General features: G+C 42.4%; 53 protein-coding genes, 1 tRNA gene and 1 rRNA gene (1 of these 55 running past the window's edge). 43 read left to right on the top strand and 12 right to left on the bottom strand.

The window, feature by feature from the left end:
• The 8 genes from NV379_RS10140 to dnaA form a co-directional block, all read right to left on the bottom strand.
• Positions 1-274 (bottom strand): 16S ribosomal RNA (locus tag NV379_RS10140); the annotation flags it as partial.
• A 410-nt stretch (positions 275-684) separates the two neighbouring features.
• On the bottom strand, positions 685-3150 hold the full coding sequence (gyrA, locus tag NV379_RS10135; RefSeq protein WP_258207168.1) for a DNA gyrase subunit A: 2466 nt from the start codon (positions 3148-3150) through the stop codon (positions 685-687).
• 62 nt (positions 3151-3212) lie between these two features.
• On the bottom strand, positions 3213-5123 hold the full coding sequence (gene gyrB / locus NV379_RS10130) for a DNA topoisomerase (ATP-hydrolyzing) subunit B (protein ID WP_258207167.1): 1911 nt from the start codon (positions 5121-5123) through the stop codon (positions 3213-3215).
• 34 nt (positions 5124-5157) lie between these two features.
• Positions 5158-5406, bottom strand: a complete 249-nt coding sequence (gene remB, locus NV379_RS10125; RefSeq protein ID WP_258207166.1) for an extracellular matrix regulator RemB — start codon at positions 5404-5406, stop codon at positions 5158-5160.
• 4 nt (positions 5407-5410) lie between these two features.
• Complete coding sequence (recF, locus tag NV379_RS10120; RefSeq protein ID WP_258207165.1) at positions 5411-6526, bottom strand: DNA replication/repair protein RecF; 1116 nt, start codon at positions 6524-6526, stop codon at positions 5411-5413.
• 28 nt (positions 6527-6554) lie between these two features.
• On the bottom strand, positions 6555-6770 hold the full coding sequence (yaaA, locus tag NV379_RS10115; RefSeq protein WP_258207164.1) for a S4 domain-containing protein YaaA: 216 nt from the start codon (positions 6768-6770) through the stop codon (positions 6555-6557).
• 13 nt (positions 6771-6783) lie between these two features.
• On the bottom strand, positions 6784-7926 hold the full coding sequence (dnaN, locus tag NV379_RS10110; protein ID WP_258207163.1) for a DNA polymerase III subunit beta: 1143 nt from the start codon (positions 7924-7926) through the stop codon (positions 6784-6786).
• Positions 7927-8096: 170 nt separating this feature from the next.
• On the bottom strand, positions 8097-9455 hold the full coding sequence (gene dnaA, locus NV379_RS10105; RefSeq protein ID WP_258207162.1) for a chromosomal replication initiator protein DnaA: 1359 nt from the start codon (positions 9453-9455) through the stop codon (positions 8097-8099).
• Between the two features lie 437 nt (positions 9456-9892).
• Between dnaA and rpmH the strand changes: the two genes are divergently transcribed.
• From rpmH to NV379_RS10045, 12 genes are all read left to right on the top strand, one after another.
• Positions 9893-10027: a 50S ribosomal protein L34 gene (rpmH, locus tag NV379_RS10100; RefSeq protein ID WP_258207161.1), complete on the top strand. Its 135-nt coding sequence runs from the start codon at positions 9893-9895 to the stop codon at positions 10025-10027.
• A gap of 131 nt (positions 10028-10158) precedes the next feature.
• Complete coding sequence (gene rnpA, locus NV379_RS10095; RefSeq protein ID WP_258207160.1) at positions 10159-10512, top strand: ribonuclease P protein component; 354 nt, start codon at positions 10159-10161, stop codon at positions 10510-10512.
• A gap of 73 nt (positions 10513-10585) precedes the next feature.
• Positions 10586-11377, top strand: coding sequence for a membrane protein insertase YidC (gene yidC, locus NV379_RS10090; protein WP_258207199.1), 792 nt, complete (start codon positions 10586-10588; stop codon positions 11375-11377).
• Positions 11378-11383: 6 nt separating this feature from the next.
• Positions 11384-12001 carry an RNA-binding cell elongation regulator Jag/EloR gene (gene jag / locus NV379_RS10085; RefSeq protein WP_258207159.1) on the top strand — a complete coding sequence of 206 codons (618 nt, stop codon included), beginning with the start codon at positions 11384-11386 and terminating at the stop codon, positions 11999-12001.
• A gap of 81 nt (positions 12002-12082) precedes the next feature.
• Positions 12083-13459: a tRNA uridine-5-carboxymethylaminomethyl(34) synthesis GTPase MnmE gene (gene mnmE / locus NV379_RS10080; RefSeq protein ID WP_258207158.1), complete on the top strand. Its 1377-nt coding sequence runs from the start codon at positions 12083-12085 to the stop codon at positions 13457-13459.
• Between the two features lie 13 nt (positions 13460-13472).
• A complete protein-coding gene (gene mnmG / locus NV379_RS10075) occupies positions 13473-15359 on the top strand; it encodes a tRNA uridine-5-carboxymethylaminomethyl(34) synthesis enzyme MnmG (RefSeq protein WP_258207157.1) in 1887 nt (628 codons plus the stop codon).
• 9 nt (positions 15360-15368) lie between these two features.
• A complete protein-coding gene (gene rsmG, locus NV379_RS10070; RefSeq protein WP_258207156.1) occupies positions 15369-16091 on the top strand; it encodes a 16S rRNA (guanine(527)-N(7))-methyltransferase RsmG in 723 nt (240 codons plus the stop codon).
• 299 nt (positions 16092-16390) lie between these two features.
• On the top strand, positions 16391-17215 hold the full coding sequence (gene noc / locus NV379_RS10065) for a nucleoid occlusion protein (RefSeq protein WP_258207155.1): 825 nt from the start codon (positions 16391-16393) through the stop codon (positions 17213-17215).
• A gap of 228 nt (positions 17216-17443) precedes the next feature.
• Positions 17444-18217, top strand: a complete 774-nt coding sequence (locus tag NV379_RS10060) for a ParA family protein (protein WP_258207154.1) — start codon at positions 17444-17446, stop codon at positions 18215-18217.
• Positions 18198-19070 (top strand): ParB/RepB/Spo0J family partition protein, encoded by an 873-nt coding sequence (locus NV379_RS10055; RefSeq protein WP_258207153.1) that lies wholly within the window; start codon positions 18198-18200, stop codon positions 19068-19070. The genes NV379_RS10060 and NV379_RS10055 overlap by 20 nt, the downstream gene beginning before the upstream one ends.
• Positions 19071-19175: 105 nt before the next feature.
• Complete coding sequence (locus tag NV379_RS10050) at positions 19176-20333, top strand: aminotransferase class V-fold PLP-dependent enzyme (RefSeq protein ID WP_258207152.1); 1158 nt, start codon at positions 19176-19178, stop codon at positions 20331-20333.
• An 88-nt stretch (positions 20334-20421) separates the two neighbouring features.
• The gene (locus NV379_RS10045) at positions 20422-20919 is read left to right on the top strand and encodes a DUF4446 family protein (protein WP_258207151.1); all 498 of its coding nucleotides are present in this window, start codon (positions 20422-20424) and stop codon (positions 20917-20919) included.
• 9 nt (positions 20920-20928) lie between these two features.
• Here the strand turns inward: NV379_RS10045 and yyaC are convergent, their stop codons facing one another.
• Positions 20929-21525, bottom strand: a complete 597-nt coding sequence (yyaC, locus tag NV379_RS10040) for a spore protease YyaC (protein WP_258207150.1) — start codon at positions 21523-21525, stop codon at positions 20929-20931.
• A 127-nt stretch (positions 21526-21652) separates the two neighbouring features.
• Between yyaC and NV379_RS10035 the strand changes: the two genes are divergently transcribed.
• From NV379_RS10035 to NV379_RS10020, 4 genes are all read left to right on the top strand, one after another.
• Positions 21653-21907, top strand: a complete 255-nt coding sequence (locus NV379_RS10035; protein ID WP_258207198.1) for a putative Se/S carrier protein — start codon at positions 21653-21655, stop codon at positions 21905-21907.
• Complete coding sequence (locus NV379_RS10030) at positions 21904-22782, top strand: mechanosensitive ion channel family protein (protein ID WP_258207149.1); 879 nt, start codon at positions 21904-21906, stop codon at positions 22780-22782. The genes NV379_RS10035 and NV379_RS10030 overlap by 4 nt, the downstream gene beginning before the upstream one ends.
• Positions 22783-22785: 3 nt before the next feature.
• Positions 22786-23016, top strand: coding sequence for a DUF951 domain-containing protein (locus NV379_RS10025; RefSeq protein ID WP_258207148.1), 231 nt, complete (start codon positions 22786-22788; stop codon positions 23014-23016).
• Positions 23017-23113: 97 nt separating this feature from the next.
• Positions 23114-23204: transfer RNA gene (locus NV379_RS10020), tRNA-Ser, on the top strand.
• A 61-nt stretch (positions 23205-23265) separates the two neighbouring features.
• On the opposite strand, the gene NV379_RS10015 is transcribed toward NV379_RS10020, so the two are convergent.
• Positions 23266-23451 (bottom strand): YjzC family protein, encoded by a 186-nt coding sequence (locus NV379_RS10015; protein ID WP_258207147.1) that lies wholly within the window; start codon positions 23449-23451, stop codon positions 23266-23268.
• Between the two features lie 318 nt (positions 23452-23769).
• On the opposite strand from NV379_RS10015, the gene rpsF reads away from it, so the two are divergent.
• From rpsF to NV379_RS09930, 17 genes are all read left to right on the top strand, one after another.
• Positions 23770-24057, top strand: coding sequence for a 30S ribosomal protein S6 (gene rpsF / locus NV379_RS10010; protein WP_258207146.1), 288 nt, complete (start codon positions 23770-23772; stop codon positions 24055-24057).
• A 46-nt stretch (positions 24058-24103) separates the two neighbouring features.
• Positions 24104-24592 carry a single-stranded DNA-binding protein gene (gene ssb, locus NV379_RS10005; RefSeq protein WP_258207145.1) on the top strand — a complete coding sequence of 163 codons (489 nt, stop codon included), beginning with the start codon at positions 24104-24106 and terminating at the stop codon, positions 24590-24592.
• A gap of 20 nt (positions 24593-24612) precedes the next feature.
• Positions 24613-24900 (top strand): 30S ribosomal protein S18, encoded by a 288-nt coding sequence (rpsR, locus tag NV379_RS10000; protein WP_258207144.1) that lies wholly within the window; start codon positions 24613-24615, stop codon positions 24898-24900.
• A 178-nt stretch (positions 24901-25078) separates the two neighbouring features.
• Positions 25079-25381 (top strand): MazG-like family protein, encoded by a 303-nt coding sequence (locus NV379_RS09995; protein WP_258207143.1) that lies wholly within the window; start codon positions 25079-25081, stop codon positions 25379-25381.
• A 5-nt stretch (positions 25382-25386) separates the two neighbouring features.
• A complete protein-coding gene (locus NV379_RS09990) occupies positions 25387-26301 on the top strand; it encodes a DUF2232 domain-containing protein (protein WP_258207142.1) in 915 nt (304 codons plus the stop codon).
• A 15-nt stretch (positions 26302-26316) separates the two neighbouring features.
• Complete coding sequence (locus NV379_RS09985) at positions 26317-28278, top strand: DHH family phosphoesterase (protein ID WP_258207141.1); 1962 nt, start codon at positions 26317-26319, stop codon at positions 28276-28278.
• Complete coding sequence (gene rplI / locus NV379_RS09980) at positions 28275-28721, top strand: 50S ribosomal protein L9 (protein WP_258207140.1); 447 nt, start codon at positions 28275-28277, stop codon at positions 28719-28721. Before NV379_RS09985 ends, rplI begins: the two co-directional genes overlap by 4 nt.
• Before the next feature lie 44 nt (positions 28722-28765).
• Positions 28766-30145 (top strand): replicative DNA helicase, encoded by a 1380-nt coding sequence (gene dnaB / locus NV379_RS09975; RefSeq protein ID WP_258207139.1) that lies wholly within the window; start codon positions 28766-28768, stop codon positions 30143-30145.
• A gap of 201 nt (positions 30146-30346) precedes the next feature.
• A complete protein-coding gene (locus tag NV379_RS09970) occupies positions 30347-30988 on the top strand; it encodes a flagellar brake protein (protein WP_258207138.1) in 642 nt (213 codons plus the stop codon).
• Positions 30989-31298: 310 nt separating this feature from the next.
• Positions 31299-32585 (top strand): adenylosuccinate synthase, encoded by a 1287-nt coding sequence (locus NV379_RS09965; RefSeq protein WP_258207137.1) that lies wholly within the window; start codon positions 31299-31301, stop codon positions 32583-32585.
• Positions 32586-32772: 187 nt separating this feature from the next.
• Entirely contained in the window at positions 32773-33411 is a 639-nt protein-coding gene (locus tag NV379_RS09960) for a hypothetical protein (RefSeq protein WP_258207136.1), read from the top strand.
• Positions 33412-33593: 182 nt separating this feature from the next.
• Positions 33594-34982, top strand: a complete 1389-nt coding sequence (locus NV379_RS09955) for a peptidoglycan DD-metalloendopeptidase family protein (protein WP_258207135.1) — start codon at positions 33594-33596, stop codon at positions 34980-34982.
• 113 nt (positions 34983-35095) lie between these two features.
• Entirely contained in the window at positions 35096-35815 is a 720-nt protein-coding gene (gene yycF, locus NV379_RS09950) for a response regulator YycF (protein ID WP_258207134.1), read from the top strand.
• A 2-nt stretch (positions 35816-35817) separates the two neighbouring features.
• Positions 35818-37641: a cell wall metabolism sensor histidine kinase WalK gene (gene walK, locus NV379_RS09945; protein WP_258207133.1), complete on the top strand. Its 1824-nt coding sequence runs from the start codon at positions 35818-35820 to the stop codon at positions 37639-37641.
• The gene (locus NV379_RS09940) at positions 37638-38957 is read left to right on the top strand and encodes a YycH family regulatory protein (protein ID WP_258207132.1); all 1320 of its coding nucleotides are present in this window, start codon (positions 37638-37640) and stop codon (positions 38955-38957) included. Before walK ends, NV379_RS09940 begins: the two co-directional genes overlap by 4 nt.
• Positions 38958-38969: 12 nt before the next feature.
• Complete coding sequence (gene yycI / locus NV379_RS09935; protein ID WP_258207131.1) at positions 38970-39728, top strand: two-component system regulatory protein YycI; 759 nt, start codon at positions 38970-38972, stop codon at positions 39726-39728.
• Positions 39729-39809: 81 nt separating this feature from the next.
• Positions 39810-40613 carry an MBL fold metallo-hydrolase gene (locus NV379_RS09930; protein WP_258207130.1) on the top strand — a complete coding sequence of 268 codons (804 nt, stop codon included), beginning with the start codon at positions 39810-39812 and terminating at the stop codon, positions 40611-40613.
• Here the strand turns inward: NV379_RS09930 and NV379_RS09925 are convergent.
• Positions 40585-40800, bottom strand: coding sequence for a hypothetical protein (locus NV379_RS09925; protein WP_258207129.1), 216 nt, complete (start codon positions 40798-40800; stop codon positions 40585-40587). The two genes, NV379_RS09930 and NV379_RS09925, sit on opposite strands and share 29 nt — an antisense overlap.
• 145 nt (positions 40801-40945) lie before the next feature.
• Between NV379_RS09925 and NV379_RS09920 the strand changes: the two genes are divergently transcribed.
• From NV379_RS09920 to NV379_RS09895, 6 genes are all read left to right on the top strand, one after another.
• On the top strand, positions 40946-42202 hold the full coding sequence (locus tag NV379_RS09920; protein ID WP_258207128.1) for a S1C family serine protease: 1257 nt from the start codon (positions 40946-40948) through the stop codon (positions 42200-42202).
• Between the two features lie 35 nt (positions 42203-42237).
• Complete coding sequence (locus NV379_RS09915) at positions 42238-42408, top strand: CxxH/CxxC protein (RefSeq protein ID WP_258207127.1); 171 nt, start codon at positions 42238-42240, stop codon at positions 42406-42408.
• Between the two features lie 161 nt (positions 42409-42569).
• Positions 42570-43049 carry a 23S rRNA (pseudouridine(1915)-N(3))-methyltransferase RlmH gene (gene rlmH, locus NV379_RS09910; protein ID WP_258207126.1) on the top strand — a complete coding sequence of 160 codons (480 nt, stop codon included), beginning with the start codon at positions 42570-42572 and terminating at the stop codon, positions 43047-43049.
• Between the two features lie 173 nt (positions 43050-43222).
• Positions 43223-46339, top strand: coding sequence for a DEAD/DEAH box helicase (locus NV379_RS09905; protein ID WP_258207125.1), 3117 nt, complete (start codon positions 43223-43225; stop codon positions 46337-46339).
• Positions 46340-46520: 181 nt separating this feature from the next.
• Positions 46521-47198, top strand: a complete 678-nt coding sequence (locus NV379_RS09900) for a stalk domain-containing protein (RefSeq protein WP_258207124.1) — start codon at positions 46521-46523, stop codon at positions 47196-47198.
• A gap of 141 nt (positions 47199-47339) precedes the next feature.
• The gene (locus NV379_RS09895) at positions 47340-47807 is read left to right on the top strand and encodes a DUF8821 family protein (protein ID WP_258207123.1); all 468 of its coding nucleotides are present in this window, start codon (positions 47340-47342) and stop codon (positions 47805-47807) included.
• A 192-nt stretch (positions 47808-47999) separates the two neighbouring features.
• Here the strand turns inward: NV379_RS09895 and NV379_RS09890 are convergent, their stop codons facing one another.
• Positions 48000-49256 carry a P1 family peptidase gene (locus NV379_RS09890; protein WP_258207122.1) on the bottom strand — a complete coding sequence of 419 codons (1257 nt, stop codon included), beginning with the start codon at positions 49254-49256 and terminating at the stop codon, positions 48000-48002.
• A gap of 325 nt (positions 49257-49581) precedes the next feature.
• Here NV379_RS09890 and NV379_RS09885 point away from each other — a divergent pair, with 325 nt between their 5' ends.
• The 4 genes from NV379_RS09885 to NV379_RS09870 all read left to right on the top strand — a co-directional run.
• Positions 49582-51321, top strand: a complete 1740-nt coding sequence (locus NV379_RS09885) for an ABC-F family ATP-binding cassette domain-containing protein (protein WP_258207121.1) — start codon at positions 49582-49584, stop codon at positions 51319-51321.
• Between the two features lie 310 nt (positions 51322-51631).
• Positions 51632-54235 (top strand): S-layer homology domain-containing protein, encoded by a 2604-nt coding sequence (locus tag NV379_RS09880; RefSeq protein ID WP_258207120.1) that lies wholly within the window; start codon positions 51632-51634, stop codon positions 54233-54235.
• A 234-nt stretch (positions 54236-54469) separates the two neighbouring features.
• Entirely contained in the window at positions 54470-54913 is a 444-nt protein-coding gene (locus NV379_RS09875; protein WP_258207119.1) for a cell wall hydrolase, read from the top strand.
• A gap of 231 nt (positions 54914-55144) precedes the next feature.
• On the top strand, positions 55145-55588 hold the 5' portion of the coding sequence (locus NV379_RS09870) for an alpha/beta hydrolase (RefSeq protein WP_258207118.1). Its footprint extends 123 nt past the window's final position; the window shows 444 of its 567 coding nt (coding positions 1-444); its start codon is at positions 55145-55147; its stop codon lies off the right edge, out of view.

Genomic DNA, 55588 nt, shown 5'->3' with positions numbered 1-55588 from the left:
GGTGAGCCATTACCTCACCAACTAGCTAATGCGCCGCAGGCCCATCTGTAAGTGATAGATTGCTCCATCTTTCCTAACTCTCTCATGCGAGAATGTTATTTATCCGGTATTAGCACACGTTTCCGTGAGTTATCCCAGTCTTACAGGCAGGTTGCCTACGTGTTACTCACCCGTCCGCCGCTAAGCTATCCCCGAAGGAATATCTCCGCTCGACTTGCATGTATTAGGCACGCCGCCAGCGTTCGTCCTGAGCCAGGATCAAACTCTCCATTAAAGAGCTGATTGCTCAAAATTTACTTACTAGCTTGTCTCAATCAATCGCTCGAAAGCGACGATCTCGACTGTTTGAGATTCGTTAGAATCTCATCTATTCATTCACTCGTTGTTCAGTTTTCAAAGGACAATTCTTTACTTTTCTGCGTCACAGCTTTTCAGCGGCGACTTGATTAATATACCACATCTTCACTACTCTTTGCAAGTGTTTTTTTGATCTTTTTTTCGATCAACACTCGCTTCGTTTCGTTCAGAAGCCGCTGTCTTACTGGCGGATAACTAATATACCACGGCGTAATACTCACGTCAAATCATAAAAAATGGTAATTGTATATTCTACATCTATCTTATAAAAAGAGCAGATACCTCAGGGTACCTGCTCTCTCTATTATATATTAAGAAGATAGTCTCTTAATCAATAAAGTCTTCTTCTTCACCATCTGTATCTGTCTCTTCATTCTTCTTCACACGAGCTACAGTTGATACTTCATCATCTTCTCTAATATTGATGACTTTAACACCTTGCGTGTTACGTCCCATAATCGAGATCTCAGACATACCCGTACGGATAACTGTACCTAGTGCAGTGATGATCATAAGATCCTCATCATCACGAACGACTTTAAGTCCAACGACATGACCGTTCTTCGGTGTCACATTAAGTGTCTTGATACCCTTACCACCACGTGATTGGATACGATAGTCCTCCACCGGTGTCCGTTTACCAAAGCCCTTCGATGTCACAATGAGTACCGTGTCGTCTACATTAACGATATCCGTATCAATTACATAATCGTCTTCGCCTAACTGGATACCTTTAACCCCTGTTGCTGTACGACCCATCGGACGCACATCATTTTCAGAGAAGCGAATAGAAATCCCTTGCTTCGTTGCCATAATCAATTCTTGATTACCATCGGTTAGCTTAACCCCAATTAATTGATCATCTTCACGAAGATTAAGAGCGATTAGACCTACTTTACGGATATTCACGAAGTCAATGAGTGGCGTCTTCTTAACGACCCCTTGCTTCGTACCGAAGAATACGTATTGATCTTCCGTGAATTCCTCGACTGGAATCACAGCACTGATCTTCTCACCTTGTTCGATTTGAATGAGGTTGATGATCGGTGTACCACGAGCTGTACGTCCTAGTGCAGGAATCTCATAAGCTTTAAGACGATACACTTTACCTTTATCCGTGAAGAACATCAAATAATGATGTGAATTCGTAACGAATAAGTGTTCGACGAAGTCATGCTCTTTGGTATCCATACCTACTACCCCACGACCACCACGTTTTTGTGAGCGGTACGTTGTAACAGGCAGACGCTTGATATAACCCGTATGGGAAATCGTGATGACAACATCTTCTCGAGGAATCAGATCTTCATCTTCAATGCTTTCCTCACCGATTGTTATTTCACTGCGTCTTTCATCGCCAAATTTATCTTTGATTTCATGAAGCTCTTCACTAATGATAGACAAAATTCTTTGTTCATCAGCAAGAATATCTTTGAGATCGGCAATGATTTTCATTAACTCTGCGTATTCATTCTCAATTTTCTCACGCTCTAAACCTGTTAAACGCTGCAAGCGCATATCAAGAATGGCTTGAGCTTGCTCATGGCTTAGGCTAAATGTTTGAATGAGTCCCTCACGCGCTTGTTCCGCTGTCTGTGAACGACGAATAAGTGCAATAACCTCATCCAAGTGATCAAGCGCAATACGTAAACCTTCTAAGATATGAGCACGAGCTTCTGCTTTGCGTAAATCAAACTCCGTACGGCGACGAATAATTTCACGCTGGTGCAGTAAATAATGACTCAAAATCTCTTTAAGATTCAGTACTTTAGGCTGGCCATTCGCAAGTGCAAGCATGATAATACCAAAGTTGCTTTGCATTGCGGTTTGTTTATATAAATTGTTTAATACGACGCTTGGGTTTACATCACGGCGCATTTCAATGACGATACGCATACCATTACGATCGGACTCGTCGCGAAGATCGCTAATACCCTCGATCTTTTTGTCACGAACAAGTTCTGCGATTTTCTCAACTAAACGCGCTTTATTCACTTGATAAGGAAGTTCACTCACGATAATTCTAGCTTTACCTGATACTTCCTCAATCTCAGCTTTTGCACGCATCGTTACGGACCCGCGTCCGGTTGAGTAGGCTTGTTTAATTCCTTCTCGTCCCAAAATATACCCGCCTGTTGGGAAGTCAGGACCTTTAATGGCACTCATTAATTCCAAAGGCTGAATATCTGGATTCTCGATCAACAGCTGGATTCCATCGATTACTTCCCCTAAATTGTGCGGGGGAATATTCGTTGCCATACCAACTGCAATTCCGGATACACCATTAACGAGTAAGTTAGGGAAACGGGAAGGTAATACAACAGGCTCTTTCTCTTCACCATCGTAGTTACCTACAAAATTAACTGTATCTTTATTCAGATCACGGAGCATCTCCATAGCAATCTTAGACAATCTTGCTTCTGTGTAACGCATGGCAGCTGCAAAGTCACCATCAATGGAACCAAAGTTACCATGCCCGTCAATAAGCATATAACGAAGGGAGAAGTCTTGCGCCATCCGTACCATTGTTTCATAAACGGCTGAATCCCCGTGTGGATGATACTTACCAATTACTTCACCGACAATTCTCGCTGATTTCTTATGCGGCTTATCTGAGGACATTCCTAGCTCAGACATTGCATAAAGAATCCGACGATGAACCGGTTTAAGTCCATCTCTAACATCTGGAAGAGCACGAGATACGATAATACTCATCGCATAATCCATAAACGAAGTGCGCACTTCTGATCCGATATCGATGTCTTTAATTTGCGAACGATTTTCTTCGGTCATTGTATCCTCCTAAAACCTGCTTTTTCAGCAATAGCTAAGCGATCTTCTGACGAACCTCAAGCTTAGATATCTAAATTTTTCACATACTGTGCATGTTCTTGAATAAATTCACGACGCGGTTCAACATTGTCACCCATTAAGGTGTCAAAGATTTGATCTGCATCTATCGCATCTTCAATTGTTACTTTAAGCAAAATACGTGCGTCTGGGTCCATAGTTGTTTCCCATAATTGAACAGCGTCCATCTCGCCTAGACCCTTATAACGTTGAATCCCGACTTTAACCCCTTCACCGTACTCTGCCATAATAGCATCACGCTGCTTATCGCTATAAGCATAACGCATGACTTTATTGCGCTCGAGGCGGTATAAAGGCGGCTGTGCAATGTACACGTAGCCTGCTTCGATTAATTTACGCATATATCGATAGAAGAACGTGAGTAGTAGTGTACGAATGTGTGCACCGTCTACGTCCGCATCCGTCATAATCACGATTTTGTGGTAACGAGCTTTGGCTAAATCGAATTCATCCGAAATCCCCGTACCTAGAGCTGTAATAATAGCCCGAATTTCTAAGTTGGATAAAATACGATCCAGACGCGCTTTCTCTACGTTAAGGATCTTACCTTTAAGCGGCAAAATTGCTTGGAAGTGACGGTCACGTCCACTTTTTGCTGATCCACCTGCAGAGTCACCCTCTACGATGAAAATCTCAGACACACTAGCGTCTTTAGACGAGCAATCCGCAAGCTTACCTGGCAAGGAGCTAACTTCAAGTGCGCTCTTACGGCGTGTTAACTCGCGTGCCTTACGCGCAGCCTCTCTTGCACGAGCCGCCATAAGTCCTTTTTCAATAACTTTCTTCGCAACGGCTGGATTCTCTTCCAGGAATGTTTGTAGCTTATCAGCAAGCAAAGATTCAACAATACCACGAACTTCGGAGTTACCAAGCTTAGTCTTCGTTTGTCCTTCAAATTGCGGATCTGGAATTTTTACAGAGATAATCGCTGCAATACCTTCACGAACATCATCCCCGGTTAAATTGGAATCCGAATCACGAAGTACATTATTCTTGCGGGCATAATCATTCATGATCCGTGTCATAGCACTCTTGAATCCGGATTCATGCGTACCGCCCTCATGGGTGTTAATGTTATTCGCAAATGAATATATATTCTCAACGTACGAATCGTTGTATTGGATCGCAACTTCAACTTGAATGTTGTCTTTAGTACCCTCTACGTAAATTGGAACCTGATTGACCGGCTCACGATTACGGTTCAAATATTCAACGAAAGAGACGATACCACCCTCAGCCATAAACGTATTGGACGTACCTGTACGCTCATCGATGAGATTGATCTCAAGTCCCTTATTTAAGAACGCTAACTCACGAATACGTGATTGCAAGATATCATATTCGTATTCTGTCGTTTCTGTAAAAATTTCTTTATCTGGTAAGAACGTAATCGAAGTACCAGTCTCATCGCTTTCGCCGATCGTCTTCAGATCGTACTGAGGTACACCGCGTTGATATTCTTGTTGGAATACTTTGCCCTCACGTTTAACGGTCACGATTAGTTTCTCAGACAATGCGTTAACTACGGACACACCAACACCGTGCAGACCGCCAGATACTTTATACCCTTCGCCGCCGAATTTACCACCTGCGTGCAGGACCGTTAATACAACTTCTACGGTTGGGCGCTTAAGCTTCGCATTCTCACCGACAGGAATACCACTACCATTATCGATTACTGTTATCGAGTTGTCCTTATTCACAATGACATCGATTCGCGTACAGCGGCCGGCAAGTGCCTCGTCAATCGAGTTGTCGACAACTTCCCAAACCAAATGATGAAGTCCCTTACCGCTCGTCGAACCGATATACATCCCCGGACGTTTACGAACAGCTTCAAGTCCCTCAAGAACTTGAATTGAACTCTCATCGTATGAATTCTGATTTAAAGACATTTCCGTTCACCTGCTTCTCTATAGTCAAATCGGGTCAATGGGTCAAAAGTTGATGGGCTCTCTTCTTCAAAGTCGTAGAAGAGATTGGAGAGTAATACACTTTATTAGTCGTCACGACGAGCGATTTGCTGTCTTCCTCACTAATCACTTCGATTTGCTTGGATTTATTCGCTTCGACAATGAACGTTCTTGATATCTTAGAAGATTTCTCGATCGATAGGTCAAATATAGCGACGAGCTCCGCACAGCGGATAATTTTCTCGCCCCCTAAATGAATAAACATGATATCAACTCCCGCTAGTTACATTTCCGCTTCTCACATGAAAGACGGAGGAGTCATTCAAGCGGTCTAAATGCACGCTCTCAAGACTGGTTGTTGTAATGAATGTCTGCACTTTGCTTTGGAACGTACGGATAAGCTCAGTCTGTCTAAACTCATCAAGTTCCGATAATACATCATCCAATAACAAAAGCGGATATTCGCCCACTTCCTCATGGATTAGCTCGATCTCCGCTAATTTGAGAGAAAGTGCCGTCGTCCGCTGTTGACCTTGTGAGCCGTACGTATGCACTTCTTTATCGTTAATATAAAACCGCATATCATCACGATGTGGTCCAAGAAGCGTTGCCCCTCTACGTAATTCTTGATCCCTTATCTTAGTTAACTTTACCATAAATTGCTCCAATAAAACAGTTTCTTGTGCATCTTCGGAAAAGGAAAAAGAAGGGGTGTATTCCACTCGAAGCACTTCAGAGCCTTTCGTAATGCCAGCATGAATCTGCTCTGCCCACGTTTGGAGCTTATTTATGAAGTTTTGACGTTTTTTCATAATTTTAACACCATACAGCGCAAGTTGTTCATCCCACACTTCAAGCATCGATATATTAACGACATTTGGGGATGAACTTTTTAGAAAATTATTACGTTGTTGGAGCGTCTTCTGATACTGCGACAAGTCATAGAGATAGCTTGGATAAACTTGTCCAATTTCCATATCGAGAAAACGGCGCCTTACCCCTGGACTGCCCTTCACAATTTCCAAGTCTTCCGGTGCAAACATAACAACGTTCAAACCACCAACAAACAGACTTAGTTTTTTTTGCTCCAGGCCGTTAATTTTTGCTTTCTTCCCTTTAGCAGTAAAGGTCAGATCCAGGGTGCAGGTGCCGTATTTTTTATCAATTTCACCGGTGATTTGTGCAGTGTCCTTGTGCCAACCGATGAGTTCTTTATCTTGGAATGTACGATGTGATTTCGTTAGGGCCAGCACATAAATCGCTTCAAGCAAGTTTGTTTTCCCTTGTGCATTAGGCCCTAAGAAGATATTCACATTCCGATCCAAGGTGAGCGTAAGCTCCTCATAATTTCGATAATTTCTCACGGACAATGTTTTTAGAAACAATAAGGGTTCCTCCCCACTTCTCCTAAGCTTACTGTCCTACAACTGTAAATTGACCACAGCCAGCCACAACAACTGTATCACCAGCACGCAGCTTGCGTCCGCGGCGATTGTCCGGCTCCCCATTAATCAACACTTCTGTTTCTTGTAAAAAAGATTTCGCATGACCGCCAGTTGCGATGCACTGCGCTAATTTCAAAAATTGTCCAAGCGTAATGTATTCCGTTGAGATGGAAATAGATTTCATAACATTCGTCTCCTTAGTTTGTTGTCCGGTATGGCAGAATCAACTGCAAAATTTCTGCGCCGTCTTCAGGCTTAATGATGATCGGCTGCATTGCACCTGTAAAACCGATATGGATATTCTCGCTGTCCATGACTTTAAGTGCTTCAAGCATATATTTGGAGTTAAACGAAATACGAAGAAGATCGCCGCGAATCGAATTCAAGTTGATTTCTTCCGTCACTTTACCGAGTTCTGTAGAAGTGGATGAAATCTCAATGGATTGATCTTCACGCATAATGAGCTTCACAATATTCGTCTTATCTTCACGGGATAGCAAGTATGCACGATCAATTGCCTCTGTGAGCTGCTTCGTGTTTACATTCAGCTCCGTCTGAAACGTTTCTTGAATAAGCTTGCTTGTATCTGGATAAGTTCCATCTAGGATCCGTGTGTAGAACAAAATGGAGTGAATCTTAAACAGCACTTGGTTATCTGCAATAACAATGTCGATTAAGGTGTTGTGATCCGGAAGTACTTTATTTAATTCATTCAGGGTACGACCCGAAATGACAATGTTCGAGAATTTTTGTGATGGATCAAGATCGATGTTTACTTCACGAGAAGCTAAACGGTGACGATCACAAGCAACAAATTTTAGTTTGCCGTTCTCAATTGTCCAAAGTACACCTGTTAGTATCGCCGTAGTTTCATTTGTTGAAACAGCGAATGAAGTTTGTTTAATCATGGTACGCAAAATATCGCTTGGGATTCGAATCGTACGGCTCTCCTCAAGCATCGGTAACAACGGGAACTCTTCAGGATCGAGTCCCATTAATTGAATTTCAGAAGAACCCGAACGAATGGTTGTCTGAAAATGATCCTTCACTTCAATTTCAATTTGTTGGGAAGGTAACTTACGAATCATCTCCATAAAGAATTTGGCGGGCAGTACGACGCTGCCGTTCTGACGAAGATCGATAATCGAAGTACCTTCTTTTTCAATTGGAATATGGCTTTGAATGGAAATGTCAGTGTCACTTGCTGTTAGCGTTACGCCGCCAGAAGTCGCATCAATTTTAATACCCGTAAGAATGGGAATAGTTGTTCGACTTGATATCGCTTTGGCAACATGTGAAATAGCTTCGGTTAAGTGGTCTTTTAAAATGGTTAATTTCATCTTTTCACTCCTGTAGTTCTGGATTCTCAAATCCCGTCATATACTCTTATAATATATAGATTTTTATATACTTAGTAGTAGTAGGGGCAGTGGATATGTGGATATGTGCATAAAACCGAGATAAAACAAGCCTATCCACATGTGCATAGATTGTGTATAGGCTTGTGTATTTAGGATGACATATTTTTCACTTTTTCGATAAGCGAATTGGTGATTTTGTACAGTTCTTGATCGGTTTTGAGCAGCTCCGAAACTTTCTCATGCGCATGGATGACCGTTGTGTGGTCGCGTCCCCCGAAAGCTTCCCCAATTTTAGGTAAAGAGAAATCTGTCAGCTCTCTTGAGAGGTACATGGCCACTTGACGTGGGAATGCGACAGCTTTCGTGCGCTTTCGTGCTTTGAAATCCTCTAGCTTTAGCCCATAAAATTCACCAACACGCTGCTGAATATCCTGAATTGTAATCACTTTCGGACGAGCGGAAGGGATAATATCCTTGAGCGCTTCTGCTGCCAGATGTACCGTAATATCTTGATTCGTTAGGGATGAGTAAGCAACAACACGAATAAGTGCACCTTCAAGCTCACGAATGTTCGTATCGATCTGGTTGGCGATATAAGCCATCGCTTCATTCGGAATTTCTAAGTTCTCCGCCTTCGCTTTTTTACGTAAAATCGCGATTCGCGTCTCTAAATCCGGTGGTTGAATATCCGTAATTAATCCCCACTCAAACCGCGAACGTAGGCGGTCTTCAAGCGTTGGAATCTCTTTAGGAGGTCGGTCACTGGAAATGATGATCTGCTTGCCTTCTTCATGCAGCGCATTAAAGGTGTGGAAAAACTCCTCTTGAATTCGTTCTTTTCCCGCCAAAAACTGAATATCGTCAATTAGAAGTACATCAATATTGCGATATTTGTTCCGGAAACCTTCCCCGCGATTATCCCGAATGGCATTAATGAACTCGTTTGTAAACTTTTCGGACGAGATGTACAAGACGCGAGAAGCTTCATTATGCTCCAGTACATAGTGTCCAATAGCGTGCATAAGATGCGTTTTACCAAGCCCTACGCCCCCGTACAAAAACAGCGGATTGTAAGCCTTGGCAGGTGCTTCTGCGACTGCAAGAGATGCAGCATGAGCAAAACGGTTGCCGGATCCAATGACGAATGTATCGAATTGGTACCGTGAATTCATCATATGTGGAAAAGTTTCTTCTGGAGTCCGCGCTACTTTAGTTTCTTGAATAGGTTGTCCTGCTTGTGGCAATACTTCCTTCGGTTCGTCACTTTCAATCGCAAACTTCAGTGCATATTCTTTTCCCGTATATTCCGTAATCGCAGATGAGATTAATTTATGGTAACGGCTCTCCAGCCATTCGCGTGCAAAATTATTCGGTGCGTACACCGTGACCGTATGATCGGCAAAACTCGACTTTGTCGATTTTAACCAGGTATCGAAACTAGGTTTACTGACCTTGGTTTGAATGATGGTTAAGATATGATGCCAATCCTCTTGATTGTGGAATTCCACAGATTTTATTCACCCCTTATGTCAGAAAACAAAGCATATTGTCATATTTTATCCACATTAACTGGGATAAACAAAAATGAGATATTAAGATGAGCAGTGACTTGTTCACAATGTTATCCACAGGTTGTTGATAAACGGAGGAAATACGGAGAATATCCACAACAGAAACACTCTTATATTAGCAGATGGAACCCTTGAAATCAACGGATTGTTTGATTTTATCCACAACTTCTACACCTTGTGTGTAAAAGTTATTCAGACCACAAGATATTGTTGATAAAATGTTGATTCGACATCTTTTTCCTGTGCATAGTTTTTTTCGCGTTTTGACGACAATCCACATTATGCCCACAGGTTGACTTTTTGCTTCAATTTGTGGTTTAATGTATAAAGAAATTTTTGTGGATTTCGATCCTCAACAGGGAGGTGCAATATAGATGCGTCCTACATTCAGACCTAACACTAGAAAACGTAAAAAGGTTCATGGTTTCCGTACAAGAATGAGCACAAAGAACGGTCGTAAAGTTCTAGCAGCTCGTCGTCTTAAAGGAAGAAAAGTGCTTAGCGCATAATAAACGGACCACGAATTGGTGGTCTTTTTTATTCGTAAATTTTAAAAAACGTCATTGCGACGTTTTTTTTTCTGTCTGTTTGGATTTATGGAATTGTGTGAAAGATAAATAAAGGATAAGAGGTGAGAGTGGTGGAGAAAGCATATCGACTCGCCAAGAGGGAAGATTTCGGCAAAGTATATCGGCATGGCAAATCGGTGGCTAATCACCAATTTGTCCTTTATTATTTTTCCCGACCAAGGCAGGAAAATTTCCGCTTAGGGATTTCGGCATCCAAAAAAATTGGAAATGCGGTTGTACGTAATCGCATGAGACGCTGCATTAAAGAAGTTATTCGACTCAATAAAGAGCTGCTAACAAATGGCTACGATTATATAGTAATTGTACGTAAGCCTGCAGCCGAAATGTCCTATCAGGAGCTGGAGAAAAGCATCAAGCATGTGATTCGCAAAGCTTCTTTAAATAAAAGAAACGTTATGGTATAGTTTATATGATGGGAAAGTTGTCATAGAGCGTATGCTTATTAAGCTAGATTTGGGAGGATTTCAATTGACTCGTGTGAATCGCCGATGGTTTGTGGCTTTACCATTCTTGTTTATGATCCTGTTACTAACAGGTTGCGGCAATACAACTGCATTGCCGATGCTTGATGATAGTGGCCGTGAAGCGGCAGGATTTTTCGTGAAATATTTCGTTATTCCATTAGTAGATTTGCTAGACATACTTGCAGATGTACTGTTTAGTTCATATGGACTTGCGATTATCGCGATAACAATCCTTATTCGCTTAGTTATTTTACCGCTTTCAATTAAGCAATTCCGTTCTTCGAAGAAGATGCAGGATTTACAACCTGAGATGAAAAAGCTTCGTGAACAATTTAAAGATGATCCAAAAAAACAACAAGAAGAATCGATGAAGTTATTCCAGAAGCATGGGGTTAATCCACTTGCAGGATGTTTCCCAGTGCTAATTCAAATGCCGATTTTACTTGCGCTATATCAATCCATTATGCGTAATCCAAGCATCGCAGGACATGAGTTCTTGTGGTACCACTTGGATAAACCAGAACCGTACGTGCTTCCAATTCTTGCGGCACTTACAACGTTCGGTCAGCAATTGTTTATGAAATCACAGATGAACCAACAGATGCAAATGCTATTGTTCGTGTTCCCTGTATTGATTTACATTATGGCGATTCAGTTCCCAGCAGCGTTAACGACTTACTGGATCGTGGGCAATGTCTTTACAATTATTCAGTACTACTTCATGTATGGCGGATTTAATTCGACGAAACCAGAAGTTAGCCCGGCTGCTACGCCGAGTAAAAAAGGTTCCAAGAAAAAAGGGTGACGTATAATGAAGAAGTTGGTCGTGACCGGAAAAACAATTGAAGATGCGGTTAAGGCAGGACTTTCGAAATGGAATGTCCCGTCTGATCGTGTGAATACGGTTGTTTTGGAACAGCCGTCGAGAGGTTTCTTAGGATTATTCGGAACAAGAGAAGCGAAAGTGGAACTTGAATTGATTCCAGATCCTTATGAAGAAGCAATTGCATTTATTAAGGAATTAACATCTGCAATGGATATCTCCACTGAAGTATCAGTGAAGAAAGAAAAGGACCAGACGCTGTTCGAGCTTTCCGGTTCTGAACTGGGCATATTGATCGGTAAAAGAGGACAAACTTTGGATGCACTTCAGTATCTCGTGAACATTGTGGCGAATCGCTATTCGTCTTCGCATGTTCGGATTATGCTGGATGCAGAGAATTTCCGTGAAAGACGGCGTCAAACGCTTGATGATCTTGCTAATAAGTTAGCTACGCGTGTTATTCGTACGAAGAAAGATGTCATTCTCGAACCGATGAATGCACAAGAACGAAAAATCATTCATACTGCGTTACAGAGTCATCCGTCGGTACGTACTGCCTCTAAGGGCGATGAACCGAACAGAAGAATCGTAATTACGCTTCGATAGTACAATTATGCAATGACACTTAAGTTTTAAGCGTCATTGCTTTTTTCTTAGAATGAGGATATACATGAGGGGTAAATACACATGTTAAATGATACAATTGCAGCAATATCCACTCCGCTTGGAGAGGGAGGAATAGCTGTTATTCGCGTAAGTGGAGAAGAAGCTGTTCCGCTGGTAGATCGTATTTTTAAATCGAAAAATAAACTGGCTGATGTTGATACGCACACGGTACACTACGGCCATATTATAGATGCTAAAACGAGCGACCGTATTGAGGAAGTACTCGTTACGGTGATGCGCGCGCCGCGTTCTTTTACGATGGAAGATGTCGTAGAGGTAAGTTGTCATGGCGGGATTGTATCCGTTAAAAAAGTGCTCGATGAGCTACTTGCACATGGCGTTCGTCTTGCAGAACCGGGAGAGTTTACGAAGCGTGCATTCCTAAATGGAAGAATTGATTTAACGCAGGCGGAAGCGGTTATTGACCTGATTCGTGCGAAGTCAGATCGTGCATTTAAAGTGGCGCTTAAACAAGTGGATGGTGCATTGTCGAAGCGAATTGGTGAACTTCGTTATGAGCTTGTAGAACTAATAGCACATATTGAAGTAAATATTGATTACCCTGAGCATGATGTGGAAGAAATGACAAATGCATTTATTCGGGAAAAATGTACGAAGGTGATGGAACAAATTAAGATGTTGCTACACACTGCGGAGCAAGGAAAAATCCTTCGTGAGGGTATTACGACAGCGATTATCGGTCGACCGAATGTAGGCAAGTCTTCTTTGCTTAATGCTCTGGCTCAAGATAACCGTGCGATTGTGACGGATATTCCGGGAACGACGCGTGATGTTATTGAAGAGTATGTGAATGTAGGTGGTATTCCGCTTAAGTTGCTTGATACAGCTGGCATTCGTGAAACATCGGATCTGGTTGAGCAAATTGGGGTGGAGCGCTCACGCAATGCCATTATGGACGCGGATCTGGTGCTATTCGTACTGAATCAGGCAGAGGCGCTCACGGCAGAAGATATGGCGATGATGGAGCAACTGAAGGATCGTCAGACTATCGTTATTCTAAATAAAGTGGATTTGGCTCCTGTTCTCGATCGTGGGGTCGTAGCAGAATCATTCCAAACGGATCGCATTGTGGAATTGTCCCTATTAGAAGAAAAAGGATTAGCTGACCTAGAAAAAACGATCTCAACGATATTCTTCGAGGGTCAATTAGAAGGCAGCGATTTAACATATGTAAGTAATGTACGTCATATTCATTTGCTAAAAGAGGCAAAGAAATCGCTTGAAGATGCGCAGGAAGCAAATGATATGCATATCCCGATTGATATGCTACAAATTGATATTCGTACAGCTTGGGAACAGCTTGGAGAAATTATTGGTGATTCGGTTGCTGAATCGCTCATTGATCAAATCTTTTCGCAATTTTGCTTAGGAAAGTAAGGGGTGAATTATTTTGAGTTATCATGGTGGAGATTTCGATGTGATCGTGATTGGAGCAGGTCACGCAGGGGTAGAAGCGGCACTTGCTTCAGCTCGTATGGGGTGTGAGACGCTGCTCATTACAATCAATCTGGATATGGTGGCGTTCATGCCTTGTAACCCATCCATTGGTGGGCCGGCAAAGGGCCACGTTGTGCGTGAGATTGATGCACTAGGTGGGGAAATGGGGCGCAATATTGACCGTACTTATATCCAGATGCGGATGCTAAATACAGGTAAAGGTCCTGCTGTACATGCCCTTCGTGCACAAGCTGATAAGTTCTTATACCAACAAACAATGAAGGAAACGATTGAAAACACGCCGAAATTGACGATGCGTCAAGGGATGGTTGAGGAGTTAATCGTTGAAGATGGAGAGTGCAAAGGGGTTCTAACGAAGACTGGTGCGAAGTATATGGCAAAAGCGGTTGTCGTGACTACAGGTACTTACTTGCGCGGTAAGGTGATTATGGGTGAGTTGATCTACGAGAGTGGGCCGAACAACCAACAACCATCGATTCGTTTGTCCGAGAGCTTAAGAGAGCTCGGGCTAGAGCTTGTACGCTTCAAAACGGGTACGCCACCGCGTGTGCATAGAGATACGATTGATTTTGATAAGACGGTTATCCAACCGGGGGATGATGTGCCGAAATACTTTTCTTATGAAACGACTTCGGGCACGCAAGATCAACTTCCTTGTTGGTTAACGTATACGTCAGAAGAAACACATCAAATCATTAATGATAATTTGCACCGTGCACCGATGTTCTCAGGCGTAATAGAAGGTACGGGTCCACGTTATTGCCCTTCCATTGAGGACAAAATTGTACGTTTCGCAGATAAGCCGAAGCATCAAATTTTCTTAGAGCCAGAAGGACGTAATACGTCGGAATATTATGTTCAAGGGTTATCGACTTCGATGCCAGAAGATGTTCAACTGCAAATTCTAAGATCGGTTCCTGGTTTAGAAAAAGTTGAAATGATGCGTACGGGTTATGCAATTGAGTATGATGCGGTTGTACCTACACAACTGAAGCCTTCGCTTGAAACGAAGGTGGTAAGTGGATTATTCACCGCTGGTCAAATTAATGGAACATCCGGTTATGAAGAAGCTGCAGGTCAAGGGGTTATGGCAGGTATTAACGCGGCACGTAAAGTGCAGGGCAAAGATGCTGTAATCTTGAATCGTTCGGAAGGTTATATTGGTGTTCTTATTGATGATTTGGTAACAAAAGGTACGAATGAACCTTATCGTCTTCTGACATCAAGAGCCGAGTATCGTCTATTGCTTCGTCATGATAATGCAGATCTTCGTCTGACACCAATTGGTCATGAGATTGGACTGATCTCAGACGAGCGTTATGAGCGTTTCTTGAATAAGAGATCACTAGTAGAGCAAGAAATTGCACGCTTGGAAAAAACGATGGTGAAGCCGGAAGATATCGATGACATCCTTCTTGAAGCTGGTACGGTTCGACTTGCGCATGCTTCACAGCTAATCACGTTACTGCGTCGTCCAGAAGTACAGTATCAACTTGTGGATCAAATTTCACCTTCACCTTATGAACTAAATGAAGAAATGAAAGAGCAAGTTGAAATCCAAGTAAAATACTCGGGATATATTGATAAACAATTGATTCAGGTTGAGCGTCTGAAAAAGATGGAGAAGAAGCTCATTCCGGACGAAATTATATACGAAGAAATTCACGGTATTGCGATGGAAGCGAAGCAAAAACTTGCTAAAATCAGACCGATATCGATTGGGCAAGCGACACGGATTTCCGGGGTAACTCCTGCAGACATATCGATTCTTATCGTATATCTAGAACATTATAACCGTGTAACAGCTTCAAGAGGATAGGAGAATACAATGGATGCACTGCAACAAGAGTTCGTAGCGAAACTTGGCGAGAAGGGGATTGAACTCTCTGAAGCGCAAGTTGATCAATTCGAACTTTATTATAAAGAACTTGTCGAATGGAATGAGAAGATTAACTTAACAGCGATTACGGAGCGCTCCGAGGTGTATTGGAAGCACTTCTACGATTCGCTATCTCTATCATTTTATGTCGAAATGAATAAAGTAAAGAGTATGGCTGATATCGGATCAGGTGCAGGGTTTCCAGGGATCCCGCTTAAAATTGCTTTCCCACATTTGAAATTAACGATTGTGGATTCATTGAATAAACGTATTAATTTCCTCAAGCAATTAGTCGAGAAACTTAACGTTCAAGATGTGAATTGTGTGCATGGTCGTGCTGAAGACATTGGTCGATTGCCAGAGCATCGAGATCAATATGATCTATCCACAGCTCGAGCGGTTGCTAGATTTAATAGCCTTGCTGAGTTCTGTATGCCTTTCGTCAAAGTAGGCGGGAAGTTCGTCTCGATGAAAGGTTCAGAAGTAGAAGAGGAAGTAAAAGAGTCTGGTAACTGCATGAAGGAGCTTCGTGGTAAGGTCCTAAAAGTTGATCGCATGGAACTTCCGGTAGTTGGTGGTGTTCGTCACTTTGTTCAAGTGAGTAAGCTTGCTGCAACTCCGAAAAAATATCCGCGTAAAGCGGGTACACCGCTTAAGAGTCCACTGTTGTAATCGCAATAACCCTGGCCGTGTGCTGGGGTTTATTTACGAGATAGGGAAGTAGTGTCTTGTTATAGTATGGAGTACGAAGCTGCTTATCTAACATAGTTAGTTGATAAAATTGTTCCACGTGGAACAATTACATACGGATTTGTAAATGTCATAATTCGTTCCCCTTCTAGCAGCAGGAAAATAGGGAACAATGGAGAATTTGATATAATAGAGTATTGTTACTGAGTGACACCGAGGAGCTCCCATCAACTGGGTGAAATCGTGAAAATTTTTGGGAAAAGTAAGGTGGTTTATTACGTATGAAAGAACAGATTTCGAAGTTATTCGGGTTTACGGAAAAGAGTCCAACAGATGAATTGAAGAACATTCCGGTTGCTGATGTTGTACCAAGTCCTTATCAGCCACGTACTGTGTTTGACGATGATAAGCTGGATGAACTTTGTCAAACGATTCGTACACACGGTGTCATTCAACCCATTGTAGTTCGTGTGCGTAACAATCATTACGAGCTCATTGCAGGGGAACGCCGACTTCGCGCTGTACGTAAATTAGGTTACGAAACAATTCCTGCCGTTATTCGCGATTTCAATGATTCTCAATCTGCATCTATTGCACTAATCGAAAATTTACAGCGTGAAAATTTAACAGCAATTGAAGAAGCAGTTGCTTACCAGCAGTTGATGGTTATATATGAACTAACACAGGAGAGCCTGGCACAACGTTTAGGTAAAAGTCAGTCGACGATTGCGAATAAAATTAGATTGTTACAACTTCCTGAGCTCGTGAAGGCGGCACTTCTACAGCGACATATTACAGAACGTCATGCACGTGCATTGCTAGTTCTGGATACGGAGGAAATACAGCTTAAAGTACTTGATGAAATTATTGCAAAAGATTTAAACGTGAAGCAAACGGAAACACGTATCAAGTTCTTAAAGGAATTGGTACAGGAAGAGAAAAAATCGAAGCGTCGAGTTTCTTTTTCCAAAGATGTGAGACTCGCTTTAAATACGATTCGACAATCGGTTGAAATGGTTGCAAGTTCAGGTCTTAACATTAATACTGCAGAGCAGGATTTCGAAGATCATTATGAAATTGTGATCAAGATTCCGAAGAAATCATAAAATAATTAGACGACGATGCGAGCGGTGGCGAATGATTCGGCACTGCTTCTTTTTTTAACTGATAATGGCTATAAATGATGAATCTTCGATTATGTAATGCTAGAGTAAATATGATAGAATATATTTATTCTTTCTTACATGAATAAGAGAGAATCGGATACATAATTCCGTAGTTTTGAACGTGTAATTAATCCTATCTTATACACTACTAATAGAGGTGAACAGGCGTTGTCTAAGATTTTAGCGATTACGAACCAAAAGGGTGGAGTTGGGAAAACAACTACCTCGGTCAATCTAGGCGCCTCACTGGCATCGCTAGGTAAACGAGTATTGCTTGTAGATATTGATCCACAAGGGAATACGACAAGCGGTGTAGGAGTGAATAAGGCTGATGTCACCAACTGTATTTATGATGTTCTTATTAATGATGTGCATCCCAATGATGCAACCGTAGATACAGGTGTACCTAATCTCAAAATTATTCCGGCCACGATTCAACTTGCTGGAGCAGAAATTGAACTTGTACCGACGATCTCGCGTGAAGTCAGATTGAAAAAATCACTTCATCTGGTTCGTCACATGTATGATTATATTCTAATTGATTGTCCGCCATCTCTAGGCATTCTGACGATCAATTCATTAACTGCGTCGGATGCAGTCATTATTCCAATTCAATGTGAATATTACGCACTAGAGGGCTTATCTCAGCTACTCAATACTGTTCGTCTTGTTCAGAAACATTTGAATACGAGCTTGCAGATTGAAGGCGTATTGTTAACGATGTTCGACGCACGTACCAACCTAGGTATTCAAGTTATTGAAGAAGTTAAGAAGTATTTCCAACAGAAAGTGTATCAGACCGTTATTCCAAGGAATGTACGTTTAAGTGAAGCACCATCTCATGGTCAATCCATTATTACGTATGATCCGAAATCAAAAGGGGCAGAAGTATACCTCGAACTTGCAAAGGAAGTGATTTCACATGAGCAAGCGGTTAGGTAAGGGGCTTGATGCACTAATTGATACAATTCACATTAATGAAGATGATAAGGTTGTTCAAATTCCTCTTGCACAATTAAGAGCTAACCCGTATCAACCACGTAAAACTTTTGATGCTGATAGCCTTCATGAATTAGCAGCATCGATTAAGGAACACGGTGTGATTCAGCCGATTATCGTGCGTAAGGTATTAAAAGGATATGAGATTATTGCAGGTGAACGCAGATTTCGTGCTTCCCAAGAGTGCGGCATTGCGACGATCCCTGCTGTAATAAAGAAGTTATCCGATCAACAAGTTACTGAAATTGCATTAATTGAAAACGTGCAGCGTGAAGATTTAAATGCAATGGAAATGGCACTTGCGTATCAAGGATTAATTGATCAATTCAATCTGACGCAAGAAGAACTGTCTGTTAAAGTAGGGAAGAGTCGCTCTCATATCGCTAACTTCTTAAGACTTTTACAATTGCCAGATGTCGTTAAAGGATATGTTTCACGTGGAACAATTTCAATGGGACATGCTAGAGCGATTGTTGGTCTTAAAGATGAGAAGCTTATGAAAGAACTTGCTGAAAAATGTATGACAGAACAGTGGAGCGTACGTCAGTTGGAAGAAGAACTGAAACGTATGGAAGAGGAAAAGTCGAAGGAGAATGAAACGGCAGGCACAAAGGTTAATAAGGCAAGTAAACAAAAGAACCCTTATATTCGCCAAGCTGAAGATCAACTTCGTGAACAATTCCAAACTACTGTAACAATTAACGATCAAAATGAAAAAGGTAAGATTGAATTGAAGTATTACTCCAAAGATGATTTGCAAAGATTGTTAGACTTGTTGCAGTTGAAATCGGTTTAAATATTTCGCATGAAAAATGTAGCATACCGATTGTTATCTTTCGTAAGAAAGAGCAAACTAAGGTATGCTATCTTTTTGAGCGAACATATCGAAGGATGGTCGCGAGTGGATATTAAATATTTTGATCATGCGGCTTCTTCTTGGCCGAAGCCACCTGAAGTCATAGAAGCGATGACACGTAATTTAAGTGAGAGTGGAGCGAACCCAGGGCGGGGGAGTCACGCAATGGCAGTTAAGGCAAGCCGTGTCTTGTTTGAGACGAGGCGAAATGCTGCGAAGTTGTTCGGGGTACGTAATCCGAATGATATTTCGTTTGCACTGAATACGACGGCAGCACTCAATCTTGCGATACTTGGATTCGTGCGCGAAGGGGCGCACGTGATCTCTACAGCGGTTGAGCACAACTCAGTGCGAAGGCCGCTGGAATATTTGAAACGTACACGGAACGTTTCGGTGACATACGTGTCCGCGGATATACGCGGACGGGTAAAGGTGGCGGATGTGGAAGCAGCCATCCGTCCAAACACGGAGCTGGTGGTGGTTAACCACAGCTCCAATCTGCTCGGCACGGTACAGCCCGTGCCGGAGATCGGCGCCATGTGCCGTAGGCATGGCGTGAGGTTGCTTGTGGATGCAGCGCAGAGCGCAGGCATCCTGCCTATCGATGTCGACGCCATGGGCATCGACATGTTGGCTTTCCCTGGCCACAAGGGACTACTGGGGCCGCAAGGAACGGGTGGATTGTACATCCACCCTGATCTGGAGCTAGAGCCGCTCATGCATGGCGGCACGGGAAGTCAGTCGGAGGCGCTGGAGCAGCCGAAGGTAAGACCGGATCGCTATGAGGCTGGGACGCCGAATACGGTCGGTATTGCAGGACTTAACGAAGGGATCAAATATGTACTCAGTAAATCAGTCGAGAGCATTCATGCACATGAGTGGGCGCTATCGCAGCGACTTATGGAAGGTCTAGTTCGTCTACCAGGTGTTCAATTGCTAGGTCCAGAGATAGGGGAACTTAAGACAGGAATTGTTGCTTTTAATATAGAGGGTGCAGACTCCTCGGAAATTTCTTTTGTTCTAGATCAATCTTTCGGTATTGCAGTACGAGCTGGTTATCATTGCACGCCACTTGCACATGAAGCAATTGGCACATTAGCTAACGGAGCTGTACGAGCATCCGTCGGTTATGCAACGACGACGGAAGATGTGGATTATTTTATAGAAGCGATAAAAGAGATTGTGGAAGGGTATTTGAAGTGATTCGAGTGAATATCTTACATTGCGACACAGTCAGAGAAATTTTTATAACGATTAGACGAATGTCTACAAAGAGGAAGGACAGAAGGCAATGACAGATATGATGGATGTAAGTTTGGAAATGTGGCTGATGATTGGAGCGCTAGGCATTGCTATAATCAGTCTACTGCTTGTTATTATTGTATGGGCAAAGATGAGCGGAATGCGCAAAAAGTATAAAGCCCTTCTTAATGGAACAAGTGGTGAAAATATCGAAGAGTTGTTAATTGGGATTCAACAACAGCTGAGCACGCAAATTGAACAAGGGTCTCTACTTAAAAATGATGTGACCCAAATTCAACAAGCGATGAAGCTCATGAAATCAAAGGTCAATATTCACCGATACAGTGCATTCGGCGATATTGGTAGTAGTGATCTGAGTTTCTCGATTTCGATCTTAGATGATATGGCCAATGGTGTAGTGTTAACGGGCATTCACAGTCGGGAACAAACTTACATTTATGCGAAGCCGATCCAGAATGGTGTCTCCACATATACGTTGTCCCCTGAGGAAAAAGAAGCAATTAACCGCACAATGCAGCAAGGGTAAGAGCGTTAGCTAGAGCTGAATATCTGAAGTTCGTGTAGGGGAAAATGGTTGAACGTTCATGCGCTGCATGGATGCGAAAATGGATTGAGCGATCACATCAGCCATGTTCATCACGAGACTAAGACGTGTATTCTGCAATACAAAGTACTCCATAAAACCTGATATATTCACGATACCTGTCATGTAGATGTTACCGATGGCAGGTAAATTTTTATTCACACCTGCACCTGGCTTGAGCGGACCATTGCCGATCTGAATACAGCCAATAGAGTTCATTTGACCGAGTGAAGCATCTACCGCTATGATAAACGGATCATGGTGCTCTCTATGTATGAGTTCAATATGTTCGCTTAGATTCATCGCATGGACAGGTTCATCAAGCGTGCCATAAATATGAAAGTTCGCACCCCATTCCGCGTATTTACGCAAACGACTGCCTACAAGTGGTCCAAGACAATCACCAGTAGAGCGATCAGTGCCAATGCAACAAATCACAATAGGCTTCTGAGATGGAAGTTCAGATAATAAATCGATTAAGTGCTTCGCAAGGGATGCGGTTGTATTCGAATCCGAATATAATAGTTTTAATGGAGACGATAGGTTCATGGTAACCCTCCAAGAGGAATGCTAGTAAGGACTACTAGATTCATATATTTTTACTAGTATACGGATATCAAAGAGATTTTATACGTACTAGGATGAGATAGAAGAATAGGGGAATGAATAGATGCTGATGCTTATTGCATTTGATTCGACGCAGCAGGCACTAAGGGCTGAGATGCTGCTAGAGTACGCGGAAATTGAGATTGATATGTGCCCAACTCCGAAGACGATTACGGCAGGCTGTGCGCTATCCATCGAGTTCCCAGCGGATCAGGTGGAGACCGTCAGGCAGATTATTGTGACTGAGCACGTTGAAATTCGTGGCATCTATGCAAATATAAACGGCACATATGAGAACATAATGGAGGAGGGGGATCCTTCGTGACTTGGTTACAGGAGAATGCGATTGTGAAAGCAGTCGTAAACTATTTTGAAGATCCAGATAAGATGCTGGCAACGGTCGTAGATATTGTTCAGATCATCGCGATATTCGTAGCAGCCAAAATAATTGTGAAGATTGCCAATAAAGCGATTAATAAAATGCTTACAGCGAAACAACGCGGTCCGATTAAAATTGACGTCAGAAGATCGAATACGATTTTTAAATTAGCAAATAACATTATCACATATACAGTTAATTTTATTGCGATCATGCTTATCTTATCGCAGTTAGGTGTAAATTTAGGTCCGATCCTTGCGGGGGCTGGGGTTCTGGGTCTAGCCATCGGTTTTGGGGCACAAAGCTTAGTGAAGGATGTTATTACGGGATTCTTCATTATATTCGAAGATCAATTTGCAGTAGGAGATATCGTACAGATTGATCAATTCAAAGGAACAGTGGAGCAGATTGGAATCCGTGTGACACGTGTGCGGAGCTGGACTGGAGAAGTTCACATTATTCCAAACGGAAACATCAAGCAAGTAACGAACTTTTCGATGCACAATTCGGTTGCGGTTGTGGATGTGGCAATTGCATATGAAGCGAACGTTGATGAAGCAATTGAGGTTCTCAAAAGCGTCTCTCAGCGTTTGTATGAAAGCCATGACAATATCGTCGCTGAGCCGAACGTACTCGGTGTACAGATGCTTGGGAACTCGGAGATTGTACTTCGGACAACTGCAGAGTGTAAACCAAATACGCATGTGGAAATTACACGTGTGATGCATGCAGAGATTAAGAAAGAATTTGATAAACATGGGATCGAAATTCCATATCCGAAAACCATTACGTATCTTAAATCGGAAAAGGCGGCTGAGTAATCGATGGAACGTAAACATTATGAGCTTGGGGATATTGTTCAGATGAAGAAACCTCATCCGTGTGGAACGAATGAGATGGAGATTATTCGTCTAGGGATGGATATTCGAATCAAGTGTGTAGGATGTAAACATTCGGTACTTGTTCCACGAGCTAAATTCGAGAGCAAGCTGAAGAAAGTGCTCCGTCAAGGATCTGCTCAGCCAATGGAATCATCCGATGGGGTGCAGGAGTAAAACGGACTATTTTACAGTCAAATACAATGTTTATGATGGGTGTAAAAAGCTTGTCATGGATGGAATTATGTGATAATATTTAGTTTGTTATCACCGCGGAAAGGTACCCAAGAGGCCCAAGGGGGCTGACTCGAAATCAGCTAGGCGTCGCAAGGCGTGCGTGGGTTCGAATCCCACTCTTTCCGCCACAACTTTCATATGATCATAAACATAAACCTCCTACGAGATGTAGGAGGTTTTTTTGGTGCTCTAATGAATCGTTTTCTTCGTCCATTTGCGGTTGTGATTAGATGTTTCGGGAAACTCGTCGCCGGCTTGTAAGGATACGACTTGTGGATTCTGGATGCCCATATGAATATCATTCTCGCCAATTTCGATGTATTGTCCGTCGTTTGTGACTTTCTCACCAGGACGGAATTCGGTACGTTCGCCCACTTTGCTGTCACCTCCACCTATTATAAAATGTGCTTTCCGCTTAAATTTATGTAAGTTAGATACGCAGATGTGGATAACAAGTTTTACAAGATTGGGGATAGTTCAGGGTGAAATGTGGACAAGATCGGTATTGTCATTATCCCCATGTGGACAAGTTTATAAGATCACTCCATAGAGAACCCAACAGGTTCCGCGGAAGACTTGCTATACATAGGCCAATCTGATATAATACTTTGGTGCGAGTTTTTTATATTTAAAATGAATGCTCGCTCCTTGCTCCCGAAAGGGGGCCGTTTAGTCCAAAAGGAGGTGAAATACATGCGCAAGTATGAAGTAATGTACATTATTCGTACAGACATTGAGCAAGAAGTTGTTCAATCTACTGTAGAAAAGTTCCAAAACATCATTACGAACAACGGTGGCGAAGTTACAAAGCAAGACCTTATGGGTAAGCGCCGTCTAGCGTATGAGATCAACAAATTCCGTGATGGGAACTATGTTCTTGTCCACTTCAATGCAGAACCTGCAGTTGTTACGGAATTGGATCGCGTAATGAAAATTTCTGATGAAGTTATTCGTTACCTAATCGTTAATGACGTAGCGTAAGCTAAGACAGGCTTGTAAAGTAATCATCGTTAGGAGGGCGCTATTGATGCTAAATCGAGTGATTCTGATCGGCAGACTAACTAAAGATCCTGAGCTTCGTTATACACCAGCAGGTGTTGCAGTTGCTCAATTCACTTTGGCTGTAGATCGTCCATTTTCCAACCAACAAACGCGTGAGCGGGAGACTGACTTCATTCCTGTGGTAACTTGGAGACAGCTTGCTGAGACATGTGCGAATTATCTTCGCAAAGGTCGTCTTGCTGCGGTCGAAGGGCGTATTCAAGTACGTTCTTATGACAACAATGAGGGTCGCAAAGTGTATGTAACCGAAGTTATTGCTGATAATGTTCGATTCTTAGAGTCGGCTAATTCAGGGCAGCGTGAAGAATCAAGTTATTCGTCTGGCGGCGATTCAATGGGCGGAAACAATGGCGGCGGAAGTCGCTATAGTGGAGGTCGCGAAACGAAGCAGAAGGACCCATTCTTTGACGATGGAAAACCGATTGATATATCGGATGATGATTTGCCATTCTAAAGTAGAAAGGACTGAATACGATGAGTTTCCAAAAAAGAGACAATGGTGGCGAAGATCGCGGCGAGCGTAAGTTTGCTCCACGTCGTGGCGGTAAAGGCGGTAAACGCCGTAAAGTTTGCTACTTCACTGTAAACAAAATTAAACACATTGACTATAAAGATACGGATACACTTAAGAAGTTCATCTCCGAGCGTGGTAAAATCTTGCCACGTCGTGTGACTGGTACTTCCGCGAAATATCAACGTGCGTTGACAATCGCAATCAAGCGTTCCCGTACAGTAGCACTTCTTCCGTACACTACGGAGTAGTCTAACGTTCAAACGTGAAGAAGCAGTAGGAACTCGTTCCTGCTGCTTTTTTTGTTGTCGTTTTTGTTATAGGAAATCTGTCCTGTCGTGAGGAAAGCACCGCTCTTTATGGTACATCATTTTATGCTATAATTAGGGTGTAGCTTGTTTGACGAAGGGGAGAGTCCAATTGTCTCATATGGATAAAGATGTTGACCTGGCTAGACGAGTTAAAGTCATTGAATGGCTAAAAACAGAAGTCGTGGATCAAGTGGCTCATTTGCTTAAAGCGATCTGGGAAGGCAGTCAGAGTAAGATGGTAGACGCACTGGCGAGTCTGATTTCAAGTGGATACATCTTAGGGAGACGGCTAGGGATTCCTCTGCGAAGTTTAGATGAGGCGATAATGGAAAAAATGAAGAAACATAGAGCGGATGGCCACCAACTAGAAGATTGGTACGGGGACATTTCTGCACTGGAAGAACATATATCTAAGAGGTGAACCCCTTGACCAAACGAACATGGATTTCGATTTTGTGGGCAATTGCCTATGTGGTGATGCTGCTATCTTTTAAAACGAGCTTTTTATTGCTGACGATTAGTTTTCTGATCATTCCGGTCGTGGCATTATTTGTTCGTGAGAATGTGAAAAATTTTATTATGTATTACGTGGCCGCGGTCGTGCTCGCTTATGTGCTGGCAACTCCGCATGGCGCATTTATTGTCATGACCTCTTTATTCTTACTACCTGTCAGTGTTGTGATGGGAATTTTGTATAAAAAGAGATCGTCGGCACGAACAGTAGTTACACTTGGCTTCTTAATGCTGCTGGGTGAAATGCTGTTAAGCTTAGTGATTGGTGCGTTAGCCGGATATAATTTCGTAGGTGAATTCCGCTTGATGATGCAAGATTATTTGAAATCTGCGGAAGACTTGATGCAAGGGGTCGTGAATTTCGATCTACAAATGTACCTCGATCTTATGACTAGCATACTACCTATGTTGCTTATCGTTCTTGCTGCGTTCTTTGCCTTAGTCACGCATGGCGTAGGACGCTGGCTCATGAACTTAACAGGCGAGAAATTGCCAGGTATGAAGCCACTTCGTGATTGGAGAATGCCGCGCAGCTTTATTTTTGTTTATCTAATTGTAGTGTTGATGAATTTATTTATGGATCCAAGTTCCAAATCAACGCTCAATATGATTGTGATTAACTTGTATCCGCTACTCTTGATTGCATTTACGATTCAGGCGATTTCGTTCTTGTTCTTTATTGATCATCTGAAAAAGTGGCGCCGTGTATTGCCGATACTAGGGATTATACTGCTCGTATTACTACCGCCTGTTATGGTGCCATATAGTTTCCTTGGGTTATTGGATACGGCACTCCCACTACGGGAACGCTTCAACAAAAAAAATTAGGTAGGAGCTGTGAGAATGCCGAAGTTTCTTGTTAAGCGGTGGCATGGTCAACACATATTATGGATCTTTGGGACGATGCTGCTCCTGATCGCCGTACTCTGTTACTACCAATGGGTGCTGGGTGTGTTGTTCCTGCTCATTGGGGCTATTCTATTGTACGTGACGATTGCTGCAGAGACGGCGTTTCGTAAAGATCTAAATTACTACATCGCTTCCATCTCACATCGAGTACGAAAAGCAGGCAGTGCTGCTCTTAATGAGCTGCCAATCGGTATCTTGATCTACGATGAGGAAAGTACCATTCAATGGCATAATAGTGCGGTTGCTGGCATGCTTAAGCGGACTTCTGCCATAGGGGAAGACCTAATTGAGCTTATACCAGATTTTAAGCGCATCAAAGATAAAGACGAGACCTTTGAAGTGACGCATGGGAATCGAATCTATGCGGCTAATGTGAAGGTGAAAGAGCGCGTCATCTATTTTCGTGATGTAACGGATTATACGGAGATGAGCCGCAGGTACGAAGCGGATAAGACGGTTGTCGGCATATTGATGATGGATAACTGGGATGAGCTGACACAAGGGATGGATGACCAAACCCGAAGTGTCTTACTTGCAAAAGTAATGGGTGAAATCAACAATTGGGCGATTAAGCACGACATTTATTTGCGTCGATTATCTTCCGATCGTTATCTCGTCGTTATGAATCAGAAGTCGTTAAAAGCGCTTGAACAGACAAGATTCGGTATCTTGGATGATGTTCGGGATATGACGATGGAGTATAAGATTCCGCTTACGATCTCTATTGGGATTGCTTCTGGTGAGGAAAGACTCATTGAGCTTGGACAGATGGCCCAGGCGAGCTTAGACATGGCTCTGGGACGCGGCGGTGATCAGGTGGCTGTTAAGACGGGTCAGAAGCTCTGCTTCTATGGAGGACGTTCTAACGCGATTGAGAAGCGTACACGTGTACGTGCTCGCGTTATCTCTCATGCTCTTCGTGATTTGATTAAAGAAAGTGATAAAGTCATTATTATGGGACATCGTTTCCCTGACATGGATGCAATCGGTGCGGCAATTGGGGTACTGAAAGCTGTGCGAATTGTAGGTAAAGAAGGTTACATTGTGCTGGAAGGCATGAATCCTTCCATTCAAAGGCTAATGGAGACGATAGCGGATGATGAGAAGCTGCACGCACGGTTTATTACGCCAGATGAAGCGCTGCAAATTATGAATCCTCGGACACTTGCTGTCGTGTGTGATACGCATAAGGCCTCTATGGTTGCGGAGCCGCGTCTCTTGTCTCTTACACATCGAATCGTCGTTATTGATCATCACAGACGTAGTGAGGACTTCTTGCAAGATGCCACACTCGTGTATATGGAGCCATATGCCTCATCAACATGTGAGTTAGTAACCGAGTTATTGCAGTATATTACGGAAAAATTAACACTTGAAGTGATTGAAGCGACAGTGCTCCTTGCTGGAATTGTCGTGGATACGAAAAGTTTTACGCAGCGTACGGGTTCAAGAACGTTCGAAGCGGCATCTTTCTTGAGACGTAATGGTGCGGATGCAACTGTGATTCAGACGATTTTGAAAGAAGATTTGGGCTCATATATTGAAAAAGCCGAGATTATTAAACATACTGAGATAGTCAATCAATCGATTGCACTTGCCATTGCGAAGTCTGGAAGGATGCATTCTCAGCTTATGATTGCTCAAGTTGCAGATACACTGCTTGGCATGACAGGCATTCTAGCTTCGTTCGTCATTGCAAGGCGACCTGATGGACTAATTGGGATATCAGCCCGTTCAATGGGCGATCTCAATGTGCAAGTTGTGATGGAACGACTTGGTGGTGGCGGGCATTTGACCAATGCGGCAACGCAGTTAGAAGGAACACTGGAAGATGCAGAATTACGTCTGAAACAAGCCATTCAAGAAATTGAAGAGGAAGAGGGGTTATTCGAATGAAAGTTGTATTTTTACAAGATGTAAAGGGTCAAGGTAAAAAAGGTGAAATTAAGGAAATATCTGAGGGTTATGCAAATAACTTTTTAATTCCACGTAAGTTAGCTGCTCCTGCAACAACGGGGGTTGTCAATACATTAGCACAGCAAAAGCAAGCAGAGCTTAAGCGTAAAGAGCAAGAAAAGGCAGATGCACAAGCACTCGGCGACAAAATGAAAGAAATGACGGTTAAAGTGACTGCAAAGGCTGGTGAGGGCGGTCGTCTATTCGGCGCTGTATCTACGAAGCAAGTTGCAGAAGCACTTGAGAAGCAATTCAAACTTAAAATTGATAAGCGTAAAATGTTACTTGATGATGCAATCCGTTCGCTCGGTGTAACGAAAGTCCCTGTGAAATTGCACCAAGAAGTTACGACTACATTAAATGTTCACGTTGTTGAAGAATAAGAAATAATGGAGGATTTACTCCTAAAGAAAGCGAGGTGTGATGGATGAGAGAAGAAATGTTCGAGGACCGCGTACTCCCACAAAACACGGAAGCGGAACAAGCTGTGTTAGGTGCAGTCTTGCTGGATAGCGAAGCGCTCATTACGGCGATGGAGCGGGTAGGGCCTGAAGACTTTTATCGTCCATCGCATCAGCGCATTTACGAAACGATGCTGGAATTATCGGATGAGCAAGAGCCAATTGACCTCATCACATTGACAGCTAGGTTGCAGGATAAAGGTGTTCTTGAAGATATCGGCGGTGTGTCGTATCTTTCGGATCTGGCTTCGGCTGTACCGACCTCTGCCAATATAGATTACTACGCGCAAATCGTCGAAGAGAAATCGATGCTGCGCCGTCTCATTCGTGCAGCTTCACAAATTGTATCGAATGGGTATGCGAGTTCAGATGATGTTGGTGCGATGCTAAGTGAAGCGGAAGCCCGCATTTTTGAAATTTCACAGCGCCGTGCGACGAGTGGATTCGTATCGATTCGAGATGTGCTGATGGAAGTGTTCGAGAAAGTTGAAACCCTATATTCGAATAAGGGTGGCAGTACAGGGATTCCCTCGGGTTTCCCGGATTTGGACAAGATGACTGCCGGTTTCCAACGTTCGGACTTAATTATTGTGGCTGCGCGTCCTTCCGTAGGTAAGACCGCATTCTCGCTAAATGTCGCGCAAAATGTTGGTGTACGTGCAAAAGAAACTGTTGCGATCTTCTCTCTGGAGATGGGGGCCGCTCAGCTTGTACAACGTATGATCTGCGCGGAAGCAAACGTTGATGCCTCTCGTCTTCGCTTGGGTAACTTAGAGAATGAAGATTGGGAAAAGCTGACGATGGCGATTGGATCGTTATCCGAGGCGAATATTTATATCGATGATTCACCAGCTTTAACCGTTGCGGATATTCGCGCGAAGTGTCGTAGGTTGAAGCAGGAGCGGGGCTTAGGTATGATTCTGATCGATTACTTGCAGCTCATTCATGGCCGTGGTAAAGGGGATAATCGTCAGCAGGAAGTATCCGAAATTTCTCGTACACTGAAACAAATTGCACGTGAGCTAAACGTACCGGTTATTGCACTATCGCAGTTAAGCCGTGGGGTAGAGCAGCGTCAAGATAAACGTCCGATGATGTCTGACCTTCGTGAATCAGGTTCCATTGAGCAAGATGCCGACATTGTTGCGTTCTTGTATCGTGATGATTACTACGATAAAGAGTCCGAGAAGAAGAACATTATCGAGATCATTATTGCTAAGCAACGTAATGGTCCGGTAGGGACAGTTGAGCTGTGTTTCTTGAAAAACTACAATAAATTCGTTCCACTCAACCGAACGCATGCGGATGGTGCACCTGCAGCAGCAGGCGGCGGACTACCGTATTAAGTGTAAGAACAGCAGGATGGAATTAGCGACACTCCTTGGACAATGAAAGGGAGTGTCGTTTTTTTTATAGCTAATAGATAGCTAATCCCAATATTTTCTGATAAAATAACAACGCATTCCAATATAGGAATGATTATAGAAAACATTAATTTCTGAAAATACATAACAGCAGTCAATCTCAAAGTGACGGGGGATGCAGAGATGATAGCAAAAGCAGAATTATGGACGCAACAGCTGCTTGAAATTGAAGATTTAGACGGCAATCTGTATGAAACAATGATCTTAAAGATTGAACAAGATACATTATCTATTCGGCAGCCTGTGAATAAGGAGAACATCCCGATTACAGTATCTTCGGGTTCGGAAGTTATCGTATTCTGCTATCCAGAAGGAAAAGATAAGTATTATTATCAATCCCAATTGATTCAAGATGGAACGAGATTCTACATTTCACAGCCGGAAGATGGTCTTCTGACTAAAGTGCAGCGTCGTAATTTCTTCCGAGTGCCAGCAACAGTTGAATTCTGGTATGAAACCGAAGCAAAAAATGCTAGGTTTGACCGAATCACAAGCGATATTAGTGGTGGAGGACTTGCATTCTTCAGCTTGCCGTCCGAGCCAGTAGCTGTAGGTGACCGAATTTCAGGTATGCTGAAGATCGATTCGAAAGAAGTTCCTTTCCAAGCGGATATTGTTCATATTCGTCCAGTCTACAATGAATATGCCCGTTCTTGTTACAGTCTATCATTCGTTGATATGCGAGAATCGCAGCGGGATATCATTATTGGATACTGTATGAAACGGCAAGTGGAGATTCGTAAAAAAATAGGCGATACCAAATAAAAAAATATTTCACTTCGTTAATAGGAACACATACCTTACAAGAGGGGTGTTCCTTTTTCGTGTCGCTATATATTTAAATATGTATTATAGAAAGTAAAAATGAAATTAGCAGTAATGATCAGATTCGGGGAACAATAACGGAATGAATGAAGAATGTGACCAATTATACACAATAATTCCGAACGATGTAGACGGGAGTTATTTCATTGTTCGTTTTTATTGACTTTGAAGTTGTTGATTGCTAAAATTATATAGTAAGGAAACCGAACGGTTTATTAAAATTAGTGAACCCACCTGAGGAGGTCATACGATGTCAACAGTAGTAGTTGTTGGAACCCAATGGGGTGACGAAGGAAAAGGGAAAATTACAGACTATTTAGCGGAGTCTGCTGAGGTTGTTGCACGTTATCAAGGCGGTAACAACGCTGGACATACAATTCTAATTGGTGATAAAAAATATAAATTGCACTTAATCCCATCCGGTATTTTCTATGATAAAAAAGAGTGCGTAATTGGTAACGGAATGGTTATTAATCCGGCTGCTCTTATCGAAGAAATTGCGTACATTCATACGAATAATTTCTCGACTGATAACTTAAGAATCAGTGATCGTGCACACGTCATTATGCCTTACCACTTGCTGCTGGACGGACTTGAAGAAGACAGCAAGGGCGATAATAAGATCGGTACAACACGTAAAGGTATTGGCCCATGTTATATGGACAAAGCGGCTCGTAACGGTATCCGTATTGCAGACCTAATGGATGCAGAAGAGTTCGAAAGAAGACTTCGCACCGTACTTGTTGAGAAAAACCGTATTATCGAGAGCGTTTATGGCGCTAAAGGTCTGGATGCAGACTCCATTCTTGCTGAATACCTTGGCTATGCAGAACAATTGCGTAAATACGTAACGGATACTTCGGTTGTGCTTAATGATGCTATCGATAACGGCAAGCGTGTATTGTTCGAAGGCGCGCAAGGCGTAATGTTAGATATCGACCAAGGTACGTACCCATATGTTACATCTTCCAACCCAACAGCTGGTGGTGTATGTATCGGTTCTGGCGTAGGTCCGACGAAGATCCACCAAATTATTGGGGTTGCGAAAGCTTATACAACACGTGTAGGTGATGGCCCGTTCCCAACTGAGCTTAACAATGAGATCGGTGAATTTATCCGTGAAAAAGGTCATGAGTACGGTACGACAACAGGCCGCGCACGCCGCGTGGGCTGGTTCGACTCTGTCGTTGTACGTCACGCACGTCGTGTAAGTGGTATTACAGGCTTGTCCTTGAACTCCATTGACGTACTTAGCGGTCTTGAGACGGTTAAGATTTGCACAGGCTACTTGTACAAAGGTCAAGTGATTGATCACTACCCAGCGTCTTTGAAGCAATTAGCAGAGTGTGAAGCGGTATATGAGGAGCTTCCAGGTTGGAGCGAAGACATTACAGGTGCTCGCTCTCTTGAGGATCTTCCTGAGAATGCGCGTCACTATGTAGAGCGTGTATCGCAATTGACAGGTATTCCGATTTCGATCTTCTCTGTAGGTCGTAACCGTGAACAAACGAACCAAATTCGTCCGATTTACATGTAAATTTACTCAAGAAGATTGCGGAGCAATGGGATTATAATATTTTTTGAAAATTAATGGCTAGGCAGTTGAAAGAGGAAGTGTGTCTATGAGATGCACTTCCTTTTGTGTTGTTCTAGGGGCTTAAACTTGCAAATATCGGTCAATACTGCAGAGAGGGAGAGAGATTTATTCTGCAGAGGTGAAATTCATGTTAAGGCTAAAATGGCTCAACTGGTTATGTAAGCTAGTAGTAGGTACTGCGATCGTGAGTGTGTTGACCCTGACGATTACGTCGTTTACGGTGAATATGGTGGTGCAGCAAATTTTGCAGCAATTTAATTTACAAGGACTTGTTCCAGATATTAAAATGTCAGATGTTGTATCGAGTATGATTAATGGTACATCGTCTAAGAATCCGAATCAGACAGTTTTACATTCACCTGCTCCAAGTGCAAAAGAGGAGCAGAAACAAGGTGCGCAAAGCCAGGGACAATCACAGTCTTCCGAGCAAATCGGGTCTCAGACATCACCATCGCCGTCACCAGCTAAACCGGATGATGCAGTGGGGGTCTGGTCTCAGATCAGCGGAAGCGAGAGTTCCAGCAGCGGTATGGTGATGTCAATTGAGGATTTTGCCAAAAAGAAAGATCAGATGTCCAGTGAGGATAAGATGAAGATCTTCTCAACGATTGCATCTAAAGTCCCTGAAAAAGAAGTTCAGCGTCTGTCGACAATTGTCGAGAACGGTATTACCAAAGATGAAGCCAAAGAGATGGATACGATTCTACAAAAATATTTAAAGCCTGACGAATATGCTGAGCTTCTTACAATCGTTACGAAGAAATAACTGTATTTTCTCAATTCCTTTTAATCTATGAACATTAGAAACTTATTAAAATACCTCACTGTTTGTTGAAACCAGACGGTAGAGTATGGTAAATTAAGTGGTAGGTTCATAGAATAAATCCCAAATTTAACTAAAATGTGAGTTAATTCGCGTTAAATTGGATGATATAAAGGGAGCAAATCATGGCAGAGTTCAGGGGAAAAGATTGGGCGAATAAAGCCTGGAGCAAGGCGAAAGCATTGCTGCCGAGTGCGGCTCAATGGAATAGCTTGACTGACAAACTCCATATCGGTAAGCAGTGGTCTTCCATTAAACAAGAGATCTCCACGAACAAGAAGACGTTACTTCAAAGTAGCGGCATTGTTGCAGCAGCAGCTCTGATTGTCGTAGCGGGATATTCTTACGTAGCAGCAAATACAACAGAAGTATACCGGGTAGAGGTAGCTGGAGAAAACGTCGGGATTCTCAGTCAGCCACGCGTGTATGATGACTATAAGAAGACAAGAGAACAAAAGTTAGCAGTGGAAAATCCGAAGGTTGTTATGGAACTTCCGAAAAATGCACTAGCGCTTGTACCGGAATTTACGTTTAGACCGGATCTGAATGATCAGGCGGTGCTTGCCTTACTTGATCAGAAGATTAAGCCACAAGCGATTGCTGTGGAGTTGAGAGTGGATGGCGTAGCAGTCGGTTATGTAAAAGATGAAGCGACAGCGAACTATGTACTTGCGCAAATGAAAGAATCGTATACAGAAAAAGCGCCTGCAAAAGTGCGTACATTAGCAGCCGATACGAAAAACTCACCAATAGATGAGGATGTAGTTATTGATCGTGTCGAATTCGTCGAATCCATTGATCTAGAGAAGGTTCCCGTCCAACCACAGGACGTTATTGATCCAGAGGAGATGTTAAAGCGTCTTAAAGAGGGTCAAGAACATCCAACCTTATCCGTACGTGTTGAGGAAACTGTTGAATCTAATCAAGAAATCGCATTCGCGACCGAATACATAAAAGATGCTTCCATGCGAGCTGGCGAGACGGAAACAGTCAAAAAAGGCAAGACTGGCATGAAGAAGCAAACGTATCATGTAACGATGATCAATGGTGTTGTTGTTGATGAGAAGTTACTAGATGAAGTCGTTACCCAAGAGCCTGTAAATACCGTGATTAAGCGTGGTACGAAGGTAATTGTTGGTGAGGGAACAGGTAAATTTGCATGGCCAATCTACGGTCCATCGATTTCAAGTTCATTTGGACAACGCTGGGGTAAATTACACAAAGGTATCGACATGACAGGTAACCGCACGATTATGGCGGCTGATCATGGCGTCGTTGAACAAGCTGGATTCCATCATGATTACGGTAATTATGTCATTATCAATCATAAAAATGGTTACAAAACGGTGTATATGCACATGAGTCAATTAACGACTAAACGTGGTGCAATCGTGCAAAAAGGAGATAAAATCGGAGTCATGGGAGCGACAGGTCAAGCATTTGGCGTTCACTTGCATTTTGAAATTCACCTTAACGGAACACCGGTTAATCCAATGAAATATATGAATCGCTAGAGCAGCGATTGTACATAAGAGAGATGAGGTTGCACGATGGGCCTTGTCTCTCTTTTCTTATTAAAATATGTTAAAATAAGTACATTATGTTGAGGAACAGGCGGTGATGATCGGTGCAAGGTAAAGTGCTAGTCGTAGATGATGAACAACCGATTGCAGAGATTATTAAGTTTAATTTAGAAAAAGAAGGATACGAAGTGATCTGTGCCTATGATGGCGGCAGTGCGGTTGAACTTGCCTTCTCGGAGCAGCCTGACTTGATCCTACTGGATTGGATGCTTCCTGTAAAAGACGGCATGGACGTATGCAGGGAAATTCGTGCGAAGATGAATACACCGATCATTATGCTGACGGCTAAAGACTCGGAGATTGATAAAGTATTAGGACTCGAAATGGGTGCGGACGATTATGTGACGAAGCCGTTCGGGACGCGCGAACTATTGGCAAGAGTGAAGGCACAGCTGCGCAGACAGGCGAAGCTGGATCAATCGGTGAATGAAGCAGCAGAGCCAAGCCAAGGGATAAGACTGCACGGGATTTTTATCGATACGGATACGTATGTCGTGTTTAAAGAAGAGCAGCCTCTTGATTTAACACACCGAGAGTTTGAGCTGATTCATTATTTGGCGCGCAATGCGGGGAAAGTGATGACTCGTGAACATCTATTGCAAGCCGTATGGGGTTATGAATACTTCGGTGATGTGCGGACGGTGGATGTAACAATTCGTAGACTGCGCGAGAAGTTAGAGACAGACCCAAGTAAGCCTGAGTATATCGTTACTAGACGTGGTCTTGGCTATATGATGCGCGGGACGAAGACCGGAGGGTTCTAGGCGTGGGAAGTATTATACGCTTTTTCCGTTCGATACAGGCTAAAATTATTATAATTTACGTCACGCTGATCCTCATAGCGATGCAGCTGATTGGCGTGTATTTTAACAATACGCTCGAAAATTATTTTAAAAGTGAATTGATCGACACCAACAAGAAGCAAGCCATTCTGCTGGGGCAGTTTGTGGAGCGTACGATGGTGTCTGATCCGCAAGACCCCAAGAAGCTGTATTCCGACCTGAGCGAAGTCGTGAGCAGCTTATTCGTGCTTTCCAATACGGAAATTGAGATTATTGATGAACGTGGTGTCGTGATATCCGCAACGGCAACCTCCGAACAATCACCCCTTAATCGGAAAAATACGACACCTGAGGTGACGCGTACGCTACAAGGAATTAAGGTAAGTGAGCGCATCTTCATTGATGAGAACGGGAAACGCAAAATGATCATTACCCAGCCTATTGGTACAGGCATTAGGCCGATTGGCGTTGTATATATCGTAGCTTCCATGCAAGAGATGTACAGCACGATGAATACGATCAATCGAATATTGCTGACAGGTACGGCGCTTGCCCTTGGGCTAACGGCACTGCTTGGGATCATACTCTCTAGTACCATTACAAAGCCGATCAAGGAGATCACGAAGGGTGCGACTGCGATTGCCGAAGGTGATTTTACCGAACCTGTAAAGGTATATGGACAAGATGAGATTTCCCAGCTGGGACATACGTTCAACTTCATGATGAACTCGCTGAAGGATGCGCTGGCGATGAATGAAGAGGAGCGGGAGAAGCTGTCTTCTGTACTAACGAACATGAACGATGGAGTCATTGCTGCCGATGAGCAGGGCCGTGTGATCGTTATGAATCGCAGAGCACAGCAAATCTTAGGGATAGCGGAAGAAACGAATTCGGTGATGCATATTGCAGCTACACTGGGCATTACGTCAGAAGACATTAAGAAGCATGCCGTTGGCAAAAATCAAGTGATGATGATTGAAATCGATAATGAGGAAGAAGAGCGGATAACCGTTCGTGTGACGTTTACCCCAATTCTAAGACGCGGCGATGAAACCGGCATGATTGCTGTTCTACAAGATGTCACCGTTCAAGAGAAGCTGGAGCAAGGTAGGAAAGACTTTGTTGCGAACGTGTCACATGAACTGCGGACGCCACTAACGACGATTAAGAGCTATCTGGAGGCGTTAACTGATGGGGCAATGGAAGATCCTGCTCTTGCGCAGCGATTCCTAGGGGTAACGCGTAATGAGACGGAGCGGATGATTCGGCTTGTAACGGATTTATTGCATTTATCACGGCTAGATTCGAAGCAAGCGGTGATTGTAAAGGAGCATGTTGAGGTCAGCGAAATGTTGGATGAGCTGGTCGATCGGTTTTCTTTTCAACTCAGACAGCGTCATATTCGGATTACTTCCAAGGTTGACCCTAAATTAGGTGCGGTAGAGATTGATCGCGATAAGATTGACCAAGTGCTCGATAACCTCGTGTCCAATTCGATTAAGTATACAGGAGACGAAGGGATCATCACGGCTTCTGCTTATATTATTGATGAGCATTGGATGGGAATCTCTATTACAGATACAGGCATGGGAATTCCGAAAAAAGATTTATCTCGCATATTTGAGCGGTTCTATCGGGTAGATAAAGCGCGTTCCCGTAATATGGGAGGGACAGGTCTAGGTTTATCCATTGCCCGGGAAATTGTGAGAGCACATGGCGGGGCGATCTCGCTTGAATCGGAACTGAATCAGGGGACGAAAGTAACATTTACGCTTCCACTTGAATCAAAGGCAGGTGAAGTCAATTGACTCTAGATCGTATCAAGACAGTTGTACTATCCTTGTTGATTCTAGCATCACTATTCCAAACCTATTTACTGACGTATAGTTCGCCTCAATATGAGCGAATCGCACAAGGTAATGATTATATTAAACCAGAGACGATTGGCGATCAGAATCAACTGGAACTCGAGGATCTTTTATTTCCCGACTATATGGTGTTTCATTCCGGTAGTAGCACCCATACGCTCTTGTATCCGAACATGGGATACTTCGGGACGATTCTAGAAAGTGTGAAGCAGCGTTCATTCGGTGGGTTTTCAAGAGTAAATACGTTTGCGCTCAATATTGATTGGGTAGATATTCGTAATAAGCGCAAAGGAATTGAGCTGCATTTCCGTGGGGGCATACCGATGCAGGTGCTTCAGACGATGTTCAAGATTAAAGGGGACATGTCACTAACCGATGAGATGATAACGAGCATATGGATCTTCACGACGGAGAGTGGTGAGGACGTGAAGACGTTCTTCTTTACGGATACAAAGTCGATTGCATATGAACTCAGTGGCGCGGATTTTACAGTAAAGGATGTTGAGAAGTTCTTATCATGGGGAAGCAATGCAGACTCGTATTATACGCCTAATGGTGACTATTATCTGCCATCAAAGCCGATCACGATGAGCTCCTATCGTTTCAATTCAGCAGTCATATCAGATGATCAACTCAAACGGGTGTTATTCGTTGACCCAGGGGCTGTGCGTCCGTTTAAGGAGCGGGATGGCTCGCAAATTTATACGGATGGTAAGCGAGGGCTTCAACTGAGCCAAGGCAAGCATTGGCTTAAATATACGGACCCCATTGCAGCACTGGAAAGTAAGAATGAGGTGCTAGAAAACTTACAAGCGAGTATAAAGTTTATTAATCAGCATCTAGGTTGGAACGGGACATATGGGTTAACGAAAACGCCACATCGACCAAGCAATAGTGTCACCAATACGCCAAGAACAGGGCAGTTCGAGTTCCGGCAGTACTTTGACTCTTATCCAATCGTGCAACCTACTAGTGAAGGGTACGGTCTGATGCATCTGATTACGGAAAAAGGGATTGTGACAAGTTATGAGCGTTCGCTGCTCATTCAAGATAAAGAGAAGAAAAACATGGTGCGAACTGAAGCTCAGATTATGAGCGGGGAGCAGTTGGAGAATATTATTAAATTAAAACCGAACCGCTACAATATCGTCTCGGTATACCCGGCCTATCAGGCAACGGAAACCGAAACGATGGTGACCCTTAAACCGGTATGGGCATTAGAGTATCGGGATGGGACGATTGAATTGGTGGATTAAAGGAGGGTATACATGGATTGGGGCCGGGCTAAAACGATATTGATCTTCTCGTTCGTGATTCTGAACTTGATTCTCGGCTACCAACTATGGGCGCGGGAAATTAAACAAACTGACCTTGTCGTAGACACAGCAGAGCAGATCGAGGAAGTAAATCGATTACTTGCAAGCAAGAACATTACGCTCGCTGTTGATATGCCAAAAGAAGTGCCAAAGCTCAAAGAGCTGACACTTAAATTCAATGACGACAATATGAAGACTGGCGATGTAACGAAGCTAAAAACGCCGATTCCAGTTAGTTCATTTATGAACAAGTTAATGACGCGTGAACAAGCCATGAAAATGGAGATTCCCGGCATTGAACAATATCAATATGATTCGATCAAGAGAAAAGATAATGTTTATGTGATGAATCAAACGTACGGACAATTGCCGTTATTTGATGTGAATTTAGAACTATATGAGGAAAATGGAGACATAACAGGCTATCGCCAAACGCATGTTGAAGTAGAGGAGAATGCGGAACAAAAAGCACAGAAAATTTTCCCTGCTTACACGGTAATTCGTAATTTGATTGATACCTATCTGACAGAAGGAACAACCATTGTTGATATTCGGTTAGGTTATCATGGACCACCATTCGATTCACAGACGCGTTATGTTGCGCCATACTGGCGGGTTGCAACAAATAAGACACCGATCTACTACATTCCTGCACTAACAGGTGGAGGGGTCGAAGTGTCACATGAAGAGCTAAAAAAAGCCAAGGAATAGGCAATATGAAAATTGGAAGTTCTCGTATATAATTAGGAATGACAAAGAAACAGACACGAACAGTCAGAGGAGCTAAGGGCGATGGGATTACGTTTCACGGTGCTCGCGAGTGGGTCTACCGGCAATGCAATGGTCGTTGCTACCGAGGAGACGAAGGTGCTCGTGGACGCAGGTTTAAGCGCAAAAAAACTAGAAGCATTGATGAATGAACAGGGTGTGAAGGGTAGCGAATTAGACGCTATTTATGTCACGCATGAGCATTCTGATCATATTAAGGGCTTAGGAGCAATAGCTCGTAAGCACAATTTGCCGATCTATGCCAATGAGAAGACATGGGAAGCACTTAATCGCCAAATCGGTGAAATCGCGGAAGAGAATTGCAAAGTGATGGATACCGGTTCGATGGTGGATGTGGGTGATCTGAAGGTGGAGTCTTATGGCATCTCACATGATGCGGCAGAGCCAGTGGGATACTGCTTCTATCAAGGGGATAAGAAGCTTAGCTTGGCAACAGATCTAGGTTATATGAGTTCGAAGGTGAAGGAGAAGCTCCTGGATTCCGATGCTATGGTACTGGAGACGAATCATGATGTGGAATTGCTTCGAATGGGACATTACCCATGGAATATTAAGCGACGGATCCTAGGCGATATGGGACACTTGTCCAATGAAGCAGCGGCAGATGGATTATGTGATGTGCTGTCTGGAAAGACAAAGGCTGTCTATATGGCGCACTTAAGTCGGGATCACAACATGCTGGATCTGGCGCGACTTACAGTTACGGACGTAGCTAAAGATCGCGGAGTATCCTTGGAAGATTGCAATGTACGGTTAATGAATACGTACTTTGACCGCTCTACACCGTGGGAGAAGTTGGAGGATTAGCTGGCGCAAATGAAGCATCTAGGATGTCCATCTTCGCTTGGAATTCTTCCCGCGTGAATACCTGTTTTGTTATGAGAAGATCAATGAGTGCGGAGATCATAAGTCCATTGTGGTAGTTGTCCTCTTTGAGATCGGCAAGCTTGCCGATGAGGTTGATTTCATGCATGGGGGATTGCCTAGTGTCCATAGGTGATCAGGTCTCCTTTTTTCATATAAAAGATAGGGTGAAGAATGACTCTACTCTTATTGTAGGTTCAGATGGGCGAAAATATTCCACGATTCTATGAAAAAATGATAGAGAGATAATCCTTAGGAGAGGAGATGCGAGGACCATGAGTTTTTTTGACAAAGATGATTTCTATTCATCGAAGCCTACTAGACATGTAAGACGTCGCGGAAGTGGGCAAGAACAACAATTTGCGAGAAGCAAATTCAGCAAAGGGTCAGAGCGCAGCTTCAAGAGTAGTGTTAGAAGGTTACTCGGGTCGCAGGGGCGATTGGTAATAGCTTCAGCGGTTGGCGGCGCTCTGATTATGTTGTTACTCGTGGTGCTTATTCTCAACTTGACCGGTTCTGGTGCGGGTAAGACGGTAGCAGCGGTCGCTGGGCCGAGTAGTGGGTCGGGGGATGACCGAGTTGTTAAAGTGACTGCGGCAGTGAAACCGGCTATTGTCTCGGTTATTACTTCAAAACCTGACGAAAAGGGCAGCGGCGATCAGGGACTGGGTATGGGTTCAGGGGTTATTTTTCAAAAGAATGGTGGAAAAGTACTTGTTGTAACGAACAATCATGTGGTGGAGAACGGAACATCATACGAGGTGATGCTCCACACGGGCGAGAAGAAGAAGGCGACTTTGATCGGAAAAGATCGAATTACGGACTTGGCTGTGCTGGAGATGGATGATGCAGGTGTAACGGCCGTGGCGGAGTTCGGAGATTCCAGTAAGCTGAAGATGGGGGAGACGGTCATTACACTGGGCAATCCACTGGGACTTGGGGTAGCACCTTCAGTAACGAAGGGGATTATCTCGGAGCCAAGGAGGACGATTCCGGTATCACTCTCAGGCGATAATGAGGTCGATTGGGAGATGGAGATGATCCAGACGGATGCGGCGATTAACCAAGGCAATAGTGGTGGAGCGCTCGTCAATATGGATGGCAAAGTGATTGGCATTAACACGATGAAAATTGCGAATCTTAATGTAGACAATGTTGGGTTTGCGATTCCGATTACGGATGCCATTCCGATTATTGAAAGCTTGATTAAGGATAAGATCGTGAAGCGTCCTCTGATCGGTGTGACGATGCAGAATTTGCAATCTTTTAAGGGGACAGAGATACTGAAGCTGCCTGAACAGGTCAAGCAAGGGATTATTGTTCTGGAGGCAAGTGGTCCGGCGAAGGAAGCGGGAATGATGTCGCAAGATGTCATAACGGCGCTAGATGGCAAACCGATGAGCAGTACGCTGGACCTGAGAAAGTATCTATATTTGGAGAAAAAAGTCGGCGATACGATTAACGTTACGTTCTACCGTGGCGGTAAGGAAAAGACGGCAAAGCTGACGCTTGCCGTGAATGAGGCGAAGTAACAAAAGAGAAGACAGAAGTAAGTGAGGGACTCTTGATGCATATTGTATGTAAAGACCATTTGGAAATCGCGATTGACATTTTCGTAGATGAATTTGAGGATGCACCGGATATTATCGATTTGCAAAAGGTACAATTCAAGGATTGGCAGCCACCTACGCATTGTGAACGATGCGCGGATGGGGAAGCAAGGTTCCTTGTTGTGTAAGATAATTGGATAGGCGATGAGGGGAGAGACGAAGGTTTCTCCTTTTTGTTATGGGTATGGATGTGAGATCGTGATTGTACGACTGTGGGGAAAAACAGAAGTAAGTGCATGGATTAAGTGTGAGCGGGTTAGAGATTAGAGAGAAATGGAGTGGGGTTTAAATGAATATACAGGTGATTACAGTAGGGAAGCTGAAGGAAAAATATCTGGTTAGCGGGATTGCGGAGTATGCAAAGCGTCTTGGCGCGTACGCGAAGGTGCAATTTGTAGAGGTGCCTGATGAGAAGGCACCAGAAAATATGAGCGATGCGGAAGGCGAAGCGGTGAAGCAGCGCGAAGGTACGCGGATCTTGTCGTCGATCCGCGATGGTGTCTACGTCGTCGCGCTTGCGATCGACGGCGAGATGTGGACGAGCGAGCAGCTAGCTGCGCGAGTGGATGAGCTGGCCACCTATGGGCGCAGCCAGGTGGCGTTCGTCATCGGCGGCAGCCTCGGGCTCAGCCAAGAGGTGCTGCGCCGCGCTGACATGCGGCTAAGCTTCGGCCGCATGACGTTGCCCCACCAGCTGATGAAGCTGGTGCTGGTTGAGCAGATTTATCGGGCGTTTCGGATAAATCGCGGGGAGCCTTACCATAAGTAGGGCGAAATGGCTGACAGGGGAAAGCCTATTGCATTATTAGAGGAAGTCAAATCGGATATAAATAATTGGTACGCTGATGAAGATTTCCTGGTTGTAGGGCTTTTCCTTATATATTCAGATAATAGTATGAGAGCGCTATAATATATAAATACAGAGGGTAATAGGGGGAGACTATGAACAAAAGGAACGATATTTTAAATGCTTGGATTACGATTGAGCAGCTATCCGAAGGTTCTATTAAAAGAAAAGACAAATCACTAAAGCCCCTACATACAATGGAAGAAGACTGGAATAAGTTTTTCTTAGACTTTTTAACTAAACAAAAAGAACAACAAAATATATCAGATATGTCTTTTAAGAAGTCTGGAGTAGTATTATATTTTAATATTTTTGATTTTCAAGAAGTTGTTGATCTATTGAGGGGAAAATACAAGATCCCTGAAGCCTACGATGAAGTTAGTACATCTGACAAATTTACCTTCTCAATTTATTTTGATAATGAATTAAATTTTATAGCAGACAAATTGTTTTTTACAATGAGCGGTTACATCCGCCAACATGGTGATTTACCTGAAGATATTTCAAAAGTTGAAAATGCATTTAGAGAAGATTTGAACAGCAAGTTTGATGAGGAATTTAACTCCACCATTTCTGAGCTTTTTCAAAAGTATCATGTATCTGTAGAAAATTTCCGCTATGCATTTGTAAAAAATTTGGACAATGGAGATGTAAATTTACATTCGTTCTTTATTGATGACCTGAACAAAGCAAAGATAATTACAAATAAAAACTTGGATCGATATTTTGATGGATTTTCTGGATTTATACAAAATCTAGATGGTAATAAAGAGTCCGATCATTTTAACCCACAAATTTTTGAGACAACAATTTTACAACCTAAATACTATCCGTTGGGACGGTTCCCAAGTAACCCCAGTTTTGCGCTTTCATTCATGCAACAGGTTGCGGTGAATTTAGCTTTAAACGACAAAAATGAGATTCGTAGTGTCAATGGTCCGCCAGGAACAGGGAAAACAACACTGTTAAAAGATATTTTTGCTGATTTAGTGGTACAACAGGCAGCCGAAATTGTGCAGCTTTCTAATAAAAGGATTAAAGGGAGTTTAGTTTATTGGGAAAGTGCTAAAATTGGTGTTTTACCGCCTTCCATTTCAGATAAAAATATTGTTGTTGCAAGTTCAAACAATGGAGCAGTCCAAAACATTGTTAGGGAGTTGCCAAAGAAAGAAACGATTGCTGACGATTTTCAAAAGCAATTAGATGAAGTAGATTATTTCAAAGATATATCTAATTCTGATTTAACCGTTAAAGGCTTCGGAAAGAATCGTGAGATTAAAAGTGAGTTTTTAAATGAGGAAAATTGGGGTGTATTCTCGTTAGAAGGTGGAGCTTCAACAAATATTAACAAGTTACTTTTAAATATTGAAGCAATTGAAAAAAATTTAGAAGTTGATTATCAAGCGAATACAGATGAAAGTTTATATCAAGAATTCTCCCGTCTCTATGATGGATTAAAAACAGAAAGAGAAAAAATGCAAGAATATAGCAAGCAAATGTATTCTCTTCGAAAATTAAAAAGAGAACATAAGGAGCAAACTATTGCATTTGAACAAGAAGAAAAAAAGAAACGTACAGGTTTAATTTTACAGGAGGAAGAAGTGAAACGTGAATTTGAAAGGCTGAGACAAGAACGTGTGGATCTTCAAAAAGATGTAGTTAATTTTTCCACTCAGATAGAAAATTCAATTAATGTTCAAGCTCAAGTTGAAAGGAATTATGATGTAGTCGCTTCACAAAAGCCAAGTTTTTTGTGGTTTCAGAAATTATTTAATAAACAAAAAGTTGAGCTGTATTTTAAAAATTTGAATGAATTGAATGATCATTTAAATTATCTATTTGAACAAAAAACTAAATTGCTGAATAACCGTAGTCAACTAGAAAATGGCATAAGGGAAAATGCTAAGAAAAGTGAGAAAGCTCAAAAACAAATTCAGGACACTAAAGCTGAATTCGATCGATGGATAACCAATCGACAAAATCATTTAAAAAAATTGGAAGAAGAAATTTCATTTCTGGAAAAAAACAAATCTCTAAGTGGCATTAAGGAACTAGATTTTTTATTATCATATACTGAGCTTCAAAAGTCTAATCCATGGTTTACAGTGCAATTCCGTAAATTACAATCAGAGTTGTTTATTTCAGCCTTAAAAGTTAGAAAGCAATTCCTGTATGAAAACAGAAGGAGTTTGAAAGCCGCGAGGATTATTTGGAGTAGTCAGTCTGAACACATTGGAAAAGTGAATGGACATCAGTTAATTTCAGAATCATGGCAATGGTTGAATTTCACTATCCCTGTTGTCAGCACTACTTTTGCTAGTTTTGGTAGAATGTTTAAAAATCTTAATGAAAACTCAATAGGAAATCTATTCATAGACGAGGCTGGTCAAGCACTACCACAAGCTAGTGTTGGTGCGATCTTTAGAAGCAAAAAGGTTATGGTTGTTGGGGATCCATCACAAATAAAACCGGTGATGACACTAAATTCAAATGTTTTGACCTTGATCGGAAGATATTACAAAGTCGATGAAAAATTTGTCTCTGCTAATGCGTCTACTCAAACCATTGTGGATGCCACAAGTCAGTATGGTTTCCAAAAAAATGAGGATGAATGGATTGGCATACCCCTTTGGGTACACAGACGCTCGAACTATCCGATGTTCACGATTTCAAACGAAATATCGTATGACGGGTGGATGGTACAAGGTAAATCAGAAGATGAGTCACAAGGAAAATCACAGTGGTATGATTCAACCGGAAGAGCAAATGACAAATTTGTGAAAGAACAAGCTGACTTACTGAAAAGTATTATTGATAAACGTTTGCAACAAGATCGGAGTTTAGCGGATGAGATTTATGTTATCACCCCATTTAGAAATGTGGCTTATAAACTTGCACAAGTCCTAGATGGAATTAACTTTACAAAACGAGAAAATGGGAAAACAACGAATATTGGAACTGTCCATACTTTTCAAGGCAAAGAGGCCAAAATTGTCTACTTTGTTCTTGGAGCTGACTCTGATAGCAGTGGGGCGGCAAGATGGGCTGTCTCTGATCCAAATATGATGAATGTTGCAGCAACACGAGCTAAAGAAGAATTTTATGTTATTGGCGATAAGAAATTGTACGCCTCACTCGGTAGTGAAGTGGCAAATAAAACGATTTCAATTATAAATGACTATAACAATGATGAGGTCTGGGATGATGCTTAAGAGGGGATGATAGTTTTTCCCATTTGGTAGAGTGTTTTTTGGAAATGAAGCTGTGCTCAGGGTCAACTAAACGGGTTTTACCTAAAATTTCGACACAGAAAATGGGAGTATAGACCCATATTAGTTAAGCGTGGTATTATTTAACAAATAATAATTCACACTAATTTAAGGGGAGAATAGCATGAAAAAAGTTTTGATTGGAGTTGTAATAGGTAGTGCAGTGACTTTAACGACTTCTGCTTATGCAGATACAATTAAAGAGTATATTTTGACAAAAATCGATTATCCGATTCTTGTAAATGGTAAGGAGTTTAAATCTAACGAATTGCCTGCTTTGAACTATCAAGGTAATACATACTTACCACTTAAGGCTATCGGTGAGGCTCTTGGCAAACCGGTGAAGTGGAATGACCAACTATATCGTGTAGAAATTGGTCAAGCAACTGAAGAATTGACACCACAACAACAAGCAGAACAATATAAAAAAGACCAAGATGCCAAAGTTCAAAAACTAATTGATAATTACAAGGCAAAAGGAATTGAATTGATTAATTTACTTAAATTTGAAATTTTCATGTCAACGAAATCAAATTATTTAGTAGATAGTAATTCTAAAAACTATCAATTGGCAAGTGGCTACAGAATACTAAATGATGGAAAAACTTACGTAAATTATTTAAGTTATAAAGGCGTTATGTATGATTATACAGTGGGTGTTGAGGTGATTGAACCTGATGACATACCGGCATATATAGGAAATTTTGTTGATATGGCCTATTTAAAAAAATTTATTCCACAAAATATACTCGATGAATATTTTAAAGCAGATAAAAATAAAACTTGGGGAATTAATTGGTAATAGTCATATAACAATGACACGAAGTACTTACCTAGAAAAAAACAACAACCACAAATGAGGTGCGTTATCTTTCAATAAAAGTGAAGTTTGATTAAAAGCCATTCTATGATGAAGAAGAATATTTCTTAAGGAGAGATGGAAATGTCCTATATCGTTGATTTCAAAAATGTGTCTTTGAGTGGTTTAGAGTCTTCACCTGTAGCAGATGCGCTTGCTGGTTTACGTGCGAATGAAGCTCGTTACTTCATGAATAAATACAAGCATGAATTTACGGTTGTACCCGCTAGTGAAAGCAAGGAGACCTTGGATTATGTGAATCGAATTTTGAAAGAGGAACGCGGTCTTGAGTTTGCAGCCAAACCGTTGGAAACGGCGCGTCTTCAGGTGGAAAATATAGACTGGACCTTTGTCTTTTATGAGGATGGTCTAGGGGTCAACGTCTTGTATACGGTTGATAACCCTAAGAAGCGGGCCGTAGGTTTTAAGCTTTCTGAAGGGATGGAGGTACCGAAGGAACTAGAAGAGAAGAAGTTTAAGTTTGCTAGACAAAAGTCTAAACTAGCGGGAACAATTCGTGGCACATTTTTTGTTATCAAAGGTGAATATTAATATAATAAGCAAAATCAAAAGGGAGCTGCTACGGCAAGCTCCTTTGTCTTTTCGTTGGTATGGTCATTAAGGGGAACATTATCATAAGTTTCGGTAAGTTTTTCGGACTAGGCTAAATATCGTGTGTTCTACCGTTTCGTCGAAGACGATATTGAACCCTTTGAGCTAATATTGTCTTTTAGAATAATAACTTTAACGCTTTCGGCTATGCGCTTCTGGCGATTGATTGCGTGGTTTCATTAATTCCCTCTCTGCCGCTTTTACTCCTCTCACAATGGCTTCTTCCAGTACGACCGCAGCGGTGGTGCCAACTGCGGTAACGGCTGCATCCCCTATTAATCCGCTCGTATCGGTACCGGTGGCAATGCAGAATACTGTATCGCCGTCCGCTTGAATGTGTACAGGTGAGATGGCACGAGCCATTCCATCATGAGCTAGAGTTGCAACACGTCCTGCTTCAGCCTTGGTTAATTTAGCTGTCGTAGCGATTACGACGATTGTCGTATTCCGATCCTGGATAGGACCAGGGGGGATACCTTCCAAGATGGCACGAGTCTGGTTAACGAATTTGCCATTGGGCTCTAGCGCCCCGGCAATGATATGATCCTGATTCCAAATATCTCCGACTGCGTTAACTACTGCTAGCGCCGCAACAATAGGTCCGCCAGGGATTTTCCATGCAGAAGTCCCTACGCCGCCTTTCATTGGCCGACCGTAAATTTTACCTACAGTTGCCCCCGCACCTGCCCCCACATTTCCTTCAGCTACCGGTCCGGAATTTGCCTCTTGGCTGGCGGCATAACCCATCGCAGCATCCGGTCTGCGGGAGCCTTTTGCATAAATCAGATCGAAGATGACTGCCCCTGGGACCTTAGGAAGTGGTCCTGCCTCAGTTTGAGCACCGTAACCATGTTCGGCAAGCCAGTTCATTACGCCTGCAGCCGCAGCAAGACCGAAATTACTGCCGCCAGTGAGGAGAATTCCTTGTACAACATCTGTGGCTGTACCTGGGCGAATCGCATCAGTTTGAACCGTTCCAGGAAATCCTCCTCGAACATCTACTCCGGGGACAGCCCCTTTTGGGCACAATACCACGGTGCAACCCGTACGATGGTTTTTATCCTCCGCATGGCCAACAAGAATGCCGGGGACATTTGTCAGTCCGCCTTTAAGTTTGATTAACGAATGTTCTCCAATCAAGCGATCTGTACTAGGGCCAATCCGCAGGCAGAGGGCTTTTGAGCTATTTTTCTTAATGGCTTTTCTTCGATAAAAAGCATTTGCATTGTATAAAATACGGTATGTTTTACGTATGTCAAACGGAGATAATCGAAGGTTTTTCACAGCAAGCCTAGTCTTGCGATGTCGTGAAGATGTCTTGGTTCTTCGCAGGTCTTGTATGGCAGCGTTCAAATTTGTGACGCCTTTTATTTGCTTTGGATGACGCAAGTGAGCCCCTCCTCTTACCTAATTAGGTATATTTAAAGGGTATGTCAGCCCCTTTGTATGGAATAGGCAAAACGAGTGGTCATTCGCACATTTTGAAAAAAACTACAAATCAAACCGCACCAGAAATAACGAGAAGTTATTATTGTACAACTTGAATGAAATGGAATAGTTAGGCTATTCGCCAGGAGAAGCAATGCACTTTCACCCTCAAGGGACCGGTTTCCAATAGATTGATGTTGGTTGTAAACAGTGTTACACTCAAAATCTATGTTCTGCAGTACACCTAATAATAGTCCCTAATTTAGTTATAAAGGAAGGTAATACGATGATAAAAGTTGATAACTTATCCTTCTCATTCCCGCAAAAAGAATTATATACTAACATTTCATTTACGCTTGAAGAGGCACAACATTGTGCTTTTATCGGAACAAGTGGTAATGGGAAAAGTACATTAATAGATATATTGATGGATCCTGAAAAATATTTGTTCGAGGGTAAGCTTGAAATAGACCCGACTTGCAAAATTGGGTATGTCAGTCAATTCTCTCAACTAGACAACACGAGTGAAACAACTGTTTTTGAATATATAGGGGAACATTTTATTAAGATAGAGAATGAAATAACAGCAATTTGTACGGAGATGGAAACATCATCGGACATTGAGTCGCTATTGGAAAAGTATCAAGTTGCTTTAGATGCATTTGATGCGATCGGCGGGGCTGATTATGAAAGCAACATCAATAAGAAACTAAATCTAGCAAATTTAACAAAGCTTAAAGATCTTAAGGTATCGGCTCTGAGCGGCGGGGAATTCAAGCTTATTCAAGTGATGAAGGAAATGTTGAGTAGTCCAGACGTCATGATTATGGACGAACCGGACGTATTCCTAGACTTTGAAAATCTAAATGCGCTTAAGAATCTTATTAATTCGCACAAAGGAATTCTGCTGGTTGTTACGCACAATCGCTACCTATTAAACCATTGTTTCAACAAAATTATTCACCTTGAGAACAAGGAGCTCCAAGAGTTTGATGGGCGATATATTGATTATAATTTCTCATTACTTCAGACAAAAATTGAGATGCAAGAAATCGCAGTCGCTGAACAAGAAGAAATTGAGAGATACGATAGCGTTATCGATAATCTTAGAGCGGTTGCAACGTATAATTCGGAAGCCTCTAGAGGCAGAGCGTTAAAAGCTAGAGTTAGGTTTCAAGAGAGATTGGAAGCGCGCAGAATTAAAGCGCCATTCGTTGAGATTAAGCAACCGACTATCAGCTTTGATATGGAAAAAGAAATGGAAGACACCACTGTTGTGAATGTTAGTAATTACAGTGTTTCCTTTGATGAGTTGCTGTTAGACGATGTTAACTTTGAGATTAAATCTACGGATAAAGTAGCGATTATTGGTCCGAACGGTACGGGGAAAACGACGTTACTTCGAGATATTTTTAAAAATAATAATGATTCCATTCAAATCAATGCCGATGCTAAAGTGGCTTATTTATCTCAGAATCAAGGTGAAGTGCTGAATGATTCGAATACCATACTTGAAGAATTCATGGATGCTGGAGTTAAAACATATGATGAGGCTAGGTCGCATCTTTCCAACTATGGCTTTGAAGGTGAAATCGTTAATCAGAAGATAGGATCTTTATCTGGCGGGGAAAAGAATCTGCTGCAATTGGCTAAAGTTGCTACCAGTAAAGCCGACGTATTACTTCTAGATGAACCGACAAGCCATTTGGACACGTATACACAAATCGCACTGGAGAAAGCCATTCAAGACTATAAAGGTGCGATCATCATGATTTCGCATGATTTCTATTCGGTTGTAAATGGGATGGATTATGTTCTAATCATTGACGATAAGAAGATTAGAACCATGCGTATGAAAAAGTTTAAACAGAAGATTTATGCGAGTCATTTTGATAAAAACTATCTAGAAAATGAACAAAACAAAAAGTCAGTTGAGATGAAAATTGAATTGGCTTTAAAAGATACGGATTTTGAATCTGCAAAAGGTTTGGTTGATGAGCTAGAAGAGCTGATTAAGTTGCTTTAAATTATTGACCAATTTTCTCAAAAATGATAGTTGAATAGAGTAAGATTAAAAGGGGGGGTCATCCGTATAAGGATGGCTCTTTGTCGTTATAGCTAAGTACAGGAACCATCCGTAGTAGCGCCAATCAACCAATTTGGTTCGCATACGGTTAACCAGGTGAAACTCTCAGCTCTTGTCATATGATAAAAAAATGACAACAGTCACTATCTCACAAAAATTTTATTATTTATAATAGTTTAATCGAAGAAAATATCAGAATTTTCATATTTAGATGAGAGATGGCTTGTTTCAATGAACATCTAAGGTAGAGGTGAATGAATTGTATAAACAGATTAAGAATAAGTACGCCAAAATGTTAGCGGTAATGCTTAGTATTTCTATTGTATTCAGCTTATTTAGCTATCCGTTAGTTCCGACAGCATTGGCTGCAGGCACTCCGTATATTAGTTCAGTAAGCGTGCCAGCGAATGGGACCTATGGGGTAGGGAGTGCTCTCGTCTTTGCGGTTAATTTTGATCAGCCAGTTAATGTGGATACTACGGGTGGTACGCCAGCTATTGGTCTCACAATCGGAAGCAAACAGGTTGGAGCCGCTTACACCTCTGGCTCAGGAACCAGCGTGCTGACATTTCGTTACACGATTCAACAGGGTGATTTTGACTTGGACGGTATAGCCATCAGGCCATTAGTTCTCAATGGAGGTACGATTAGAGATGCCCAAAATACGGATGCCAATTTAACATTAAATGGAGTAGGCAGTACGACAGGGCTGCTCATCGATGCTCGTTATGCGGTGGTATCAACGAATGCGGTAACAAATGTTACCTCAACCTCAGCAGTCGTAGGAGGGAATGTAACCAGTGATGGCGGTACGGTGATAACCGAACGCGGAATTGTGTTATCTACGAGCAGCAATCCAACAAAAACAACATTTATTTTAAAAACAATCTTTGCTGGCACAACCGGGAGCTACACAGCGACGACAATGCTTGTTCTTACACCAGGAACGACTTATTACGTCCGCGCATATGCAACGAACAGCGTAGGCACAAGCTATGGAAATGAGGTAAGCTTTACGACACCGTTGCTATATAACGTAGCAAGGGTATTAACGAATCTGGTAACAAGTGTTACTTCAACCTCAGCAGAGGTTGGCGGGAGTGTAACCAGTGATGGTGGTACGGTGATAACTGAACGTGGAATTGTGTATTCAACGAGCAGTAATCCAACAACAGCAAGCACAAAGAAAATTAGTACCGGCACGACCGGGAGCTACACAGTGAATCTGACTGGACTTACAGCAGCAACTACCTATTACGTCCGCGCATATGCGACAAACAGCGTAGGGACAAGCTACGGGGATAATGTAAGCTTTACGACAAGGTTGCCAAACAGCTTAGCAACGATAACAACGAATCCGGTAACAAGTGTTACTTCAACCTCAGTAGAGGTAGGCGGGAGTGTAACCAGTGATGGTGGTGCGGCAGTAACCGAACGTGGGATTGTTTACTCTACGAGCAGTAATCCGACAATAGCGGATATGAAGATTGGTGTTGCTGGCACGACCGGGAGCTACACAACGAATCTTTCCGGACTTACAGCAGGAACGACCTATTACGTCCGCGCATTTGCAACGAACAGCGTAGGCACAAGCTATGGAAGTGAGGTAAACTTTAAGACGCTTGCAATCATCCCTCCAATTGCAACAGTAACTTCTATGTCTTTAGACAAACATACTGGAACAATGCGGGTTGGGGATACTTTTACCGTAGTAGCTACTGCTACTATGAGTGATACGACTACACAAGATATTACTTCTCAAATTACTTGGGCGGCTAATGATCCTTCTAAAGTTTCCATTCATAATGGGGTAATCACAGCTCTGCAGTCAGGTACTGTAAAAGTACAAGCTAAGTATTCAGGTAATCCAGCTATTATTGATTATGTTAATCTTACTATTACGAATCCGAGCAGCTTCATCGACAATAATTATTTTAACGACAACATTACTACTATCCCAGTAACGAGTGTGAGTGTGAATTCATCGTCCAATTCGGTTTACAAGGGGAGTACGCTTAGCTTAGTTGCATCAGTTCTGCCCAATACGGCGACTAATAGCCACGTGGTTTGGACTGTAAATCCAGGTACGGGCATGGCGACAATTAGTTCTTCTGGTTTGTTAACAGGTGTTGCGAATGGGACTGTAACCGTAGTCGCTTCATCGACAGATGGAACTCAAGTTCGGGGTAGTAAAGTGATTACTGTATTAGAGTCCCCAGCGGATAATTCTCTAATCTTCACCCCAGTTGTTAAATGGGCAAAGGCTGTCTCAGAAATCACTAAGAAATTAGAAGACAGCAAGGCGGCGGCTATACACTTTAATGACACGGACTCCCACTGGGCAGCTAATACGGTTAAGTTATTTACTAAACTTGGAGTTGTAAAAGGATACGAGGATGGAACATTTCGGCCTAATGACAGTATAACGCGAGGAGAGTTTGCTGCTATTATTTATAGAGTGTTTGGACTAAGTAGCGCTGCTTATACTGAATTATTGGATGTTAAAGGCCATTGGTCTGAAGAAGCAGTTACCGCATTGTCCTCTAATGGCATTATCTCAGGATACGAAGATGGGACATTTAAACCTGACAGTCCAATCACTAGAGCTGAAATAATTTCAATTATTTCTAAATTAGTAGTTCTCAAGACAGCGCCTAGCCAGGATATTTTCAAAGATATAGATGAGATCTGGAATGAAGAGCAGATTAAGGCTGCTGCTTCTATGGGGCTCGTAAATGGTCAGTCAACCGATCACTTTGCACCACAATCCAATGCTACCCGAGGAGAAGCTCTTACAATGATCATGCATGTATTAGAATTAGACCCAAGTCTTAAATTCTTATTTAAAAAATAAATAGTAAAGACGTTGGCGTGTGGGTGTATATGCCTCACACGTCTTTATTTTTGACAATAACAAGATCATTCTACCTGTAAGGCAGCTCTTGTTGGGTTCTCCTGTATAAATGGTTTGTTGTGGTGACTTCCATTTTGCAGGGTGTCCAGTCAGGATATCCTGCATTTTGTTATCAAGACACACAACCACTTCACCTGCAATATGATGAGCTTAAAAGTCAAAAGAGGTGAGCCAATGGCAGTCGTGAAATCCAGGAAAAAGGATATTGATATGTTGGCAAGGTTGCTTCGAGCTGAAGCTGAGACCGAAGGTGAGAAGGGCATGCTCCTTGTTGGGAATGTTGGCATTAACCGAATAAGGGCGAATTGCTCTGATTTTAAAGATATCCGAACGATTCCCCAAATGATCAACCAGCCGCATGCGTTCGAAGCGTTGCACCATGGCTTGTACTATCAAAATGCAAGAGAAAGGGAACGCCGTCTGGCAAAGCGGGTTGTGGACGGGGAGCGAGATTGGCCAAGCAAATTCTCCCTATGGTATTTCCGTCCAGGGAGTTTCGAAAATCCTGGACCATGTCCGCCAACTTGGTACAATCAGCCGTTCGCAGGACGATGGAAGAAGCATTGTTTTTATGAACCGACCGCTAAAGAATGTGAAGAAGTATATGGATTGTATTAAAGGAAGCTTGTTACGGACGGGAACGATAGTTGAATTCACCAGAAGGGTCATCGATGAATATCGATGGCTTTTTATTATTGATGATAGTGGAAATTTTGATGTGTGAAGCTCTGGGTTGTTTAGGATATAATAGGAAATATAGGTATTATCAGTCTATTTTCAAAAATAATAAAAAGGGATGAGCGATATTAATCAATATGTGCGCAGCATTTTGTTAAACTATTCCCTAGCATGGTTGCAGGACTAGTATTGGTTGACTCCACTTCAGAAGATCTGAAGGTTTTAGATGAGTTAGATTTAGCGATCTTAAATGCAGAATCCGATGATAAGGCATGGTTGGATAAATGCAAAGATTATTCATTACTGTCTCAAGAAGAAATTAGAAAAGTAATAAATCCTATTTTCACAGAAAAAAGTAAGCATTTTCCCAATTACATACGACAACGTTTAATTGACTTTCAGTTAAAACCGTCCATATATAAGGCAATGTATTCAGAGATCAACAATTGGCAAAGAGATGCTGAAATAATTAAAAAGCTAGGGAGATTCCCCAATACACCATTATTCGTTATTGGTCGTGACAAAGAATTTAACATCCAATTAGGGATTGAAGATGGTTTACCAGAGAGGGAGATAAGATTACTTGAGGAAAAATGGCAAGAGCTTATTATAGAC

It is taken from the genome of Paenibacillus radicibacter, from assembly GCF_024721995.1.
In the GTDB taxonomy this organism is placed as follows: Bacteria; Bacillota; Bacilli; order Paenibacillales; family NBRC-103111; genus Paenibacillus_AM; species Paenibacillus_AM radicibacter.
This window is presented reverse-complemented; position numbering and strand designations above follow the sequence as displayed.

Bases quoted from the DNA above. Each gene is read 5' to 3' on its own strand.
- NV379_RS09895 (WP_258207123.1), top strand. From the start codon at position 47,340: ATGTCCTATATCGTTGATTTCAAAAATGTGTCTTTGAGTGGTTTAGAG.
- NV379_RS09995 (WP_258207143.1), top strand. From the start codon at position 25,079: ATGGATAAAGATGTTGACCTGGCTAGACGAGTTAAAGTCATTGAATGG.
- ssb (WP_258207145.1), top strand. From the start codon at position 24,104: ATGCTAAATCGAGTGATTCTGATCGGCAGACTAACTAAAGATCCTGAG.
- rsmG (WP_258207156.1), top strand. From the start codon at position 15,369: ATGGATGCACTGCAACAAGAGTTCGTAGCGAAACTTGGCGAGAAGGGG.
- rlmH (WP_258207126.1), top strand. From the start codon at position 42,570: ATGAATATACAGGTGATTACAGTAGGGAAGCTGAAGGAAAAATATCTG.
- gyrA (WP_258207168.1), bottom strand. From the start codon at position 3,150: ATGACCGAAGAAAATCGTTCGCAAATTAAAGACATCGATATCGGATCA.
- dnaN (WP_258207163.1), bottom strand. From the start codon at position 7,926: ATGAAATTAACCATTTTAAAAGACCACTTAACCGAAGCTATTTCACAT.
- NV379_RS10055 (WP_258207153.1), top strand. From the start codon at position 18,198: ATGAGCAAGCGGTTAGGTAAGGGGCTTGATGCACTAATTGATACAATT.
- remB (WP_258207166.1), bottom strand. From the start codon at position 5,406: ATGTTTATTCATTTAGGGGGCGAGAAAATTATCCGCTGTGCGGAGCTC.
- gyrB (WP_258207167.1), bottom strand. From the start codon at position 5,123: ATGTCTTTAAATCAGAATTCATACGATGAGAGTTCAATTCAAGTTCTT.
- jag (WP_258207159.1), top strand. From the start codon at position 11,384: ATGAAGAAGTTGGTCGTGACCGGAAAAACAATTGAAGATGCGGTTAAG.
- yycI (WP_258207131.1), top strand. From the start codon at position 38,970: ATGGATTGGGGCCGGGCTAAAACGATATTGATCTTCTCGTTCGTGATT.
- yyaC (WP_258207150.1), bottom strand. From the start codon at position 21,525: ATGAACCTATCGTCTCCATTAAAACTATTATATTCGGATTCGAATACA.
- NV379_RS09930 (WP_258207130.1), top strand. From the start codon at position 39,810: ATGGGATTACGTTTCACGGTGCTCGCGAGTGGGTCTACCGGCAATGCA.
- NV379_RS09965 (WP_258207137.1), top strand. From the start codon at position 31,299: ATGTCAACAGTAGTAGTTGTTGGAACCCAATGGGGTGACGAAGGAAAA.
- NV379_RS10035 (WP_258207198.1), top strand. From the start codon at position 21,653: ATGCTTATTGCATTTGATTCGACGCAGCAGGCACTAAGGGCTGAGATG.
- NV379_RS09885 (WP_258207121.1), top strand. From the start codon at position 49,582: ATGATAAAAGTTGATAACTTATCCTTCTCATTCCCGCAAAAAGAATTA.
- NV379_RS09875 (WP_258207119.1), top strand. From the start codon at position 54,470: ATGGCAGTCGTGAAATCCAGGAAAAAGGATATTGATATGTTGGCAAGG.
- yaaA (WP_258207164.1), bottom strand. From the start codon at position 6,770: ATGAAATCTATTTCCATCTCAACGGAATACATTACGCTTGGACAATTT.
- mnmE (WP_258207158.1), top strand. From the start codon at position 12,083: ATGTTAAATGATACAATTGCAGCAATATCCACTCCGCTTGGAGAGGGA.
- rpsR (WP_258207144.1), top strand. From the start codon at position 24,613: ATGAGTTTCCAAAAAAGAGACAATGGTGGCGAAGATCGCGGCGAGCGT.
- NV379_RS09900 (WP_258207124.1), top strand. From the start codon at position 46,521: ATGAAAAAAGTTTTGATTGGAGTTGTAATAGGTAGTGCAGTGACTTTA.
- rpsF (WP_258207146.1), top strand. From the start codon at position 23,770: ATGCGCAAGTATGAAGTAATGTACATTATTCGTACAGACATTGAGCAA.
- NV379_RS09985 (WP_258207141.1), top strand. From the start codon at position 26,317: ATGCCGAAGTTTCTTGTTAAGCGGTGGCATGGTCAACACATATTATGG.
- NV379_RS09970 (WP_258207138.1), top strand. From the start codon at position 30,347: ATGATAGCAAAAGCAGAATTATGGACGCAACAGCTGCTTGAAATTGAA.
- dnaB (WP_258207139.1), top strand. From the start codon at position 28,766: ATGAGAGAAGAAATGTTCGAGGACCGCGTACTCCCACAAAACACGGAA.
- NV379_RS09925 (WP_258207129.1), bottom strand. From the start codon at position 40,800: ATGGACACTAGGCAATCCCCCATGCATGAAATCAACCTCATCGGCAAG.
- NV379_RS10045 (WP_258207151.1), top strand. From the start codon at position 20,422: ATGACAGATATGATGGATGTAAGTTTGGAAATGTGGCTGATGATTGGA.
- NV379_RS10025 (WP_258207148.1), top strand. From the start codon at position 22,786: ATGGAACGTAAACATTATGAGCTTGGGGATATTGTTCAGATGAAGAAA.
- NV379_RS09955 (WP_258207135.1), top strand. From the start codon at position 33,594: ATGGCAGAGTTCAGGGGAAAAGATTGGGCGAATAAAGCCTGGAGCAAG.
- rpmH (WP_258207161.1), top strand. From the start codon at position 9,893: ATGCGTCCTACATTCAGACCTAACACTAGAAAACGTAAAAAGGTTCAT.
- rplI (WP_258207140.1), top strand. From the start codon at position 28,275: ATGAAAGTTGTATTTTTACAAGATGTAAAGGGTCAAGGTAAAAAAGGT.
- NV379_RS09905 (WP_258207125.1), top strand. From the start codon at position 43,223: ATGAACAAAAGGAACGATATTTTAAATGCTTGGATTACGATTGAGCAG.
- noc (WP_258207155.1), top strand. From the start codon at position 16,391: ATGAAAGAACAGATTTCGAAGTTATTCGGGTTTACGGAAAAGAGTCCA.
- NV379_RS09920 (WP_258207128.1), top strand. From the start codon at position 40,946: ATGAGTTTTTTTGACAAAGATGATTTCTATTCATCGAAGCCTACTAGA.
- NV379_RS09960 (WP_258207136.1), top strand. From the start codon at position 32,773: ATGTTAAGGCTAAAATGGCTCAACTGGTTATGTAAGCTAGTAGTAGGT.
- NV379_RS09915 (WP_258207127.1), top strand. From the start codon at position 42,238: ATGCATATTGTATGTAAAGACCATTTGGAAATCGCGATTGACATTTTC.